52 protein-coding genes are annotated in these 57,671 nt (G+C 48.8%); 22 read left to right on the forward strand and 30 right to left on the reverse strand.

Going from position 1 to position 57,671, the window contains the following annotated elements:
* The first annotated feature begins 521 nt into the window (after positions 1-521).
* Together rsgA and ACR6Z4_RS20985 are read left to right on the forward strand one after the other, a co-directional pair.
* Positions 522-1,589, forward strand: coding sequence for a ribosome small subunit-dependent GTPase A (gene rsgA, locus ACR6Z4_RS20980; protein WP_479719273.1), 1,068 nt, complete (start codon positions 522-524; stop codon positions 1,587-1,589).
* A gap of 46 nt (positions 1,590-1,635) precedes the next feature.
* Entirely contained in the window at positions 1,636-2,817 is a 1,182-nt protein-coding gene (locus tag ACR6Z4_RS20985; protein ID WP_479719274.1) for an RtcB family protein, read from the forward strand.
* 103 nt (positions 2,818-2,920) lie between these two features.
* On the opposite strand, the gene ACR6Z4_RS20990 is transcribed toward ACR6Z4_RS20985, so the two are convergent.
* The 8 genes from ACR6Z4_RS20990 to speB form a co-directional block, all read right to left on the reverse strand.
* Positions 2,921-3,493, reverse strand: a complete 573-nt coding sequence (locus tag ACR6Z4_RS20990) for a hypothetical protein (protein WP_479719275.1) — start codon at positions 3,491-3,493, stop codon at positions 2,921-2,923.
* A gap of 216 nt (positions 3,494-3,709) precedes the next feature.
* The gene (locus ACR6Z4_RS20995) at positions 3,710-4,906 is read right to left on the reverse strand and encodes a homospermidine biosynthesis protein (RefSeq protein WP_479719276.1); all 1,197 of its coding nucleotides are present in this window, start codon (positions 4,904-4,906) and stop codon (positions 3,710-3,712) included.
* Positions 4,907-5,685: 779 nt separating this feature from the next.
* On the reverse strand, positions 5,686-7,200 hold the full coding sequence (locus ACR6Z4_RS21000; protein WP_479719277.1) for a calcium-binding protein: 1,515 nt from the start codon (positions 7,198-7,200) through the stop codon (positions 5,686-5,688).
* 75 nt (positions 7,201-7,275) lie between these two features.
* Positions 7,276-7,419 carry a hypothetical protein gene (locus tag ACR6Z4_RS21005; RefSeq protein ID WP_479719278.1) on the reverse strand — a complete coding sequence of 48 codons (144 nt, stop codon included), beginning with the start codon at positions 7,417-7,419 and terminating at the stop codon, positions 7,276-7,278.
* A 1,075-nt stretch (positions 7,420-8,494) separates the two neighbouring features.
* Positions 8,495-9,043, reverse strand: a complete 549-nt coding sequence (gene frr / locus ACR6Z4_RS21010; RefSeq protein ID WP_479719279.1) for a ribosome recycling factor — start codon at positions 9,041-9,043, stop codon at positions 8,495-8,497.
* Positions 9,030-9,758 carry a UMP kinase gene (gene pyrH / locus ACR6Z4_RS21015; RefSeq protein WP_479719280.1) on the reverse strand — a complete coding sequence of 243 codons (729 nt, stop codon included), beginning with the start codon at positions 9,756-9,758 and terminating at the stop codon, positions 9,030-9,032. Before pyrH ends, frr begins: the two co-directional genes overlap by 14 nt.
* Before the next feature lie 99 nt (positions 9,759-9,857).
* Positions 9,858-10,403, reverse strand: coding sequence for a thioredoxin family protein (locus tag ACR6Z4_RS21020; protein WP_479719281.1), 546 nt, complete (start codon positions 10,401-10,403; stop codon positions 9,858-9,860).
* Positions 10,404-10,608: 205 nt separating this feature from the next.
* Positions 10,609-11,538 (reverse strand): agmatinase, encoded by a 930-nt coding sequence (speB, locus tag ACR6Z4_RS21025; protein WP_479719282.1) that lies wholly within the window; start codon positions 11,536-11,538, stop codon positions 10,609-10,611.
* Between the two features lie 419 nt (positions 11,539-11,957).
* On the opposite strand from speB, the gene ACR6Z4_RS21030 reads away from it, so the two are divergent.
* Entirely contained in the window at positions 11,958-12,974 is a 1,017-nt protein-coding gene (locus tag ACR6Z4_RS21030) for a ribose-phosphate pyrophosphokinase (protein WP_479719351.1), read from the forward strand.
* Between the two features lie 264 nt (positions 12,975-13,238).
* Here ACR6Z4_RS21030 and gltX read toward each other — a convergent pair whose 3' ends face one another.
* Positions 13,239-14,690, reverse strand: a complete 1,452-nt coding sequence (gene gltX, locus ACR6Z4_RS21035) for a glutamate--tRNA ligase (RefSeq protein WP_479719283.1) — start codon at positions 14,688-14,690, stop codon at positions 13,239-13,241.
* Between the two features lie 200 nt (positions 14,691-14,890).
* Positions 14,891-16,162 carry a methylglyoxal synthase gene (gene mgsA / locus ACR6Z4_RS21040; protein WP_479719284.1) on the reverse strand — a complete coding sequence of 424 codons (1,272 nt, stop codon included), beginning with the start codon at positions 16,160-16,162 and terminating at the stop codon, positions 14,891-14,893.
* A 195-nt stretch (positions 16,163-16,357) separates the two neighbouring features.
* Here mgsA and ureE point away from each other — a divergent pair, with 195 nt between their 5' ends.
* The gene (ureE, locus tag ACR6Z4_RS21045; protein WP_479719352.1) at positions 16,358-16,825 is read left to right on the forward strand and encodes an urease accessory protein UreE; all 468 of its coding nucleotides are present in this window, start codon (positions 16,358-16,360) and stop codon (positions 16,823-16,825) included.
* Between the two features lie 183 nt (positions 16,826-17,008).
* On the opposite strand, the gene ACR6Z4_RS21050 is transcribed toward ureE, so the two are convergent.
* The 4 genes from ACR6Z4_RS21050 to ACR6Z4_RS21065 all read right to left on the reverse strand — a co-directional run bounded on the left by ACR6Z4_RS21050 (position 17,009) and on the right by ACR6Z4_RS21065 (position 20,308).
* Positions 17,009-18,190, reverse strand: a complete 1,182-nt coding sequence (locus ACR6Z4_RS21050) for a transaldolase (RefSeq protein ID WP_479719285.1) — start codon at positions 18,188-18,190, stop codon at positions 17,009-17,011.
* A 232-nt stretch (positions 18,191-18,422) separates the two neighbouring features.
* Positions 18,423-19,289, reverse strand: coding sequence for a universal stress protein (locus tag ACR6Z4_RS21055; protein ID WP_479719286.1), 867 nt, complete (start codon positions 19,287-19,289; stop codon positions 18,423-18,425).
* 640 nt (positions 19,290-19,929) lie between these two features.
* Complete coding sequence (locus ACR6Z4_RS21060) at positions 19,930-20,106, reverse strand: NblA/ycf18 family protein (RefSeq protein ID WP_479719287.1); 177 nt, start codon at positions 20,104-20,106, stop codon at positions 19,930-19,932.
* A 13-nt stretch (positions 20,107-20,119) separates the two neighbouring features.
* A complete protein-coding gene (locus tag ACR6Z4_RS21065) occupies positions 20,120-20,308 on the reverse strand; it encodes an NblA/ycf18 family protein (RefSeq protein WP_479719288.1) in 189 nt (62 codons plus the stop codon).
* Positions 20,309-20,698: 390 nt separating this feature from the next.
* Between ACR6Z4_RS21065 and ACR6Z4_RS21070 the strand changes: the two genes are divergently transcribed.
* Positions 20,699-22,195, forward strand: a complete 1,497-nt coding sequence (locus ACR6Z4_RS21070; RefSeq protein ID WP_479719289.1) for a cobyrinic acid a,c-diamide synthase CobB — start codon at positions 20,699-20,701, stop codon at positions 22,193-22,195.
* A 208-nt stretch (positions 22,196-22,403) separates the two neighbouring features.
* Here ACR6Z4_RS21070 and ACR6Z4_RS21075 read toward each other — a convergent pair whose 3' ends face one another.
* The gene (locus ACR6Z4_RS21075) at positions 22,404-23,813 is read right to left on the reverse strand and encodes an LCP family protein (RefSeq protein ID WP_479719290.1); all 1,410 of its coding nucleotides are present in this window, start codon (positions 23,811-23,813) and stop codon (positions 22,404-22,406) included.
* 77 nt (positions 23,814-23,890) lie between these two features.
* A complete protein-coding gene (locus ACR6Z4_RS21080; protein WP_479719291.1) occupies positions 23,891-24,265 on the reverse strand; it encodes a hypothetical protein in 375 nt (124 codons plus the stop codon).
* Positions 24,266-24,709: 444 nt separating this feature from the next.
* Here ACR6Z4_RS21080 and folD point away from each other — a divergent pair, with 444 nt between their 5' ends.
* The 3 genes from folD to ACR6Z4_RS21095 all read left to right on the forward strand — a co-directional run bounded on the left by folD (position 24,710) and on the right by ACR6Z4_RS21095 (position 27,071).
* Positions 24,710-25,594 (forward strand): bifunctional methylenetetrahydrofolate dehydrogenase/methenyltetrahydrofolate cyclohydrolase FolD, encoded by an 885-nt coding sequence (gene folD, locus ACR6Z4_RS21085; RefSeq protein WP_479719292.1) that lies wholly within the window; start codon positions 24,710-24,712, stop codon positions 25,592-25,594.
* An 86-nt stretch (positions 25,595-25,680) separates the two neighbouring features.
* Positions 25,681-26,601, forward strand: coding sequence for a geranylgeranyl diphosphate synthase CrtE (crtE, locus tag ACR6Z4_RS21090; RefSeq protein ID WP_479719353.1), 921 nt, complete (start codon positions 25,681-25,683; stop codon positions 26,599-26,601).
* A 14-nt stretch (positions 26,602-26,615) separates the two neighbouring features.
* On the forward strand, positions 26,616-27,071 hold the full coding sequence (locus ACR6Z4_RS21095; RefSeq protein WP_479719293.1) for a divergent PAP2 family protein: 456 nt from the start codon (positions 26,616-26,618) through the stop codon (positions 27,069-27,071).
* A 242-nt stretch (positions 27,072-27,313) separates the two neighbouring features.
* Here the strand turns inward: ACR6Z4_RS21095 and ACR6Z4_RS21100 are convergent, their stop codons facing one another.
* The 5 genes from ACR6Z4_RS21100 to ACR6Z4_RS21120 form a co-directional block, all read right to left on the reverse strand.
* Positions 27,314-28,213, reverse strand: a complete 900-nt coding sequence (locus ACR6Z4_RS21100; RefSeq protein WP_479719294.1) for a hypothetical protein — start codon at positions 28,211-28,213, stop codon at positions 27,314-27,316.
* Between the two features lie 184 nt (positions 28,214-28,397).
* Positions 28,398-28,724, reverse strand: a complete 327-nt coding sequence (locus ACR6Z4_RS21105) for a DUF5684 domain-containing protein (protein WP_479719295.1) — start codon at positions 28,722-28,724, stop codon at positions 28,398-28,400.
* Positions 28,725-29,055: 331 nt separating this feature from the next.
* Complete coding sequence (locus tag ACR6Z4_RS21110; protein ID WP_479719296.1) at positions 29,056-29,814, reverse strand: hypothetical protein; 759 nt, start codon at positions 29,812-29,814, stop codon at positions 29,056-29,058.
* A gap of 9 nt (positions 29,815-29,823) precedes the next feature.
* The gene (locus ACR6Z4_RS21115; protein ID WP_479719297.1) at positions 29,824-30,051 is read right to left on the reverse strand and encodes a DNA-directed RNA polymerase subunit omega; all 228 of its coding nucleotides are present in this window, start codon (positions 30,049-30,051) and stop codon (positions 29,824-29,826) included.
* Between the two features lie 398 nt (positions 30,052-30,449).
* Positions 30,450-30,929: a YidH family protein gene (locus tag ACR6Z4_RS21120; protein WP_479719354.1), complete on the reverse strand. Its 480-nt coding sequence runs from the start codon at positions 30,927-30,929 to the stop codon at positions 30,450-30,452.
* Positions 30,930-31,260: 331 nt separating this feature from the next.
* Between ACR6Z4_RS21120 and ACR6Z4_RS21125 the strand changes: the two genes are divergently transcribed.
* Entirely contained in the window at positions 31,261-32,430 is a 1,170-nt protein-coding gene (locus ACR6Z4_RS21125) for a cysteine desulfurase family protein (RefSeq protein WP_479719298.1), read from the forward strand.
* 147 nt (positions 32,431-32,577) lie between these two features.
* Here ACR6Z4_RS21125 and ACR6Z4_RS21130 read toward each other — a convergent pair whose 3' ends face one another.
* The 3 genes from ACR6Z4_RS21130 to rpsD all read right to left on the reverse strand — a co-directional run bounded on the left by ACR6Z4_RS21130 (position 32,578) and on the right by rpsD (position 36,037).
* Entirely contained in the window at positions 32,578-33,774 is a 1,197-nt protein-coding gene (locus ACR6Z4_RS21130; protein ID WP_479719299.1) for a serpin family protein, read from the reverse strand.
* A 45-nt stretch (positions 33,775-33,819) separates the two neighbouring features.
* A complete protein-coding gene (locus ACR6Z4_RS21135) occupies positions 33,820-34,509 on the reverse strand; it encodes a hypothetical protein (RefSeq protein WP_479719300.1) in 690 nt (229 codons plus the stop codon).
* A gap of 907 nt (positions 34,510-35,416) precedes the next feature.
* Positions 35,417-36,037 (reverse strand): 30S ribosomal protein S4, encoded by a 621-nt coding sequence (gene rpsD, locus ACR6Z4_RS21140; RefSeq protein ID WP_479719301.1) that lies wholly within the window; start codon positions 36,035-36,037, stop codon positions 35,417-35,419.
* 393 nt (positions 36,038-36,430) lie between these two features.
* Here rpsD and ACR6Z4_RS21145 point away from each other — a divergent pair, with 393 nt between their 5' ends.
* The gene (locus ACR6Z4_RS21145; protein WP_479719302.1) at positions 36,431-36,652 is read left to right on the forward strand and encodes a DUF4327 family protein; all 222 of its coding nucleotides are present in this window, start codon (positions 36,431-36,433) and stop codon (positions 36,650-36,652) included.
* A 362-nt stretch (positions 36,653-37,014) separates the two neighbouring features.
* Here the strand turns inward: ACR6Z4_RS21145 and ACR6Z4_RS21150 are convergent, their stop codons facing one another.
* The gene (locus tag ACR6Z4_RS21150; protein WP_479719303.1) at positions 37,015-38,127 is read right to left on the reverse strand and encodes an ABC transporter substrate-binding protein; all 1,113 of its coding nucleotides are present in this window, start codon (positions 38,125-38,127) and stop codon (positions 37,015-37,017) included.
* 202 nt (positions 38,128-38,329) lie between these two features.
* Here ACR6Z4_RS21150 and grxC point away from each other — a divergent pair, with 202 nt between their 5' ends.
* Both grxC and gshB read left to right on the forward strand, forming a co-directional pair.
* Positions 38,330-38,596, forward strand: a complete 267-nt coding sequence (grxC, locus tag ACR6Z4_RS21155; protein WP_479719304.1) for a glutaredoxin 3 — start codon at positions 38,330-38,332, stop codon at positions 38,594-38,596.
* 333 nt (positions 38,597-38,929) lie between these two features.
* Positions 38,930-39,895, forward strand: coding sequence for a glutathione synthase (gene gshB / locus ACR6Z4_RS21160; RefSeq protein ID WP_479719305.1), 966 nt, complete (start codon positions 38,930-38,932; stop codon positions 39,893-39,895).
* Between the two features lie 56 nt (positions 39,896-39,951).
* Here the strand turns inward: gshB and alaS are convergent, their stop codons facing one another.
* Positions 39,952-42,579 carry an alanine--tRNA ligase gene (alaS, locus tag ACR6Z4_RS21165; protein ID WP_479719306.1) on the reverse strand — a complete coding sequence of 876 codons (2,628 nt, stop codon included), beginning with the start codon at positions 42,577-42,579 and terminating at the stop codon, positions 39,952-39,954.
* Between the two features lie 19 nt (positions 42,580-42,598).
* On the reverse strand, positions 42,599-42,763 hold the full coding sequence (locus ACR6Z4_RS21170; RefSeq protein ID WP_479719307.1) for a hypothetical protein: 165 nt from the start codon (positions 42,761-42,763) through the stop codon (positions 42,599-42,601).
* Positions 42,764-43,388: 625 nt separating this feature from the next.
* Here ACR6Z4_RS21170 and ACR6Z4_RS21175 point away from each other — a divergent pair.
* Together ACR6Z4_RS21175 and ACR6Z4_RS21180 are read left to right on the forward strand one after the other, a co-directional pair.
* Positions 43,389-44,411 (forward strand): diguanylate cyclase, encoded by a 1,023-nt coding sequence (locus ACR6Z4_RS21175; RefSeq protein WP_479719308.1) that lies wholly within the window; start codon positions 43,389-43,391, stop codon positions 44,409-44,411.
* A 163-nt stretch (positions 44,412-44,574) separates the two neighbouring features.
* A complete protein-coding gene (locus ACR6Z4_RS21180) occupies positions 44,575-45,318 on the forward strand; it encodes a lecithin retinol acyltransferase family protein (RefSeq protein WP_479719309.1) in 744 nt (247 codons plus the stop codon).
* A gap of 149 nt (positions 45,319-45,467) precedes the next feature.
* Here the strand turns inward: ACR6Z4_RS21180 and rpe are convergent, their stop codons facing one another.
* Positions 45,468-46,175, reverse strand: coding sequence for a ribulose-phosphate 3-epimerase (gene rpe, locus ACR6Z4_RS21185; RefSeq protein ID WP_479719310.1), 708 nt, complete (start codon positions 46,173-46,175; stop codon positions 45,468-45,470).
* A gap of 128 nt (positions 46,176-46,303) precedes the next feature.
* On the opposite strand from rpe, the gene ACR6Z4_RS21190 reads away from it, so the two are divergent.
* A complete protein-coding gene (locus ACR6Z4_RS21190) occupies positions 46,304-47,917 on the forward strand; it encodes a S8 family serine peptidase (protein ID WP_479719311.1) in 1,614 nt (537 codons plus the stop codon).
* Between the two features lie 24 nt (positions 47,918-47,941).
* Entirely contained in the window at positions 47,942-48,694 is a 753-nt protein-coding gene (locus ACR6Z4_RS21195; RefSeq protein WP_479719312.1) for a lipase family protein, read from the forward strand.
* A 74-nt stretch (positions 48,695-48,768) separates the two neighbouring features.
* On the opposite strand, the gene ACR6Z4_RS21200 is transcribed toward ACR6Z4_RS21195, so the two are convergent.
* Together ACR6Z4_RS21200 and zds are read right to left on the reverse strand one after the other, a co-directional pair.
* Positions 48,769-49,215, reverse strand: coding sequence for an SRPBCC family protein (locus ACR6Z4_RS21200; RefSeq protein WP_479719313.1), 447 nt, complete (start codon positions 49,213-49,215; stop codon positions 48,769-48,771).
* A gap of 283 nt (positions 49,216-49,498) precedes the next feature.
* Positions 49,499-50,938: a 9,9'-di-cis-zeta-carotene desaturase gene (gene zds / locus ACR6Z4_RS21205; protein WP_479719314.1), complete on the reverse strand. Its 1,440-nt coding sequence runs from the start codon at positions 50,936-50,938 to the stop codon at positions 49,499-49,501.
* Between the two features lie 166 nt (positions 50,939-51,104).
* On the opposite strand from zds, the gene ACR6Z4_RS21210 reads away from it, so the two are divergent.
* The 6 genes from ACR6Z4_RS21210 to ACR6Z4_RS21235 all read left to right on the forward strand — a co-directional run bounded on the left by ACR6Z4_RS21210 (position 51,105) and on the right by ACR6Z4_RS21235 (position 57,651).
* Entirely contained in the window at positions 51,105-52,088 is a 984-nt protein-coding gene (locus tag ACR6Z4_RS21210; protein ID WP_479719315.1) for a decaprenyl-phosphate phosphoribosyltransferase, read from the forward strand.
* A gap of 87 nt (positions 52,089-52,175) precedes the next feature.
* Positions 52,176-52,586, forward strand: a complete 411-nt coding sequence (locus tag ACR6Z4_RS21215) for a hypothetical protein (protein WP_479719316.1) — start codon at positions 52,176-52,178, stop codon at positions 52,584-52,586.
* Between the two features lie 126 nt (positions 52,587-52,712).
* Positions 52,713-54,194: a GMC family oxidoreductase N-terminal domain-containing protein gene (locus ACR6Z4_RS21220; RefSeq protein WP_479719317.1), complete on the forward strand. Its 1,482-nt coding sequence runs from the start codon at positions 52,713-52,715 to the stop codon at positions 54,192-54,194.
* Positions 54,195-54,198: 4 nt separating this feature from the next.
* Positions 54,199-55,260 (forward strand): NAD-dependent epimerase/dehydratase family protein, encoded by a 1,062-nt coding sequence (locus tag ACR6Z4_RS21225; RefSeq protein WP_479719318.1) that lies wholly within the window; start codon positions 54,199-54,201, stop codon positions 55,258-55,260.
* 5 nt (positions 55,261-55,265) lie between these two features.
* Positions 55,266-55,829: a YdcF family protein gene (locus ACR6Z4_RS21230; protein WP_479719319.1), complete on the forward strand. Its 564-nt coding sequence runs from the start codon at positions 55,266-55,268 to the stop codon at positions 55,827-55,829.
* Positions 55,830-55,839: 10 nt separating this feature from the next.
* On the forward strand, positions 55,840-57,651 hold the full coding sequence (locus tag ACR6Z4_RS21235; RefSeq protein WP_479719320.1) for a hypothetical protein: 1,812 nt from the start codon (positions 55,840-55,842) through the stop codon (positions 57,649-57,651).
* The last annotated feature ends 20 nt before the right edge of the window (positions 57,652-57,671 follow it).

The following is a 57,671-nucleotide window of genomic DNA, read 5'->3' on the forward strand; positions in this document are numbered from 1 at the left end:
CACTCGCCCAATAGCCCGCTCTCTCGTCTCTGAGAGCGAGCTATTGCTGGGCGGTGTCGGATCTTCTAGCGGTAGCATCACAACCTGAAATCAGTCGGTATCTCTAGCTTAGTTACCCCTGATTTCCGTGGGGGGGGATGATTCCCGTACACTCACGCTAATCACATACCGAACGGCCGTTCGCCCCTACAAACGACCCAATATTCGATCTTATTTAATCCACGATCCTAAGCTATAGAAATAGTGTTGTGGGGCGCGGAGCGCCCCACAACACCGTACGAAATCAACCCGTATAGCTCTACATTTCGATTTCAGGAATGGAAGGGATTGACGCTGTATCCCTATGTAGCATAAATTGTAGTATAACCTTCAGTACCCAAAAGGAGGATCTTATGTCTGAGTCGGTTCTAACATCCATCCCCACCCCCCACCTCACGAGGTGATAGAGGAACTGATTCAGTCATCCTGATCCGCGTCCTCTGTGAGCCTCGCCAATCGAGCATCACATCGAGGAACTTGTCATGAATTTACACCCATTGGGCTGGAACGAGTTTTTTGCCCAACATTTTGAGTCATATCGTACCGCAGGGTATCTGCCAGGGCGCGTTGCATTAGAGCAACGGGGTGCTTACACGTTGTATACCGAAGTCGGTGAGCTGACAGCCTCCGTTTCGGGTAAGTTGCGCCATCAGGCGACCAGTCCCCAAGACTTTCCCGCCGTTGGCGATTGGGTGGCGATCGCCCCTCACACCGCCGAACAACGTGCCACGATCCATCACATCTTGCCGCGCACCAGTAAGTTTTCCCGCAAAACAGCTGGGGCTCAGACCCGAGAACAAATCGTAGCTGCTAATGTAGACACCGTATTTCTAGTATCGGGCTTAGACCATGACTTCAATCCACGTCGGATTGAACGCTATCTCATTTTGACCTGGGAAAGTGGCGCAAACCCGGTGATTGTCCTAAACAAAGCCGATGTATGCGACACGATCGATGCCTGCATTGAATCAGTAGAAGCGATCGCCCCTGGTGTTCCCGTTATCCCTCTCAGCGCCCGTCAGCACAGCGGACTGGATGCCCTGCACCCCTACTTGCAAGTTGGCAAAACGGTTGCGTTACTGGGGTCTTCAGGTGTAGGTAAATCAACCCTGAGCAATCAACTCATCGGTGCAGACCTGCAAGCGACCCAGACCGTTCGGGAAGCTGACAGTCGAGGACGGCACACAACCACCCGTCGTGAATTATTGCGGCTACCCTCGGGCGGCTTGATTATCGACACCCCTGGAATGCGGGAAATCCAGATCTGGGCAGGGGAAGAGAGTCTGCACGAAACCTTTGCAGATATCGAACACCTGGCAGAACAATGTCGATTTCGGGATTGTCGCCATCAATCTGAACCCGGCTGTGCTATTCAACAGGCGATCGCCACAGGAACACTTACCCCACAGCGATTGACCAACTATCAAAAACTCCAACGCGAACTCAACTATCTGGCACGACAACAAGACCACCATGCCCAACTCGCTGAAAAGCAACGCTGGAAGCAGATTCACAAGAGCTTGCGACAGCATCCCAAATACAAGGGCTAATCACTGACAACCCACCGCTAACCGCTTCTTTTCTAAGATCATACCTATGCCATACACTTCCCTCAAACTATCGACTCCAACCCCAGTTTTGTCCTGGGCAAACCATGACCTGGGGCACGAAGAAACCAAGATGGCAAAGAATGTTGCCTCATTACCCTTCGTATTCAAACATGTTGCCCTGATGCCCGATGTTCATCTTGGCAAAGGTGCTTTGGTCGGCTCCGTCATTGCCACTAAAGACGCTATCATTCCGGCGGCAGTAGGCGTTGATATTGGCTGTGGTATGTGCGCTATCAAGACCCCATTCAACGCCGACCAATTAGACGGCAAACTCAAAAAAATCCGTCAGGCGATCGAAGCCGAGATTCCAACAGGCTTCAATGAAAACAAAGAAGTAGACAAAGACGTTTACAACTGGCAAGGCTGGAACGCATTCAAAAACTTGCACGAGGGTGTACACCATTTAGAAAGCAAAGCCCTGCGGCAGATGGGGTCTCTAGGAGGTGGCAATCACTTTATTGAGGTCTGTCTGGATGCCGAGAATCAAGTATGGTTAATGCTGCATTCTGGTTCTCGCAATATCGGCAATATGTTGGCACAAAACCACATTCGCACCGCACGCGATCTGGCAAAACTATCAGAAACCAAACTACCCGATCCTGACCTGGCATACTTTGTCGCAGGAACACCAGAGTTTGCTGACTACTGGCGCGACCTACAGTGGGCACAAAACTATGCCCGCTACAATCGCGATATTATGATGGCTCGCTTTAAGCAAATTGTGGAACAGCATTTAGCCGGGGGTAAACCTACCAAGCCATTGCTATCCGTCAACTGTCATCACAACTATGCCGAAAAAGAAGTCCACTACGGTGAGGATGTTTACGTCACCCGCAAAGGAGCCGTTCGCGCCCGCACCGAAGACTATGGCATCATTCCCGGATCCATGGGGGCAAAGTCTTTCATTGTCAAAGGCAAAGGCAATCATGAGAGCTACTGCTCTTGCTCGCATGGGGCTGGACGTTTGATGTCTCGAAACAAGGCAAAAAATGCGTTTACGTTAGATGACTTGATTCAGCAAACTAAAGGTGTGGAGTGTCGCAAGGATGGGGGCGTCTTGGATGAAATTCCGGGTGCCTACAAGCCGATCGAACAGGTGATGACCAATCAGTCTGACCTGGTTGAAATCGTGGCAACCCTAAAGCAAGTGGTTTGTGTGAAAGGGTGATCACCTGAGTTGAGCTATGAAATTTGATGTGGGTGTCGCGCTTCGCGCGACACCCACATCAAATTTCATAGCTGGATTAAGCAATGCCCAAACCAGCTTCAAGTTACCTTTTGAGGTATTGTCGGGTTGACTTCTTAAGCACGCGAAAATAGATCCCAAAGATTGTCAACGATAGCAACAGATATATCAATGAATAAGTCAAGTTAAAAGAAAACAGAATTAGAAAAGGGATAACCGTAGTTGCAAGGGTAAAGACTGCAATAAAAGCTGTGAATGTAACTCTGTAGCTAACGAGAAGCTTTGTTTCTTTCTCAAGATTTAGGTTGAAAATCCTTGAATCGCCAAGTTCATCCAGTGCTTTTCTAAGTTCTTCTTCATATCCCTGAAGGTTATCTGCAAAGAAAATGATAAAAGATTGTTTTATTAAGTTCCAAAACCCGATAATTGCGATAACCAGCAACAGACTGAGAAAGCCTAAAAACAAGAGTCCGCTATAATCAATCTTGGGATTTGCAAGAACAATGACGTCTACGATCGGTTTCCAAAGTGCTATAGTTGCGCCGATGACTCCCATCAATTTAAAGTCATCAAAAGCACTCCTGATATACTCTTCTGCTTGCTGACTTAATCGCACATATTCTTTGTAAAGATAATCCAGTCTTTGCTCAGAATTCATAGTTATTTTTGCAGTGGATTTCTACTGCTCATAAACACTTGAGGCGGGTGACAATACGCGGTCTATCAAAACTTGACTCGACAAAACTTAAGGTGATCAGGAAGTTTCACGCCTCCAGAAGGCGATCATCTATCAACTATTTATGGTTGAAGCGCGGCATTGCCGCGCTTCAAATCAAACCATCTCAATCCCTGAATTCAATTGAATCTGAGATCTTTACCGATGTCCATTGCGAATCGGTGTACCACAAGGATATGTCGCAACAGGTTCACGTACGATCGCTTTTGCAACTTCTGCCAATACTTTATCCGATTGATTGGCTTTAGCCGCTAAGTAGTCTGTTTTCAAAGTTTCCAGCAATGCTTCACGGCGATCGTACAGGCGCTTCAGTTCGCGAGGGGCACACTGATTCATGACATAAGCCGACATCAAGGGTAGGGCAATCGTGCTGTCGGTATAGCAAACAATTGTGCTGGGCAATTCTTCCGGATCAATCTTGCCCCAACTGACGGCTTCAGACGGGGTTGCACCCGATAAGCCACCTGTATCAGGGCGAGCATCGGTGATTTGAATGAAGTAGTCATGCCCGCGTTCTTCTAAGCCCAATACTTCATGCAATTGGGGTTGGGTTTGTAGCATGAAATTCTTTGGACTGCCACCCCCCAAAATCAATGCGGCACTCTTTCCTTCTACGCCCGGAATGCCTGATTCACGCGCACCATAGGCGATCGCAGCTGTTTCATTGACATCTTGAGATGGATCAATCACCAGTTGAGAGCCTTCAAGTGCCAGTGCTGCTACATTCATGCCGATCGAACTATCGCCCGGAGACGACGTGTAGATGGGCACGCCACATTCATAGGCTGTTGCCAACAAGCAAGAATTCTTGACTCCCAGCTGCTTTTCCATCTCTCGCACATACTTGCCCAAAAGATGATGAAATTCCGCAGTACCCATACGCTTTTGGAACGGTTGAGCACGAAGAATTTCGCGGATGAAAGCATCTGTTTCTAGCAACACGTCATACCCAAACACGATGTCATAGATGCGGATGCGACCTTCTTGGCGTAGCTTCACATCATCGGCAAAGGGATTACCACTGTATAGATCTAACCCCAAGCCATAGTGAATATCATGATAGAGGTTTGCCCCCGTGCTGATGATGTAGTCAATAAAACCATGACGCATCAGCGGAGCTAACACAGAGACGCCAAATCCAGCAGGTGTCATTGCTCCGGAAAGGCTCAAACCAACGGTTACACCCGCTTGCATTACATCTCGGCTGAGGAGATGGCAAATTTCGCGCAACCGCGCCGAGTTGTAAGCCGTAAAATACCCATCGATCAAATCCACCACGCTGATTTCTGAAGGCAAAGGGGCAGGTGCGATTTTGTTATTGAGTGCATGAGCCATGACAATACTCCCGAATGAAAAGAACCTTAGAACCACTCCACTTTTTTGTGCCCAGAACCGTTTGCTGTGCAAAGCGATCGCTGGCAAAACTCTGAAAAGCTCAGAGCATCAAGAAAGTTTTGACACGAACAGAGCAACCCCTCTGCATACATTGCCGGTTGAGCCCGCAGCCCAGCGGCAACTGATTCCAGAAAGGCATCATGTCCGAAGACTTTCAACGAAAATGAACGCTTGAGATCCTGACTCTAAAGAGACACGAATTTGAGAGGATATGACCGAATACCCCCATGCGACAGGTGCTCAGGTTCACCCACAGAAGAACGACTGCGTGAACACATTCGCTATTCGAGCTAAAAACTTCTTACAGAAGGTTGATCGACCCAGTTCACTAGGATGTCATGAGGATATAAACACCCTCTGACCAGTGGTTTAAAGCCTGTGAACCTACAGTTACAGGTCGATCAGCGCATACTAGGTCCTTCACAACGGTCTGCCCACGATAGAGCTGGGTCTGATAACCGCCTGCGTTGCAGTTTCATTTCCAGATACCACACCGGCAACCAGGGGTGTCCAGTTAAAGAGAAATTCTTCACCGCATCGCAACCTTTTGCAACACTTGACACGTAAAGTGTAGCATTAATTGCCAAAATTGCTCCAGAAACAATACTGAATTCTGGTGTATAGCGCTTCGCGCCTGGATAGATCAACGGGTATCGGGAGAGCCGCGCTCCGCGCGGCTCTCCCGATACCTTGTACTTTACCTAATTGAGAGTGTGATCTTAAGTCCAACCGACCGCTGAGGTGTCCACAACCGTCGTCAGATCGGGGGTGATGACCACGGTGTAATCAAACGGTGAACTAGCCGTCGTGACTTGGGTCATGGCGCTACCGTCGGGATTACGGGGAGAAAAGTAAGATTGAGCGCTGACAACCACATTGCCTGATGAATTAACCGATAAGTCGGTAATGGACAGACTATTGCTATCGCCGCTGCTGAGAATCGCTGAGAGATAAACTGCATCAGTCATTTCGCCTGTTGCCGGATTAAGTTTTGCCAAAACTGCCACTTTAGCACCGCCACCCTGTCCATAACTCCTCAACCAGGATTGTGTCGCATCGCCACTGACTCGCCGGAAATCTTCGCTGGATGAACCTTGCGTGCCATCCACACTGAACACGGCATACAAGTTAGTGCCGCTCCAGAATAAGCCATACCCTCGACCATCTGCGCCCGTCATCTCGTAGTTTGTTTTCACCCAGTTGTTACTGGAATTGCTGCTATCAAAGCTGGCAATAATGGGGTTCTGGTTGGTGCTGGTCACTTGTTGGGTGCCGATGTAGATGGTCTGAGTGCCAATGGTGATCTTCGCTGCACCCGAAGAGGCGATCGCTGATTGACTATCCCCCGATCCAAACTTAATCGTGCTGCTGCTAATTGACACTGCCGCAGGCGATGAAACGGTACTGGACGATTGAAAATCAGCCGCTGTCAGTGTATTGCTGCTAATGCCCTGAACAATGGACAAGTAATCGCCCGTATCGGCAATTTGAATGATCGTATTGCCGGCTTGATCACCCGTACCCTGGGTAATTTTTAGATCCGCAAACGTTAACCCAGACAACTTGATCACATCTTTCCCATCGGCAAAATCAGTAATGACATCGGCAGACGTCAGACTGCTACTTGCCACCGTGGCAGAAAACACAAACGTATCGTTGCCAGCCCCGCTGGTGAGTGTGTCTTTGCCGTTACCACCTGTCAACGAATCGTTGCCATTGCCACCTTTCAAGGTATCTTTACCCGCGTTGCCCGTCAGCGTATCGTTGCCATCGCCTCCTGTCAGTGTATCGCTACCACTGCCGCCCAGCAGCGTATCTTTCCCGCCCGCGCCCAAAAGCTGATCGTCGCCATTGCCGCCTTCGGCGCGGTCATCTCCGGCTTCTCCTTTGAGGGTGTCATTGCCATCTCCCCCAAATAGCTTGTCTGCACCACTGCCACCCAACAGCGTGTCACTGCCACCTTTGCCGTACAGAGTATCGTCGTTAACAGTTCCGGTTAATTTATTGTTGCTGCTATCGCCAGTTAAAGTGACACCGGCGATCGCGGCTTTACTCAATCGGCTACTACTAGCTTGGCGAGCCATCGTGGTTGAAATATCTTCGCCTGCTAACATAGAAGGCTGAGTTTGATTGAACTGAAGGCTATTGAAAGTTGTTTGTAATGGATTGAAGGTTGCAAGAGATTGTCCTTGCATTTCACGACTGTCAAGCGTATTGAACTCTGAAAATGACATCAGCGTACCTCTAAATACTAGACTTCTCGTAAAAGGCAATATGGCGAAGAAAATCGCTTTGCCCAAAAATCTGTCTCACCCAAGCCAATAGCGATCGCACTTAACCTGGCTCAGATGGGTTTGCAGCAAGCTTGTTTTCTCACTAGAAGGGCGCTGCGCATCGCAGCGGAGATTGGGGCAATGGATCGCACTGTCTAAATAGCGGACAGCATCGAACATTCATAACCCTGAATCAGACATATTTAGCGGTAGATGATGACTTAATCGATCGGGTAGATGGCTTTTACAGTCAGGTTTTTGCTAAACCCATTCACAGTCCATTGCAATCAAATATAGGGAACGTTAACGACCATTCTGATGATGCTTGCTGAGATGATTTGAATGCACCGGGCTAGCGTTTAACTGGCAAATACCCCAATCTAAGGTTGGATCATGATCGAACTCTCAACGTCAATTCTTCAATCAGTTGAAGATTTAATAAAGATGCAAACGTTTCAGTTTTAAGCGATCGCAATATTTGTTGGCATCAGCAATTTTTCGGAGGCGATTAATTTCAGTACATGCTGAATCTTTAGTTGTTTTTGCAGAGTATTCCAGTATTTTAAATACATCTAAACATAAAACTACGGATCTTTTATTCGCATGGGAACTTAATCTGAATTGCGATCGTCATAGAATCAAATTCACGTCATATCAGGCTTTTTCAGCTAAATTTAAGACGTGATGCAAAAATAGAAATTACATAAAATTGAGAAGTTTGTTTTTATCAGTTCAGAAATTTCGAGCTAATAAAACGCATTTTTATTAAATTGAATCAATCCTCTCTTCCAACTCAATTGAATTAAATTGAAAGGAATAACTGAGGGTATTCGTATGATCTAAAACGCGTTTTACAGCCATTTTCAATTGCTTAAGCTACAGATTTTTTGTTGTGTGCCGCGCTCCGCGCGGCACACAACAAAAAATCTAAACATATCCAAGCGAGAAGCGCTGTAAAAGTGATTTGGGTTTTAATTGGGTATCAAACGTGATGAGTAGCGACGCGGCACGCCGCGTCGCTACTCATCACGTTTTTATATGAGGCTGCGCCTGATTTTACCCCCGGCTGTCGCCGTCCCCCTTGCCAAGGGGAACTACAGGGGGTCATAGGTTTGGCGCGTCTTCATAAAAAGTTGGTATCCTCACCCGTTTGAGCCAAGAGCACCGATCTGGGATTCTATTAAAAATGGGGGTGTAGAGACACTGTCTCTACACCCCCATTTTATTCAGTGACACGTTGGTGACAGTTACCGTTTTAAACCGTCGTGATGTCTACTTCTTTTTCGGCGAAGACTTGATCGATTTTACTCACATATTTATCTGTCATCTTTTGGATGCTGTCTTGCAAATCTCTGGCTTCGTCTTCAGACACCTCACCGTTTTTCTCTTGCTTTCGTACGGAGTCAACGGCATCGCGGCGGATATTGCGAATCGCAACTTTGCCTTCTTCGGCATATTTGGCTGCCACTTTAACGAGTTCCTTCCGGCGATCGCTCGTCAGGGGTGGAATATGTAGCCGAATGGTCGATCCATCATTATTCGGAGTTAACCCGATATCCGATAGAGAAATAGCTTTTTCGATCAGGCTGACGCTGTTGCGATCGTAGGGCTGAATGGCGATCGTCGTTGCATCGGGTGTGCTGATCCCTGCCAAAGACTTTAACGGCGTTGGCGAACCGTAGTATTCCACTGATATTTTATCTAGCAGTGCGGCATTGGCTCGTCCTGTCCGGATCGTATTAAAAGACCGTTGAGTTGCCTCAACTGCTTTTTGCATATGGCTTTCAACATCAGTTAACTTCACAAGAACCTCCCACAATTGTTCCAATTGATTCTCCCATAAGGGCACGGCGAATGTTCCCTGCTACAGAGAGATCAAATACAGAGATAGGAATACTGTTGTCTCTACACAGAGCGATCGCAGTACCATCCATGACCTTAAGATTTTGGGTCAACACATGCCCATACGTCAGGCTTTCATACCGTCGGGCATTGGGATTCGTTTTTGGATCAGAATCATAAACCCCATCCACTTTGGTTGCCTTAAAAACAATCTCTGCGTTAATCTCTGCGGCTCGTAACGCTGCCGTCGTGTCGGTTGTAAAGAAAGGATTACCCGATCCAGCTCCAAAGATCACAACTCGACCTTTTTCTAAGTGACGAATCGCACGGCGACGGATATAGGGTTCAGCCACTTCTTGCATTTCTATGGCAGTTTGCACCCGAGTCGGTACCTTATTACGTTCGAGAGCATCTTGCAAGGTCATGGCATTCATCACCGTTGCAATCATGCCTATATAATCTGCCGTTGCCCGATCCATCCCGGCTGCGGCACCTTTGACTCCCCGGAAGATGTTGCCGCCACCCACGACCACAGCAATCTGAACGCCGTTTTGTACGACCTCCGTGATTTCCTGAGCCATATTCTCGACAATCATCGGGTCAATGCCATACGGCAAGTCACCCATTAGGGCTTCGCCGCTCAGTTTTAATAAGACTCGCTTGTACGTAGTACCCATGAGGTGACAATTTTCAAACTTAAAGTAGCTTTCACCCTAAGATATCAGTAGATCGCGTTTCCTGGGATCGATCACGCCACCGATCTGCGATCGCCATGACTAGGAACGCCATTTTACAGAGCACCCGATCGCATGGGTAAACGATGTGCTGATCGCCTCATTTGCCAGAAGGTTGGCGATCGCATCGCGAAAATATTGAACCGTTACCCCGTCGGACGCTTGAGCATAGTTATCAATTAATCCACCATAGCGAAGAACGCCTTTCTGGTCGATCAAAAACGCTTCTGGAGTCCGCTCAGCGCCAAAACTACGGGCAACATCTTGAGTAATATCGCGGAGATAAGGAAAGTTAAGCTGATGGGTTGCCGCAAATACCTTCATCTGCTCAAAACTATCTTCGGGGTAGTGGCTGTCATCATTGGCATTAATGCCAACTAGCGTAAATTTCTGGGACTGAAACTCTGCCTGAATTTGTTTGAGCCGCTCTACATACATCTTTACATAAGGGCAGTGGTTGCACATGATGATCACACCAACCGCTCGATAGCGCTCTAAATACCGAGCCAAATGATGAACAGAGCCATCGATCCCTGGTAGCTCGAAATCTGGCGCATAACTACCTATTGGGGTACCAGTTTTTTCCATAGGGGTTGTTTTGTTGAGGTAGATGAATCAACAGGGAAAGAGGGAACAGTTTGAGGTTTGCCTGAGGAGAATGAGGGGTCGGGGATCGGAACAGATTTAAGGTTTAAGGTTTGAATTATAGCGCTGCGGAACTTGATTCAGCCCGCTAGAAGCAGAAGGGTTGATTTTTCGTGCCCGAAGGGCACGAAAAATCAACCCTTAACCCTTAAACTTCACTCGTAACAGATGACCAACCTTGCGCTAAAGCTTGATAGCCAATTAGCTTATAGACCAATTTGGCAGCGGTAAATTCAGAGACGACAGAATCTACGATGGGTGCCAATTCCATGACATCACAGCCGATAACGTCATAGGCTTCGAACACACGCCGCAAGAAAGTGGTTAAGGAGTACCAGTTTAGTCCACCGGGTTCGGGTGTGCCCACTCCAGGGATCAGCGTCGGATCGATACCATCTAAGTCAATGGTGAGAAAGACTTTCCGGGTTGGAATACTGGCGATCGCCCGTTCTATCCAATCGGGTTGCATGGCAATTTCCCGTGCCCGAAAGACAGTCAGTTGTTTTTCTTTAATCAAATCGGCTTCTTCTCGACAAATGCTACGAATGCCAATTTGAACGGTGGGTAACCCCATATCCACGACCCGCCGCATGATGCAGGCGTGATTGTGAATCGAACCTTCGTATTCGTGTCGCAAGTCTCCGTGGGCATCGATTTGCACGACAGTAAACCGTTCTGTTGGGTTTGCCTGCCGATACGCTTCGACCAACCCCGTGGTGATGCTGTGCTCACCTCCTAAACCCACCACAAATTTGCCATCTGCAATTAATGTCTGTACCGTCTGTTGTGTCACCTCTAGCATGGCTTCGGAAGACACAGGATGACCGTTGCGAGTATCGGCGATCGGATCGTGGGTGTAAATGCCGACGTCCCACATCTCACGGTCTAGCTCCTCATCGTAATATTCCACCTGTTGGGAGGCGTCTAAGATGGCTGCCGGACCATTTTCACAACCGCGACGATAGGTTGTCGTGGCTTCAAACGCGATCGGCAAAATGACCACACGAGCAGTTTTGTAGTCGGTAGCCACGTCGGCACCCAGAAACGGAAGAGTCGGGGTAGAAGTGTGGGTCAACATGATTAGGAGCGCTTAAAAAGAGAGTGACACTTGATCCTGACATATCTTGTCGGGAAAGGAGTAGACCAACCGCGATAAAACAATCTCAGTTTGCAACGAAATCTCCTATAATTAAGATTCGTATCGAACTTAAAACTTTTTAAAAAATTGATCATTGACGTTGACTTTGTTTCACATCAAGTTTCGGGGCATCTCCCTTCGTAAAGTTTCTTATGCAATCGAGTGTTATTTAGCCCGTCGATCAATTTTGATTAACGTCACTTTATATCTTTCAATCTTTTTATTTTATATATCTAAAAATTTTAGTATTCGCTGGGGTCGCACCTTATATTAAAGCCGTCTCCTAATTTCACTTCTTCGCTAAATTCCGAAGAAATGCTGGGAGATGTTTCTCATTTCAAATGCTAGTATTGCGATGAATTCAGCCGACGCGAGGACCTGTTGTGATCCACTCTGCAACTCTACCTCTTCCCTCTACTTTCTCGTCGATTACCGATAACAGTCGTCTCCGGCTGTTCTCTGGTTCGGCAAATGCAGTCCTTGCTCAGGAAGTAGCCCGCTATCTTGGGATGGACTTGGGTCCCATGGTACGCAAGCGGTTCGCTGATGGAGAGCTGTATATCCAAATTCAAGAATCCATTCGCGGTTGTGACGTTTATCTCGTGCAACCGACCTGCCATCCGGTTAACGATCACCTGATGGAGTTGCTGATTATGATCGATGCCTGCCGTCGTGCTTCAGCCCGCCAAATTACGGCAGTCATTCCCTACTATGGCTATGCTCGGGCAGATCGAAAAACAGCAGGTCGTGAATCAATTACGGCTAAGTTAATCGCTAATCTGATTACCCAGGCCGGCGCAAATCGAGTTTTGGCAATGGACTTGCATTCTGCTCAAATCCAGGGATATTTCGATATTCCGTTTGATCATGTCTATGGTTCTCCGGTGATTCTGGATTACCTGGTTGAGAAGCAGCTATCCGATATTGTTGTTGTCTCGCCCGATGTGGGTGGGGTTGCCCGAGCCAGAGCCTTTGCGAAAAAGTTAAACGACGCCCCTCTCGCCATTATTGATAAGCGTCGTCAGGCTCACAATGTAGCAGAGGTCATGAACGTGATTGGGGATGTGGCAGGCAAGACTGCCATTATGGTAGACGACATTATTGATACCGGCGGAACGATTTCTGAAGGTGCTCGTTTGTTACGGCGAGAAGGGGCAAGCCAGGTATATGCTTGTGCAACCCATGCTGTGTTTTCTCCACCGGCGGTCGAGCGGTTGTCGAGCGGTGTTTTTGAAGAAGTCATCGTCACCAACACGATTCCGGTACCCGAAGAAAATCGGTTTGAGCAACTCACCATTCTTTCGGTCGCTAATTTGCTGGGTGAAGCAATCTGGCGGATTCACGAAGATAGCTCGGTCAGCAGCATGTTCCGTTAAAACCGCGTAGCATATTGATGAATTTATAGAAATGGGTCAACCGCAGGTTGACCCATTTCTTTTCTATAGCTACTCGTGCTGCTTCTGAAGTCGTAGCGCCCTATGCAGCGCTTTGCGCTTTGATAAAATCAAACTGTTGTTGGAAAGCCGCGCTCCGCGTGCCTCTCCAACAACAGTTCGTCCCGCATTGCCTTGAAACGTGCTGGATGAATAAGCTTAATCTTAAATTGAGGGGGTGAACGCATTTGCGTTCATCCCCTCAATTTAGGCGTTTGCGATGTCTAACGCTTGTTGCAAACGAAACTGGTCGATTTGGTGGTGATGGAGCAATAGCCAAGATTGGAGTAAATCAGGACCATGCATATCGCCTGTCAAGGCTGCCCGCAGCCCCCGCATCACCAAGCCTTTTTTCACATTGCCAGATTTGACGGCTTGCTGAATCATGGCTTGAGCGGTTTCGCTGGTTAGCTCAGGCGTTTCTGTCAATCCATTCAGGATACTTTGCAGCGCGATCGCCGTTCCTGCTTGCTGGAGCTGGGCTTGTGCCTCATCGGTAAAGCCAATATCTTTGACAAACAAATAACGGGTCATGGCAACGGCATCATCCAACCGGGTCAGGCTGGCACCAATCAAAGCAGTCATCTGCTCTAACCAGGGGCGATCGCCAACGACATCAAAGTCATAGCCTGCTTCTTGCCAGTAGGGAATCAGCAAATCGGTTAACTGATCCGCAGGCATGGCATGGAGATATTGACTATTGAGCCAATTGAGTTTGTCCCAATCAAACTTAGCCCCGGCTTTATTCACTCGTTCAAACCCAAAATGTTGAGCGGCTTCGGGCAGGGCAAAAATCTCACTCATCCCTTCGGTGGGCGACCACCCCAGCAAGGTCATATAGTTGGCGATCGCCTCTGCGGTATAGCCCATTTTCTTGAAATCAAAAATGGATGTGACACCATCTCGCTTCGACAACTTCGCCCCAGCGGCATTGAGAATCAGCGGTGTATGCCCAAACGTGGGCACCGTTGCACCTAACGCTTCGTACAGCAAAATTTGCTTGGGGGTATTGCCAATATGGTCTTCGCCGCGAATTACATGGGAGATTTGCATATCAATGTCATCGACCACCACAACAAAGTTGTAGAGCGGTTGCCCCATATCATCTGCCGATGCGGCTCGCGCAATCACCATATCGCCACCCAGGTCACGCCCCTTCCAGGTGACGGTGCCGCGCACCAGATCCGTCCAACTAATCTCTCGGGCATCGTCAATTTTGAACCGGATAACGGGCTGACGACCCTCTGCAATAAAAGCTGCTTCTTGCTCGGGGGTAAGGTTGCGATGCTGGTTGTTATAGCGTGGTGCTTCATTTCTTGCTTTTTGGGCGTCGCGCATGGCATCTAATTCTGCGGGGGTATCATATGCCCGGTATGCTAAGCCCTGATCGAGCAGAACTTGAATCTTTTGTCGATAGAGATCCATACGTTGGCTCTGGAAGAAGGGACCTTCATCCCAAGTCAACCCCAACCAGGTCAAGCCATCCAAAATATTTTGAGTATATTCAGGACGCGATCGCTCCAAATCGGTATCTTCAATTCGCAAAATAAATTGCCCACCCTGGTGACGAGCAAATAACCAGTTAAATACGGCAGTTCTGGCAGTTCCAATGTGGAGATTGCCAGTGGGACTGGGAGCAATACGAACGCGAACGGACATAGAACTACAACGGCTAAAGGATGAAGAATCAATCTGAGAGTGCAATTATCTTTGGGATTCGAGCTTGGAATAAAATTGCACCCTTAGAATTTTAGCGAGTGCTGGGTAAATTGCGCGAACAAAGCCCAATCCCGGTTGAGAGAACGACGGCTCCGCCGTCGCTCTCTCAACCGGGATTGCAGATTCATTCGAGTGTAGTTCTAAGCGGATGGAGCAAAAACAATCAGACTGTTGGGCAAACAGTCAATTTCGATCGGTGTTGTGCCAATAATTTCGCCATCAACGACCACTTTTTGGGGAGGATTGGCAGTCACTTTCAGGCGTTGGGTGCTGAAATACGCAATATTTTCTTGTTGTGTCCCCGATTTCACCAGTGCCGAACCCAACATCCGAATCATGGAGGTAACGGCTCCCAGCTTGGTTTCAACCGTGGCGATCGTAACATCCAGCAAGCCATCATCAAAAACCACCTGCCCACCCCCCTGCGCCAGAACTGATGTTAGCGGTGCCGCATTGGCGATGGTAATGGCACCGGCCTGAACACTTTCAACTTTGCCTTCCACCTCAATTTCTGCTTCAAAGAGTTCTTGGTCATTCAGCTGTTGCCAGCCTGCCATGAGATACGCGAGACTGCCCCAACGATCTTTCAATTCTCGACAAGCTTTATCCACTGTTTCAGCTTCAAACCCAATCCCAGCCAGCAGAATCATGGGAATGCCGTTACAGCGAGCCGCATCAATCACGCGGGTCTGCCCTGCCAAAATCACGTCGCAAGCCGTCCGGATCGGGTTCATGGCACCCGTGATCCCCAACGCCAGCGCAAAGGCATTAGCAGTGCCACGCGGAATCACCCCCAGAGGAATGCCCGTCGAGATCACTTCTCCTGCAACCGCCGAGATCGTGCCATCGCCACCCGACGCAATCACCAGATCTGCATTCGCGGCGATCGCCTGCTGGGCTAACGCTTCAGCCCCGATTTCTACCGTCGTTTCTAAAACCTCCAGATGCATATGCGGTTGCAGCATTGAGCGGATCAATGCCAGGTCTTGTTTGGCATTGCTCTGACCCGCCACTGGATTGAAGATCAAATAGGCAGTCTGCATCTTCGCCAGATAAGCGGCGATCGCCTCTGCCGTTGCCAGATTCGTTGCCAGGGGCACGTTATGAACTTCGCAAATACGCAGCAACGTCCGTACATCCGGTTCATGGGGCTGAGCATAGAGCGGATCGATGAGAAAAAAGACCGCCGCTACATCTCCTTCCGCCACACGCGCCGCAATTTGGGCATCTCCGCCCAATGGTCCTGACAACACCCGCTCGACCACGACCCCAGTGCTTTCTTGAATTCGTTGCCCGGTTGTACCTGTTGCTATCAGGTTATAGTGAGCCAGCAGAGGCTTGTGCTGTCGCACAAATTCGACCATGTCATTTTTTTTCGTGTCGTGCGCAATCAGAGCAATCGTTGCAGACATAGAGGTTTCGCTATAAATTGGTCTTGCTGTAAATTTTTCACCGCCGAGGATTCGTAGAGCAACCCGAGCAGGCGGGCGGAAGTTCCCGTTAAATTTGCGGTGTCTTCAATTTACTCCAGTTCTCACAAAATTCCTTCCTCCCCTGGCAGCTTGTCAAGGCGATGGTTTTATTGGTGATAGATTCGGTCACGGATGATGTTAACTCTAATTCGACGGTTGCCTGCGAATCCTGCTACTCCTGTCTGCTTAACGCTGGCATTGACGGCTGACGATCGCACGCGATCGCGTCATTATTTTGAAACCGACGATCACCAATCGCTGTACCTGAATCTGCCCAGAGGTACGGTGTTACATCACGGCGATCTGCTGCAAGGGGAACCGGATGATCCCTTGGTGCGCATCGTCGCCAAACCCGAACCCGTGATGACGGCGATCGCCCATAGCCCTTTGGAACTGCTCCGTGCCGCTTATCACTTGGGCAATCGTCATGTGCCGCTAGAAGTCACCGAAGACTACTTGCGGTTTTCTCCCGACTCGGTTTTGCAAGCCATGCTAGAGCAATTGGGCTTACACGTTCATACCGAGATCGCCCCATTTCAACCCGAAACTGGAGCCTATGGGCACAGTCATGCCCATAGCCCACAGGATCATGATCATGCTTAGGATCACAAATTAATTAAAACCCGGACGTTTAGTTTTGGAAGCGCGGCGAAGCCGCGCTTCCAAAACTAAACGTCGGTTTTATTAAATCCATGATCCTTAATGTTTCGCGAGAGTGACGGCGGAGCCGTCGCTCTCGCGAAACATCAGGTTTTATCGTCAGGTGGGTATTACCCAACCCTGTAACTAACTCGCCTTTGCCAATTGGATCACGGCACCCAACCCCGACCCCATTTCTTCGGGGGTGATTTTGCCATCTTTATTCATATCCAATGCATCAAATACGGCATCACTGCCCATCCACTCTTCGCGGGTGATGAAGCCATCGCCATCCAAATCATAGACATGGAAGATGTTTTCAGCCGCGTGACTCACGGCTTCCTCTCCATGGAGACGAGACAGCCGATCTGCCAGAAGGGTCTCCAGGGTTTCTAGAGCTTTGGTAAACCCTTTGATGCCTTCGTCGAGTTTTTCCGATGCCATGCGATCGCTCTCATGCAACGCATCATAGGCAGCTTTATCCATCGGAATTTTTTCGATGTCCAGGTCGGCAACCGCAGCGGGATCGAGCTTGCGCGGCAACACGTCGGTCGTCGAGTCTAACTCTGCCAGCAATGCCGGAGAGATCGTCAACAGATCGCACCCTGCTAATTCGGTAATTTCGCCCAAATTGCGGAAGCTGGCTCCCATCACCTCGGTCTTGTAGCCAAACTTTTTGTAGTAATTATAGATGCGAGTCACCGACAACACCCCCGGATCTTCCGCCGATGGATAGCTGTCGCGACCTGTATCTTTTTTGTACCAATCTAAAATGCGACCGACAAAGGGAGAAATCAACGTCACCCCCGCTTCGGCACAGGCGATCGCCTGGTGGATGCCAAATAACAAGGTGAGATTGCAATGAATCCCTTCTTTTTCCAACGCTTCAGCCGCTTTGATGCCTTCCCAGGTCGAGGCAATCTTGATCAAAATGCGATCGCGTGAAACCCCAACCGCTTCATATTGGGCAATTAAGCTGTGGGCAGTAGTAATGGTGGCTTCGGTGTCATACGACAGCCGTGCATCGACTTCCGTTGACACCCGACCCGGAATAATTTCTAAAATCTTCAGACCAAAGGCAACCGCCAACCGTTGAAACGCCAGAGATACTACCTGATCATCCGTTGCCCCTACCCCTGCATCTAGCTTTGCTTTGATCAGCGTTTGGTCAACAATCTCCTGATATTCCGGCATTTGGGCAGCTGCCGTAATCAGAGAGGGATTCGTCGTGGCATCTCTGGGTTTAAATTTTTCGATTGCCTGAATATCCCCGGTATCCGCGACCACGATGGTCATTTCCCGCAGTTGTTCGAGTAAACTCTTAGCCATTCTGGGCTCCTGTCGTTCTTCAGCTCAATCCAAGTCGCCTCTAGCTTACCCTCGGTTTTTAAGAGTTGCCCCGAAGTAAGGGATTCTTTTCATACTTGCAGCTTATTTCTGGGGGAAAATTTATTTTTGAGCGAGAGAAAAGGCGATCGCACGTCTGAACAAACGGATGTAGCCCATGAATCGAAGGTGTAAAAACATTACCCTTACGAAAAGGAGAATGCTTACCGATGGGTTATTTGGGTGGGAAGTATAGGACGGGATGCCAGCTACGATGAATCAGCTCACTGGTAAAACTGGGGACAGACCAGGACTTGAGCTTACCCATGCTGCCTGACGAAGAGGCGATCGCACTGATATCGTATTGCTCTGCCAGAGCCAGCAACTCGACGATAGGTTCTCCCTGGCGCACTTCGGTAGACACATTCAGCCCCACCGCTGTTAACCGTTCTTTCACAACTGCAATTTTTTCTTGGGCGGGTTGGAGCAGATGAGCTTTGGGGATGCGTCCGCCTTCATCGATCACCCAGGCGAGTAAACAACCGGCTAAAAATTGTCCTGATTGCCGTTGGGCATAGGATTTGACTTGCTCGACTAAATAATCGGCTGGTTCACTGCCGTCATAGGGGATCAAAAAATAGCGGAATAGATGCTGACACCGCAGCTCCAACTCTTCGCTGGTATAGGTCGAAATCAGTTGGGGGCGCACTGTTAAGATAGGTGCCGTTTGCCGCTGGCATACCCCAATCGTGGTGCTACCAAACAGTTGTTCATTAATGCGGCTGCGATTGGGCATTCCCAAAATAATCACATCGGGATGATGAGTTTTACTGGCAGCAATGATCTGGTCGCCAGGTTTGCCACTGAGAATTTCGACCTTGACCTCGATGCCCGGATGATTTGCCAGAGCCGGAGCGAGGCGATCGCGAGCAATTTGGATTTTCGCTTCATTGACGCGAGGAATTTCTCGTTCTTGCGAAAACGGAACCACATGCAAAAACACTAGTCGTTGCAAGCCACTGGCAGCTAGACTCGGAACAAAATTGACCAAGCGGGCAAGCCCGTCTGTTAGATCCGTACAAATTAGAGCGCTTTGAAACATGTTCAAGCCTTGGCATGGGTACAGGGCGGAATCATAACAGACCCCAGTCTAGACTATCGCGATTTCTCTGGGGTTGCGTCAAACGATTTTTGGCAGACTGCTTCTGAGCGGGTAGCGCCATATCCGTAGGTGTAGCAATTGAATGGTTCATTCGCACAGAGGGCGGAGGCACAGCCCTCGCCCCCTGTCCGGGTCAGCCTTGCGGCTGCCATAAATAAATTTTGAAGAATTGCGGTAATGACTCTTCGGTCAAGGAGTCATGAGGGATGTGAACAGTCCTACAAGACTAACCCTGAAATTGTAGAAAGTCCTGCGAGACTGACCTTGAGATATAGATATGGATGCGAACGTCAAAACTAATGATGAAGTGAGGAGCTTGACGCGCGATTCAACCAATGGAGCACTAAAGAATTCTCTCGCGCTGTCAGACTAAGATGTCGTGTTTACCAGTCTGAAGGTCCTGAGTTGAGCAAGGGTTAAGATTTTCCTTAACCGGGATGAACACTAAAAATGCCCTGAAGAGCGTTATGCCTGAGTTGATGCGATTAATTGGGTGAGATGGCGTTGACGTCCCAGCGACCCCAGCTTCTTTCCGTGGTGAAACAAAGCAAGAGATGGAGAGCGTCATCCGTTGGCTTCCTTACAGAAGCACATTCTTTACCAGATCTCGAATCAAATTGTCTTTGACCATGATGGTTTCTGCAACTTGTAACAGTCGGTCGATCATTTGATCACGGTCAATGCCTTGCAATTCCTGTTGCAGACGGCACATTTCAAACTGTTGCTCCATAGTGAGCTCAAATGCGATTGGGTCCATTGTACGGTTCTCCTTAACTCAAAGATTGGACAGGATTTTGCTTGATCAGGTTGCGGATAATATTATCTTTGACCATGAGCAGGCGGGAGGCTTGTAACAACATATCCAGAGCTTGCTCGCGGCTCATTGCCTGAGCTTCATTCTGCATACGCCGCATTTCAAACTGCTGTTCCAGAGTTAGTTCGAAAGACGTAGGTTCCATAGGACAGTACCTCGACTCTAGTTAGATAAGTAAGACCAAAATCCCAAAAGGCTTCGAAATCAAAGCTTCCTGTGGTTTGGCAGGAATCCAGGTTGACCGAAATCGACTCTTGTATTACTTGACTACAAGTATTACGTTCTAGGATTCCCAAAAAAGGGATAAATTTAAGTCACCCTTGTAAAGAAAGATAACAACCGTTTGACAAAATGACCACCCCTTTAAGTGTACTTTTCAAGAAATTCACTATCTCCCCTTAGATGGAGAATTCAAATCCCCCTCTGACAAGTCAGTGAGTTTTGAGTAGTTTTACCAAGTTAAAAATTGTAAAGCTGTTCACTTTGAACCAAATTTTGTGCTTTTAGATTTAATTTCTCTTTTAGGATAGTCAAAATGGCGGTGGTGATTGGGGGCGAACGCAGTGGTGTCGGGAAAACAACGATTACGCTGATGTTGTTGGCAGCACTGAAACAACGGGGTTTAAATATTCAGTCGTTTAAAGTGGGGCCCGATTACATCGACCCGATGTTTCATACCTACGTTTCAGGACGGGTATGTCGTAATCTTGATCCGGTGTTGACGTCAGAAACCTATGTGCAGCAATGCTTTGCCCAACATCTTGGAGGAATAGATGGGGCTGTGGTTGAGGGGGTTATGGGGTTATTTGACGGGGCAAGTGGTACTGATGAAATGGCCAGTACGGCTCACATTTCCCGGTTGCTGAATCTACCTGTTGTACTGGTGTTGGATTGTAGCCGTCTCTCTCGCTCTGTCGCAGCGATCGCCCATGGTTATCGCACCTTTGATCCCCGCATCACGTTAGCAGGGGTTGTACTGAATCGGGTTGGTAGCGATCGCCACCTGGAGTTACTTAAAGATGCGCTGGAACCCCTAAATTTGCCTATTCTAGGTGTCCTCAGACGGCAAGACCAGATATCCATACCCGATCGCCATTTGGGACTGGTTCCCACGGCAGAATTGCCCGAACTTGATCGACTCATCGATCGCTTAGCCTGTCTGGGGGAAACCTGTTTTGATTGGTCGCGGGTGTTGCCGTTGATCGGAGTCGGACGGGAGATGGGCGTTGCCGTGAGCGGAGTCGGATGGGAGATGGGGGAGATGGGGGAGATAGGGGAGATAGGGGAGATGAGGGAGATAGGGGAGATGGGGGAGGTGGGGGAGATGGGCTTTGCCGTGAGCGGAGTCGAACGGGAGATGGGAGGAGAGCATGGTTTGACCTCTAATCCTTGTCCTGCGAGACCTGTGCGGATAGCGATCGCTCGGGATCGGGCATTTAGTTTTTACTATGCCGATAATCTGGAATTATTAGAAAAGCTAGGAGCAGAGCTGATTTCCTGGAGTCCGTTGCACGATACTTGTCTACCATCGGGGATCAGTGGTTTATATCTGGGGGGAGGGTTTCCGGAGGTGTTTGCGGAGGCATTGGCAGACAATCAATCCGCTCAAACAGCGGTGGGTTCAGCTATTCGGGCAGGGTTGCCGACCTATGCAGAATGTGGGGGGCTGATGTATTTGTGTCAGCAAATCATAGATTTTGAGCAGCGCTCCTGGACGATGGTGGGGATCATCCCTACGACGGCTGTGATGACGGGCAAACTGACGTTGGGCTATCGCAAGGCGATCGCTTTGCAGGATACGCCCTTGTTAACCGCTGGAACCACGGTTTGGGGGCATGAATTTCATCGCTCTGGGCTACAACCTTTGCTAGAGTCGTCTGTCTATCAGGTCAAAGGGTACAGCGATCGGAGTGCGTTACACAAAGAAGGATGGCGATCGCACCAGCTCCATGCCTCCTATGTGCATTTGCATTGGGGAGCTAGACCTGACTTGCCGCAAACGTTTTTGGCAGCCTGTCGGGAGTATGGATAGTATGGCGATCGCCGCTCAGAAACAGGAGAGGTAATCGTTTTTCAAACGATTACCTCTCCTGCCGCAATTTTTAATCGCTTAGGCTCATGGATTTAAAAAACCGATTCTTTTTGAGAGAGCGGCGGAGCCGCCGCTCTCTCAAAAAGAATCGGTGATCCTTATAGCGGTACCTGCTTGGGTTAAGGACGGGGTGTGGACTGACGACTGACTATGGGTCGATGGGTTGTCTTGCCTGTTCGGTTTGCAACCAATCTTGTCCGAGTTGAATCGTAATATCTGATTTCAAATCTCCTGTACTTTCTACCCGCACTTCTCCCACTCCCAGAATCTGCCGAATCGCCTCAGCACTGGCGACATCACCCCGTTGCGCAATAATGCGAGTGACATCTAACGGTTCGCTCCAGGGAGCATCTGCATAGGTATAGCCGTACCCATCTTCATTCAAGAGCGAGATCAGTTGGTCAACCGCATCGGGCTCGCCTGTACTGTCTTGCACCGCAATATTGAGATAGTTGGGATCGTCGGATGCTTCCTGAGCCATGCCCACCCCAAAATACTGAGATACTACGGCAGCAATCCGGCGATCGCTGGGGAGCCAGTAGCTCAAGTCATACTGTCCGGGAGCACTGAAGTTTCCCGGCAGCATCAACATTTGCACATCCGAGCGATCGGTTTGGGAGGCAAACCCGACTAAGGCAACTAGCTCTTCTACGCTTAAGTTGGTATCGACATTATCTTGAATGACAGACAGGATCTGCGGTATTCGTGTCACCGTCGATGGACTCAGGGCTTGTTCGATGAGAGTGCGCATAAATAGTTGCTGTCGCTGCACTCGCCCAATATCTCCGTTAGCATCGTAACGAAACCGTAAAAACTGGAGCGACTGCGCTCCGTCAAGGTGTTGTTCGCCTTGCTTAAGGTCGATATATAAGTGTTGAGATTCATCAACATAGCGCATATCTTCCGCGACATAGAGGGTGACCCCACCCAAGGCATCGATCAATTTTTCTACGCCTTGCACATTAATTCGAACATAGCGATCGATGGGCACCTCATCACCCAGCAGATCGCGAATAGATGTTGCTGCCAGGGCAGGACCGCCATACACATTCGCTGAGTTGAGTTTGGTGACGCCGACCCCTTCTACATAGGTTCGGGTATCACGCGGAATCGAGAGCACCACGACCTGTCCGGTTTCTGGGCTAAACCGCAACAGCAACATTGTGTCTGACAGCCCATCAAACGAATCGACCAGTGCGTCGTACCCCAGATCTTTAACCTCTTCAGGTGGATCAGATAAATCAGAGGCAAGCACTTTAACACCCAGCACCAAAATATTTACGGGGCGGGTCAGTTGCGGTAGCCGAAAGTTCATATTCGTGGAGATGTCGTCTCCTTGATTGAACACTGCCTCGTCTTCTGGACTTAGTTTGCTTTGTAACAAGGGGGTACTGGCAATAGAAACTGCCAGGAGTGCGCCTGCTGTGGCTGAGGCGATCGCCACCCCTGATAGCCCCAACATTAAAAATAACCAGCGATTTCGTCCCGGCTTCGGTGATTTCTTCTTTTGCTTTTTGGATGACTCTGAAAAAAGAATTCGAATGTTTGGGGTGGACACAAACTGCCTCGACACTCACACGATGAAGGATTTGTAACTCAGTGCCTAAAAATCTACTACAAAATTCGGAAAACGGTTCAGTAACGAATTTTTTTGGTAGAAAAGTCGCGATCGCCCTTGGCAGAGGTGCCGGGTAGACTCAACGATTGGCGCTGCCATAACTGGATCATGAGCCAAAGATTAACTAAAAAATAACCTGATGTCAGCAAACTGCTCATGATCAGCAGGTTAAGAGACTCGGTTGCCTGGGCGCTAGACCCCAGCAAAACATAGCCCAACAACCAGCCCAATGCCAATATCACTGACAACCGACTGGCATTTCGCTGTTCGCGATTGCCATCTCTACGATAGAGCGTCCAGAGTGCTGGAAAGAACCCTACAACCGGAATCAAATAAATAAAGCTTTGTAAATGTTTAATATCCTGATTATCAAGTGGGTCTGGAGTGTTCATGGCTACAAGGTTCAGGAGTTGTTCAAAATTCGATGACACCGAGTGATGACAAGGGTAGTGTTCCAGATCTGCTGTGAATTTTTTGCATAGGCGCACGCTTTTGCAAAAATTCATAACCAATTTGAAACCTGGTCGATGCCTCAACCATATCGCCTCAGCCCCTTTCAAAGCCACTTTTATCGCCGTACGCATTTGAGCCAGGATGGGGTGTAGGGGGTGGAATTCCTAATAGGAGTCCTGTTTTGAGAGCGTGCGGCTCTGCCGCACGCTCTCAAAACAGGTATTCCAGTTATTTGTATCAGGAGCATAATTGCGTCAGGTACTATCCATGTTTGTTAACACTTTTTAGAACAGGGCGGAAAGCAGGCTGTCAGAGGGAACAAAATCTGCGACACTAAAGAGTCTTGAGATCTATTGAGGAATTTTCCCAAGGCACTTCAGATTATGGCTGGTTTATTGGATGGCAAATCTCTGGCGCAGCAGATACAAGCTGATCTGGCTCAAGAGATTCAAACCTTGCAAGAGCAAGCAGGACGTCCTCCCGGCTTGGCAGTCCTGATGGTCGGCGACAATCCTGCTAGCGCTGCCTATGTTCGCAATAAAGAACGGGCTTGTAATCGGATTGGCATTGCTTCCTTTGGCAAACATTTCCCTACAGAAACGACCCAGCACGAGCTTGAACACACCATTGCGATGCTCAACGAAGATGAGCGGGTGGATGGCATTTTGGTACAGCTGCCTTTACCTGGTGATCTTGATTCGGTGGCATTGCTCAACCAGATTGACCCCGATAAAGATGCCGATGGCTTACACCCAGTCAATCTGGGGCGGTTAGTGAGGGGTGAGCCGGGGTTACGCAGTTGCACCCCAGCGGGTGTGATGCGGTTGTTGGAAACGTACCAGATCGAGCTTAAAGGTAAACAAGCGGTGGTGATTGGGCGCAGTATCCTGGTTGGCAAACCGATGGCAATGATGTTATTGGAAGCTGATGCGACGGTGACGATCGCCCATTCGAAAACACCAGATTTAGAGGCGATCGCCCGCAGTGCCGATATTCTAATAGCTGCCGTCGGTCGTCCTAATTTGATCACTGCCGATAGTGTGAAACCGGGTGCTGTCGTGGTGGATGTCGGCATGAACCGAATACTGCTGCCCCCTGACGAGTCTTCGGCAGGGAAACCGCGCGAACGTTTGGTGGGAGATGTTGATTTTGCAGGAGTTGAAGCGATCGCCAGTTGGATCACCCCCGTGCCGGGTGGCATTGGTCCGATGACGGTAACCATGCTGATGCACAATACAGTGTGGAGCTATCGACAAAAGTTGAATTGATGATTTTTACAACCAGGTGATTGCATCTGGTTCCAAAACGCTGTAGACATGGTGAGGAGATGACAACTACTTCAGTGAATCCAGGGATGGTTGCAACCAATAGCACATACACCTCTAACTCGGCGTTTGATCTGTCTGCCTATCTAGCAGACCGTCAGCCGCAAGTCGAAGCTGCGCTCGATCAGTCGATCGCCGTTGTGTATCCAGAAAAGATTTACGATGCCATGCGCTATTCGCTGATGGCAGGGGGCAAACGTCTGCGCCCCATTCTATGCTTGGCAACGTGTGAATTGATTGGCGGCACTCCAGAGATGGCAATGCCTACTGCTTGCGCCCTGGAAATGATTCACACCATGTCTCTGATTCACGATGATTTGCCTGCAATGGATAACGACGATTATCGTCGGGGCAAACTGACGAATCATAAAGTCTATGGCGAAGACATTGCAATTCTCGCCGGAGATGGATTGCTGGCTTATGCCTTTGAGTTTATTGCCACCCAGACTCGCCAAGTTCCGGCAGAGCGGGTCTTACAGGTCATTGCTCGGGTGGGTCGTGCCGTTGGTGCAGCGGGATTGGTCGGCGGTCAGGTAGTTGACCTCGACTCTGAAGGCAAAACGGATGTGACGTTAGACACCCTTAATTTTATCCATCGCCACAAAACGGCGGCTCTACTAGAAGCCTCCGTCGTGTCTGGTGCGATTTTGGCAGGTGCCTCAGCAGATGATTTGCAGCGTCTATCTGAGTATTCGCAGAACATTGGGCTGGCATTTCAAATTGTTGATGATGTGCTGGATATCACCTCAACTCAAGAAGAATTGGGGAAATCGGTGGGTAAAGATTTGCAAGCTCAGAAAGTGACGTATCCCAGTTTGTGGGGCATTGAAGAGTCGAAACGTCAGGCCAATCAACTGGTGGCTGATGCGAAAGCCTTGCTAGAGCCTTATGGCGATCGCGCTAATCCGCTGATTGCGCTTGCCGATTACATTACCGCTCGTACCCACTAATCCTTCGATCTGCTATGCAAAACTTTAGCCAAGTCTTGGACAACCACGTGCTATGGATTGCAGTCATTGCCTGTATCCTTGCCCAAATTCTGAAGCTGGTCGTTGAGTTTGCACGGCATGGTAAGGTGAGCTTTCGCACTCTGGTAGAAACGGGTGGGATGCCCAGCGCTCATTCGGCATTGGTCACGGCTCTGGCGACAGGAGTTGGGCAAAGTGCAGGTTGGGCAAGCAGTGAATTTGCCGTCGCCTGTATTTTTGCCATTATCGTCATGTACGACGCCGCTGGAGTCCGACAAGCAGCGGGACGTCAAGCCCGAATTCTCAATCAAATTGTCGATGAACTTTTTCGCGAAAATCACGAACTGAACCAGGAGCGCCTCAAAGAACTTTTAGGTCATACGCCGGTGCAAGTGTTTGCCGGATGTGCCCTGGGGGTAGCGGTTTCGTGGTTAGCGACGAAGGCCTATTAGAGTGCTTTGCTAAGTATTTTCTGACGAATGATGTGCCGCACGAAGCACGGCACATCACTTGTTTTAACTGTTTTATAACGGGGTGCAGGGGTAGAAGCGCACCGCTGTGCGCCCTTACCCAAGAATTACAGGTTATTAAATCCATGATCCTTAAGGATCCTCATAAAGAATAACTGTTTTGGGAGAGTGCGGCGGAGCCGCACTCTCCCAAAACAGTTATGGATTTTAATTTTGTAAAGATCCTAAGGGGTTGTAACCACATCGGTTAACAGCACGGCTCGGCGGCTATCGACCACCAGCGCAGAAAAATTGCGATCGCTCAACGTCCTCAATACTGTACTTGCCACTTCTGGATCTGCTGTATATAAAGCCAATAGATAGGGATGCTGGTTGTAAGACACCAAGCCAATATCCCGCGAGAGTAATTGTTTGACCTCGGCGGCGATGTCGGGTTGGTTGGCATAGTCTACTAGCACGGCATAACCCGCTTCCAAAGGCTGAGGGTTATAGCGACGGGTGATAGCGTTAGCCGCAGTATCCCTGGGTTCAGCGGTTGCCGCAGCCGCTTCCAGTGGCGGAGCCGTGACCGTAGGTGCAGGGTTGCTCTGGGTCGTTTCAGGTGTAGGGTTTGGCGTGGCAGGGGTAGACGCAGGGTCAATGGCAGCAGCGCTGGTGGAGACGGGCAGAGCCGGGGGTGGCGGTGCTGTAACGGTAGGGCTGGGAGGTGCAGTAGGGGTCGTAGTGGCAGTAGCGGTGCCTGTTGGAGCCGGATTTGGGGTCAGAGCCGGAGTGTCAGTTGATTCGGAGGGACGAGCGACAAATGCTTGTAAGCCCCCAATATCGGTTAAATACTGTGCCCAAGAACTGGCAACGTCAGGGTCGTCAAAGCCGCTGACACGGCTCACCTCTCTGCCTAAATAATTGCAGGTCGAGATCGAGGCATTGGCGGGTAAGGTTTGCTGAAGTTGCGTTGGAGTATCTTCAGTTTCGTTTAAAACCAGGAGCAGATATTCTCCAGGACTGGGAGGCTCGCAGGTTGACGAACTCTGGGCGATCGCCTGTTGTGATATTAACGAGACTGCGATCGCCAGCACAGCCGAGCCAAGCCGCGAAAACCGAAGTTGAATCGAGCTTTGGCGCATGTTCAATCCTCCCCATCCACTAAATCGAGATCCAAACCCATCGTGAAACCTGAATTCTACCTCAGTTCTTAAAACAGACTTAGTTTAATTAAGGGTAGTCCGAGAAAGTAATGATTTTTTGTGGCGCGGGCGTCGCCCGCGCCACAAAAAATCATGACATGAATACTATTACCGAATTAAAGATTTATGGGCGATATTGGGCATTGCCAAACCCAAGAATCGGGTAGAACACAAATGGTAAAAACAAGAGTCCAAATCCATAGCCCATTCCCTTGCCAAACTTAGCGGCAATATCAAAGGGAATAATGAAAAGGATCAGATTAACGAACGGAATAATTGCTAAGATTAACCACCACGCGGGTCTGCCAGCAATCTGTAGCATGATATAGACATTGTAGATGGGCACTAGGATTGCCCATCCGGGTTGACCTGCTTTCTCAAACGTTTTCCACGCACCCGCAATCACAACGACTATAACGGCAAGCTGTAACAAAAAGATAATGGCACTCATACAAAATTCTCCCGAAAAGGATTCAGTTGTACTGCGTCTATTGGGATACCAATTGAAACAGAAACGGCAACAGATTGGAGTGCAGGGGGCAATTCACACACCCTCCCTGCCGCTGTCGTGAATCCTGTTTAATTGGGTATAAGAATCAGGAGTTAACGGTCGATAAAACTCCAGTTATCACCATAGATTGAGTTCAACCGTATAATTTTCAGAATCTTAGCGAAAAACTGTTAGCTCCGCTAGCATATCGGTACATTACGCAATCAATCTATGTCTTAGGGGGGTAGACAGAAATTTTTCGCTAAGATTGTGCCAGCTCAAACTAGATCAATTAAGGCATCAACAACTCAGCCGCTCCGGGTCCTACAATGACGGGATTGGAAGGATTGGAACTGGGTAGAGTATTTGCTGGCGCAGGCGTAGAAGGGGTCGCAGAAGGCGTTGTTGAAGGCGTCGTAGATGAATTTTGTTCAGTCTGGGTAAAGGTCGTCACCAGCGCACGAATTAACTGTTCACGCTGTGCCCGATTGAGTTGCCCGATCGCCGCAATATCATCCTGCAATGGATTTGTGGTTAGGGTGTCATTTCCCGGATAGCGGAATGCCAGGATCGGTTCGTTTTCGCCCAGATAATCGGCGAGGGTCAGCTTCCAATCCAATCGCGAGTTGGGAGGACGACCTTTCAGAAAAGCGTGGTAGCGAATTAACCGATCAATCAGAGTGTTGTTGGTCGCGGGTTCGCCGGTTTCGCTGCTGATGTATTGGTTTTCGAGCGGCAACTCTGGCATCTGATCATAAACAGCTTGCCACGCATCGTAAATTCTGAACCGCTGGGAATTAGGTTGAGAAGATTCAACCTGGGCTATCCGTTGAGGAGCTGCTGCCTGGGGCGGGCTGTTCTCAGCCCAAGAGGGAGTGGTCGCAGATAGCATCAGGCAACTGCCCATGCTTGCGATCGCCAACAGGGCAAATTTTAGCGGCGTAGTTCTGCGGACTACAGCTAAAAAGCTGATCTTGCAAACCGTCAGGGTCGGCAAAATCAGCTTTTGATAGAGCGTTTTTAAGGCTGGAAGCACGAGCACATTAGCCATCCACTTCAGCTATTCACCAATAATTTCAGGTTGGGTCAGTTCATCAGACATTTCGATGATGGCGCGAATCACGGGCTTCATTTTGGGATCATCAATGTTGTCAAACTCTTCGTAGCGCCGACGTTGTGCCCGATTCGCAACTTGAACGGTGATGCGATAGCGATTGGACGCAGCATTCACTAAATCTTCAGAGCGACGTGCAAGTTGGGCAGGGTCAAGGGTAGAACGTTTCAACATAGATGTCTGTGGGAAACCTAAGTGGGATGTGGTTGATCTCATATCAGTCTAGCAACACATTCTGGTTTTACGAGGTAATGTTCTAGATTTATTGGGGACTGCTAAAGCTTGGGGCTTGAATCAAACTTGATTTTTTGCGAGAGCGACGGCAGAGCCGTCGCTCTCGCATATCATTCTTCAGCCAATCTGGACAGCGGCGCTAGTGCTTTGTCACGTATTTTCTGACGGGTGATGTGCCGCGCGAAGCGCGGCACATCACCCGTTTCAACCGTCCATTTTTAATGGACAGACCACTAGTTGTTGCAAACACGAAATTTTGCAACATGGGGGTTTGGGGGCTGCGCCCCCAAGAGGGGTAAAACCCCCTCCACCCCCTCTAAAACTTTTAAGTGGGTGTACTAGTCCAGCTTATTTTTGTTCAATTTACGTTGGTTGACCAATGGGTTGAGCAAATGAGTTTGATTTTCTTTGTTGGGCGTTGGTGGACTGGGTGTGAGTTCACGCCAGAGAATCAAAGGGATACTGAGGGTACCTAAAATCATCACAACCGCCGTCATGAGCCATACCATCAGTCGGCTGGGGCGATAGTCGCCGCTTTCGATTTGATGAAACACCTGGTTATAGCGCCATGCGGCTAATGCGATCGCCGCAATGCCAAAAATGACTAAGGTAAATCCCAGGTTCTCGGAGTTGAAGATCGGATGACTTGGGAGTTCCTGTTGGGTCAATGAAAATTGAAGTTGCCGCAGAAATAAGCCAAAACGAGCGATCGCAAACCCAAAAGCAATCAATGCGATCGAGGTGCGCAGCCATGCCAGAAAGGTGCGTTCATTGGCTTGATGTTCTCGCTGTCGATCAATCTTGATTTGCTTCACTATCAATACAGGCTGCCGTTCTGAAAAAAAACAGGGTCTCAACTTAATCTATAGCGATCCTGGGTAGCTTGTGAGCAGCGTATCTCTTTCGAGCTACGCCTCTCACAAGCCGCTGATCTTACACCTTAGACTCCTCATAAAAATAACTCGAATAACTTTTTTGGGAGAGTGCGGCAGAGCCGCACTCTCCCAAAAAAGTTGTGGGGTTTCATTTTGTGGGGACACTTACTCTATCCCTTGAATGATTTGTTAATCGCAAGTGACTGCGAATCACCGGAGAGATATCCTGAAAATAGCGATCTTCATCACTCTACGCCGCAATTCCTGGTAATCCATGCAAATTTATTTGGACTATAGTGCTACGACACCCACGCGACCAGAAGCGATCGCCGTGATGCAGCAAATCATGACGGAGCAATGGGGAAATCCGTCTAGCCTGCACCATTGGGGTGAACGAGCGGCGATCGCCTTGGAGCAGGCAAGAATCCAGGTTGCCAGCTTGATTAATGCAGATCCAACAGCTATTGTTTTCACCTCTGGAGGAACAGAAGCAGACAATCTCGCGATTATGGGCGTTGCGCGGCAGTATGTGGTGCCGCAGCATTTGATTATTTCCAGCATCGAACATTCTGCCATTTCAGAACCTGCCAAATTATTAGAACAGTGGGGATGGCAGGTGACCCGGTTGCCTGTGAATGCCCAGGGGCGGGTCGATCCGTTAGACTTACAAGCCGCACTCCAGCCCAATACAGTGTTGGTTTCAATTATCTATGGGCAGAGTGAAATCGGGACGTTACAGCCGATTGAAGCGTTGGGGCATATCGTCCGGAATCACGGTGCCATATTCCACGCCGATGCTGTACAGGTTGCAGGGCGATTGCCCATTGATGTGCAGCAGTTGCCGGTGGATTTATTGTCTCTTTCCAGCCACAAGCTTTATGGGCCGCAAGGGGTGGGTGCCTTATACGTGCGTCCGGGAGTAGAATTGGTGCCCTTGTTGGGGGGTGGTGGACAAGAGTTTAAGTTGCGTTCTGGAACTCAAGCTGTGCCAGCGATCGCAGGGTTTGGCATTGCCGCAGAGTTAGCTGCACACGAACTCTCGACCGAAACCCCACGATTGATCCAATTGCGCGATCGCCTGTTTGACCAACTGGCAGTGATCTCCGATTTAGTGCCCACGGGCGATCGCTTGCATCGGTTACCCCATCACATCAGCTTTTATCTAAGTAGTGCCGATGGCGATCGCGTGAGCGGCAAAACGCTGGTACGGCAGATGAACCTGGCAGGCATTGGCATTAGTGCCGGATCTGCCTGTCACAGTGGCAAACTCACGCCCAGTCCGATTCTCAAAGCGATGGGGTTGAGCGATCGCGCTGCCAAAAGTGGTATCCGGCTGACGGTAGGACGGCACACAACTCAAGAAGATGTCGATTGGACTGCCATGGTGCTCCAGCAAATTTTAGAACGCCTCACCCCCAAACCGATTGCAGGGTGCAAATGTTAACCACAGCACTACACCCTCAAAATTAGCAGGTTGAAAAGCGGCGCTCTGCGCCGCTTTTCAATCCATTGCCAGCCTGACTCGATGGTGTAATACGGATAGTGTCCTCTGCTGATTTTCAAGAGTAGCGAATCCGTAAGTCCTGATGTCTTACTCCGGATTTACCAGCGACCCCATAAACACAATCGAGCCGCTTTGGTGATCGCGAATGGCGAAAAAGAAAGGGCGATCGACGATCATTTGAAACGGTGCGTCGATGGGCATCGCGGCTCGTACGAATTCGACAGAGGTAACCGCTGCTGCTTCGGTACCCGTTTCATTGACTTCGATAAAGGTCTTGTGCTGTATCTGATTGATAAAACCGGCGTCATCACTAATGCCCGAAAAATCTGCTTGCTGTGGGTCAAAAGCGATCGCCATCCCCATAGCGTTGAGGCTTTCTTTTAAGCCAATGGCGCTGTCAAACTTAAACCGGGGTAATTGGATCAATCCCGTGCGACTGCGAAACTGTTTGATCCAATGGTTCCACGGGTCGGGTGTCAGCGACTGATAAAACTCGTTGAGAGTAAAGTTTGGACGCGGCAGAAAAATATCCATACTCAGCTGCCCTGAGCTATAGGACAAACTGATTGCCTGAAACTGATCGGTTTCGAAATAGGGATAGTCATCCTGGCGCGACATCAACGGCTGCTGTTTTTCGGTACCGTCTAATAAATGGAAGGGGCGATCGCTGGTGAACTCTGGATGAAATGGGTCTGACCAGGTGCCTTTGAAATAGATTGCATTAATTAAAAACAGCACCGTATCGGAGTTAATCGCGTCCACAATTTCGCGGATTTTGTTTTCGGTCTGACGTGCTACCCACGAGTTAATCATGCTGGAGGCATCTGGGCTACTAAAGTCTAAACTGGCGATTTCAGCGTTATAAAATAATCGGATATTTTGTAAAAAGTCAGATTTAAATTCGGTACCTTCTCGTCCCCATAGAGAATTGGCGATCGCCAGTTTGATAGTTGGGTCAGAGGCTTCTATCCGGTTTTTTAAGACAACATTGGCGTGATTGAGTTCGTCCAGGCTGATTCCTTGGATCTCCAATGTCTCGGCGATTGCCTGTTGTGTGTCACCGTTGGCACCGTTGTAAGCCATTGACAACGCGATCGCCACACTCATGGGTGAGATCAAGACATTCTCACCCGCTGTTTGTTGGACAATTTGTAAAAATAGCTTAAAACCAAAATGATTATTGGCAGCAATCAACCGTGGATTCACTTCGATCGTTTCGGGTTCCATTGTTTGAGCCATATGTTGAGCAGGGTTTAGAGCGACTAGAGAATTTGCCTCAGCCAATGCTCATGTCCAAGACTCAATCTTGCCACAACCGATCAATCCTCTTTATCGATAGGCTTGAGGCCCTGCCCAGACATTGGTCGAAACTTTACCAAAGGTAATTGGTTGGTCTTCTAGGGCTGTATTCGTTTGCCCGGTCGAGTCTACAGACCAGACTGACCAGTTTTCCTCACCCATATTGCCTGCCCGAAACAACACGCGATCGGGATGCAACTGGCTCCAGCCTAATAAAACTGCATTGGTATATTGCACCCCCGACGGAGAAATCGTGCGAATTCGATTTTTTTGTCGATCCCAAACCACGGCAAAGTCAGAGGCAACATCTGAACCAAAAATAGATTCAAATTCTCGTGCCAGGATGCGATCGCCATCTTTTGACCAGGCAATCGGGATCAAAATTGCAATAGATCCGGCTTCTTGGGGTTCAGCATCTGAAACAAATGGATTATCTGCAAACGGAGATTCAGCTGTAATCGTTTGTAGATCGCCCGTTTTAAGATTTTCGATAAACATGACGCTGCTGACGCGACTTTGAGTAAACTCGGTCGATACTCGCATCTGAATGCGGCTATATGCCGCAAATTGACTATCAGGCGAAATTAACGATTGACTCCGGTAATACCGAGTTCTAGCACTGTGCATCGCACTTCCTTCAGCCAGGGTGGCTAAGACCCAATTCCAGGGCACAGGGAAGGGACTATTGAGAGGGTCAAGTTGTACCGAGTGCTGTCTCATAGAAAACCTTAGGGCGAGGACGTAACAGCAAGGGTTAAGGAAGACGGTATTGACGTCGATAGAGCCAGCCCTGCAAACTCAGTGGTTTCATCCACGAGTTGCGATGCCTGCGATTGAGCAACCTGATAGCGAACGTTGATCGAGTCTAAGCAAGGGGGAGCAGCGATTGCAGAAAATTGGAGATTTTATAGTTAGTGCATGGCAATACCACGCTACTAAAGATAAACATCTGCGTTTTCTTAAATCTAAATTAGACGAGTCCTCCGTGCGATGCACGATCTATCAGACTCGTCACGTTTTAAGTAGTAGCTCCCTTATGTGGGTCGGATCGATTTTTGAGGGTCAGAGAAAAGTTCCAAACCCTGCGGTACTCTATCTGGGGCGAACAATCCAGGTTTCTCTCTTTGTTGCAGTTTATTAAATAATGCTCTGAATGTGTTGTGTTTGTTGCGGAAGCGTCACAACCGGACGCTTCCACAACAAACACAACAGACGTGAGGCATTACTGGCACCTTCGATCGACGTTTACAGACAACCCGCAAAGTCAAACCCGCAAAGTCAAACCCAACAAGAAATGTTCAGTCGATAGAAGCACGCCTAGACTGCTCTAGCAGTCTTCCTGAGGAGCATACCTTCCGTAAAACCCAGCCGGTTATTGTTGGAGTCGTGGCAACGCCGTGCTATCCAAAACAAACCGTCGATTTTATGAAATCCACGATCCTCAATCTTAGGTATACCAATTGCGCGAGAAGATTGCTTATAAAGCGATCAAGTCTTTAATAGACTTAATGTTCAGGTCGGCACTTCTCAAACGCCATACAAAAAACTCCCTGAATGACGGTTCAGAGAGTTTGATGAGAGATTTTTGATGTCGCAACCGCAGCCGCTCGGATGCGTAAAATAAGCGTTATGCCTTACGAGAGTAGTACTCAACCACCAGCAGTTCATTAACCTGAAGGGCGATCCACTCGCGTTCAATGACGCCGTTGACCTTACCCACCAACTTCGCTTTGTCAAATTCCAAATGGCTAGGTAAGTGAGCCAGTCCAGGAAACTGAAGGTTGGCTTCTACCAGTTTGCGAGAGCGATCGCTATCTCTAATCGCAATCACTTCTCCTGGCTTGCATTGATAGCTAGGAATGTTGACCATGCGACCGTTGACGGTGACATGACCATGGTTGACTAATTGCCGTGCAGACGGAATTGTGGGAGCCATACCCATGCGAAAGACGGTATTGTCTAAACGCATTTCTAACAGTTGCAGCAAAGTCTGCCCTGTAGAACCTGCAGCGCGACGAGCTTTACGCACATAGCGAAGCAGTTGGCGCTCGCTCAACCCATAGTTGAACCGTAGCTTTTGCTTCTCTTCCAGTCGTACCGCATATTCAGAACGCTTTTTGCGGTTCGCACCATGCTGACCGGGTGGGTTTGCTCGCTTTCCTGATGAATTTTGAGATTTCCGGGTAAGACCGGGCAACTCTCCAAGGCGGCGTACAATTCTGAGGCGAGGACCTCGATATCGCGACATTACTGGGCTTCCTCTCTATTAATCCTGTGAATTCAAATACTTCCCAAAGGTAACATTCTAGTCTCTAAAGGCTTTAAACGCAAAGACTCCGGCAGAAATTCTTTGGAAAACGGGGTCTTGCTACCGACGTTTCTCCTCATGTCTCGGATAGAGATTCAAAATCACGTAAGATTTCCTCATTTTTCTGGGCAATTGCTATATGAATCATCTATGAATGAATGTTTTGCTGGGTTGCAGGGCACTTTATAGATTTCCTGTGCTACGATTTATAGTTGGAAAGAAACTTTGCAGCACTGCCAGCTAGCTACGTCGATTAAAAGACTGTTTCAGGGCTGCTAAACAACTCCTCAAGTGAAGGTATTTTAGAAAATTGAATCTATGACTAAAAGTGTGATGGACCAGCCGGTTGTTTACCCGATGGTTAAATTCCAGCGTCAGGTGCGATCGCTCGTCGATTCCAAGGTTGTCAAGCCAACAGATAGTATCTGGAAAATTGCGTTGCTCTATGGCGACGAATGGTCGCATTGGAAGCGCGAACTGGAAGACTTTGAATTTTCGATGCAAGATCCCATTGGTGATTTGCTAGCCGTTGAATCTTGGGAAGACGAAGGTTGATGAATCCTGGCATTGCCAGGTTGTGAGGGATGTCGTCTGGACGTGAAAGACAACACGTGTCCGCTTGAGTGCGTCCCTCCTGATCCAACCCTAGTACACCAACTTAAAAGTTTTAGAGGGGGTGAAACTCCCTCCACCCCCTCTTGGGGGCGCAGCCCCCAAACCCCCATGTTGCAAAATTTCGTGTTTGCAACACTAGAAGCCATGATGCAATTCCTATGCAATGACTCCATAGGAACATAATCTGTAGTTCCTTTTAGGAGAGCAACGGCAAAGCCGTTGCTCTCCTAAAAAAGTTAGGTTTTTTTGTTTTTACGCAAGGTGTAATGTTCTCCTTGGCTACCTGTCATGTCTTTATGGCATCAGATGGGGGACTCTGGCTTGAGTTTAAGAACGAACTGTGGTGCCAACAGGTTTGAAAAATCAGGCTTTTGGCTGATTTGACCCTGTGCTGCTAAGAAACTGGCTAAGGCATTGAGCGGTGTCAGTAAATAGAGATTGCTATCAGGGTTGTTTAGCATGTTGATGTTGTCGTCTAACGTGGCTAACTTGACGCCATCCAACTGCTCGTTTAACTCATCCGGGGTTAGCCCTAATTGTTTGGCTGCGATCGCTAAGCCTTCGCTCGGGTTCGTGTTGAGAAAATCTAGCCCTTTCAAATTGGCTTGAATAAACGCTTCGATCGCTTTGGGACTGGTTTGTGTAAATTCCGTCTCAAAGATAATCAGATCTGCGATCGCGGTTGGAATGCTTAACTGAGAACTATCGTAAATAATTCGCCCATCTGGTTGTCCAGCGTTGGCATTAAACAGGAAGGGTGCATAGGTCACGGCAATGTCAACTTTGCCGGATTGGTAAGCCGCAGCGGCAGCATCGGGCGTTAGATTGACTAACGTCACATCGTTTTCTTTTAAGCCCGCTTCAGTCATGACTTCCAGTAAGAAAAAGTGACTCACTCCTCCGGTTTCGACTGCAATTTGTTTGCCTTTGAAATCTGCTAAATCTTTCACACTGGTGCGTGCCAGAATGCCATCGCCACCGTTGGATGTATCAACGACAAAGCTGATGCGGTAGTCTTTGCCATTGGCAGCAAGCGCTACGGCTTCAGAGGGCACTAACGATAGTCCATCAATTTGTCCGGCAGTGAAAGCGGCGATCGCATCGGCACCTGAATTAAATACGGTGAGATCGAGATTTAACCCCAACTCTCGATAAAAGCCCTTCTCTTGGGCAATGTAGAGGGGGGCATAGCCAATCCAGGTCACGATGCCGATGGTTGCAGTTAACTCTGGGGTCGAGTTTGAGGATGAGGTAGAAGCAGAGGATTCATCTGGGCGATTGCAAGCATGAAGCATCAAGCTACTTGCAGCACCAGAGAGTAGATATAAGGCCTGACGACGACTCCAACGCATGGTTTGAAAATAAAATTTGGGGTTAATCTTTATCCCAATAGAATGCCCGTAGGATGTTGTCATCGAGACATTCTTAGAATTTTGAGAGTTCACGTTGTCTCGATAGCGCATCTCCCGTGCATATAGCGGTGTGCAAGTTTGTCCTTTGACATTGCGCAGCGTGCAGGCTGGTTAAACGCAGTCGAAACCACTCTACACACGGCATGGAACTAGCGTTAACGACTAAAATTTAAGAAATGTTGCTCGTTTTAGGGATGATCTGGCTATGGCTGCAAACGTTGAGATTTATACCTGGAGTTCTTGCCCGTTTTGCATTCGTGCGAAAGCGTTGCTCAATAAGAAGGGCGTCGAATTTACTGAATATTGCATTGATGGAGATGAGCGTGCCCGCGCCAAAATGGCAGAGCGATCGCATGGTAGACGGTCGTTGCCCCAGATTTTTATCAACAATCAACATGTGGGGGGTTGCGATGATCTGCATGCGTTGAATGCCCAAGGAAAGCTCGATCCTCTGCTGGAGGGGGTGGCTTAGGATGATGGATTGAATCAAGTGTGGGGTTGAGTATATCTGGGTGTTGCTGAGTACAGGGATGAATGGTGAGCGATAGTAACGTGAGTAGCCTCCTGAATTCCCCAACTCTGGGGGACTTTAACCAATCCGGTTCCTCCAGAATTGGGGGTTGGGGAGCAAATTGATACGTCTATTCCGCGACGCCGTGTAGCTGTCTAGCGGACGGTCGCGCGCCAACCTTTGCCCGCTGGGGTAAGCCGCTTATCCCCCCACGGCATAACCGCCTATTGAATTCACAATCCTGAGAGAATGAATGTGCATCGCGCTTGGGGATGAAGTCAGGAGAATAACCCAGTGAAATTTGTATTTATCATCGATCCCATCCACAAACTCGATCCGGGGCATGATACGAGTGTGGCGTTGATGGAAGCTGCTCAACTCTTAGGTCATGACGTTTGGATCACTGAGGCACATCAGTTGAGTGTAGCGAGTGGCAAAGCCTGGGCGACGTGTTACCCGGTGCAACTGACGCCAGTGAAATTGGTAGAAGGTCATTGGATGGCTGAAACAACCTGGTATCAGCTGGGCGATTGCCAGTTGCTGCCCTTAGAAGACATGGATGCGGTGTTTATGCGCACCGATCCGCCCGTGAATGTGCCTTACCTCTATGCCACCTATATCCTTGACTATGTTGACCCTGCCAAAACCCTGGTGGTGAATGCGCCCAGTGGTTTGAGAGCAGCGAATGAAAAAATGTATGCGTTGCAATTTACCGGGGCGATTCCAGAAACCATCGTCAGCCAGGATAAACAGGTGATTCAACAGTTTGTTGAACAGCAGGGCGCAGCCGTACTCAAACCTCTGGGTGGTAAGGGGGGCGAGGGCATTCTTTATATGGAAATGGGCGATCGCAACTTCAATTCTTTGATTGAAATCAGCACCCAACACCGCTATCCCGTGATGGTGCAACGCTATCTTCCCGCCGCTAAAGATGGCGATAAACGCATCATTTTATTGGACGGCAAACCGATTGGAGCCGTTAACCGGATTCCTACAGGCAAAGAGTTTCGCGGCAATATGGCAGTAGGCGGACGGGTTGCGGCGGCAGAGATTACCGATCGCGATCGCGACATCTGTACCCAACTGGCACCCACCCTACGCCGTGATGGGTTGTACTTTGTTGGGATTGATATCATCGGCGGCTATTTGACCGAAGTCAATGTCACCAGTCCTACCGGCATTCGCGAAATCGATCGGCTCAACCAGGTGTGCCTAGGCAAACAGGTGATTGAGTGGGTGGTGAATAGGGCTAGGGATTAATTAATTCACCTGTAGAGACGCGATTTATCGCGTCTCTACAGCCTATCTCCGCTTGTTTAACTCAAAGCCGTTGTGATCTTTTCGCGGGCAGTGGCGATCGCTTCGGGCAACTTACTGGCATCACGTCCGCCTGCCTGTGCCAGATTGGGACGACCACCCCCACCTCCACCGCAAATTTGAGCGATCGCACCAATAAATTTGCCAGCTTGCAAACCTTTAGCATTGATACCTTTGCTAAACGCTGCCACCAGGCTGACTTTGTCGGGTTCGGGAACAGAGCCAAGGACGACTGCTCCTTCTCCCAGTTTTTGTAACAGCTGTTCGGCAACTGTTTTTAGCGATTCGGCATCTACTCCGGGTAACTCCGCCACCAATACTTTGAAATCACCGATGCTTTCCGCTTGTGTTAACAGTTGATCAGACTTTGCCAGCGCCAGTTCTGATTTGGTGATGCCCAGTTGCCGCTGCAAGGTTTTGATCTCCGTTTGCAGAGCAGTAATGCGATCGGGCAATTCTTCAGGTTTGACTTTGAAGCGATCGCCCAACTCACGCACGACTTTATCCCGCACATTCAGATATTCCAACACGGACGCTCCGGCAACCGCTTCAATACGACGAATCCCCGCTGCGACCCCCGATTCAGAAATAATTTTGAATAAGCCAATTTCTGCGGTATTGCCGACATGGGTACCGCCACACAGCTCCATCGAGACGCCAGGGAAATCAATCACGCGCACTTCATCGCCATATTTCTCGCCAAACATAGCAGTAGCACCTTTTGCCTTTGCCTCGGTTATCGGCATCACCGCTATTTGCGCCGCATGGGCTTCAGCAATCCAGGTGTTGACCTGGTCTTCGATCTGCTCAAGTTCTGCGGCTGTAATGGGGCGGGACAGGTTGAAATCAAATCGCAGCCGATCAAATGCCACCATCGATCCGGCTTGCGAAATCCCGTCATCCACAATCAGTTTTAATGCCGCCTGGAGTAAATGGGTTGCCGTATGGTTTGCCTGGGCACGCCGACGGCACGCCAGATCAACTTGAGCTGTGACGCGATCGCCCGTTTTTAAGGTGCCCCGCTCAATGCGACCCATGTGGACGAAAATTGCGCCATCTTTTTGTACATCCTCGATCCGCACTAACAAATCGTCGCCGGACAGATAACCGCGATCGCCAATTTGTCCACCCGACTCCGCATAGAAAGGCGTTTGGTCGAGTACGACTTGAACCGCTGTTCCAGCCGTCGCAGACGCGACAGCTTTACCTTCGACCAATAACAGCTTCACGTCTGCGGAACTGGTCGGTTGGGTATACCCCAAAAATTCAGTTTCATGGAGCTTTTCAGCGAGCTGATCGAGTGCGCCCTGCACCGTCAGATCAATGGTTTCATGGGCGGCTTGCGATCGCTGCCGTTGTTTCTCCATTTCTGTTTCAAAGCCAGCCGCATCAACGGTTAGACCTTTTTCTTCGGCAATCTCCTGCGTCAGCTCTAACGGAAACCCATAGGTGTCATACAAAACAAAGGCATCAGAGCCAGAAATTTCACCCGTGTCGCCCACCCGTTGCAAAATGTCGCTCAGCAGTTTTTCACCCCGATCCAGAGTTTCTAAAAAACGAGCCTCCTCCAGTTGCAACTCTGCTTTGATCACTTTTTCTCGGTCTCGGACATTGGCATAGGCAGTCTCACAGAGAGCGATCGCCGTTTCTGCCACATCACTGACAAAGGGACGATTGATGCCAATCAGCCGCCCATGACGCACCACCCGCCGAATCAATCGTCGCAACACATACCCTCGCCCCAAATTGGATGCCGTAATGCCATCGGCAATCATGTGAACCACAGACCGGACGTGATCCCCAATCACTTTGAGGGAGACTTTTGTAGTTTCGTCGGCTGTGGCGTAATCGATCTGAGCAAGGGCGGCAGCCGTTTCCACAATGGGGAAGATCAGATCGGTTTCATAGTTGTTGGGCACCCGTTGAAGAATCTGTGCCATCCGTTCTAAACCCATGCCCGTGTCAATATTTTGAGCTTGCAGGGGCGTCAGATTGCCTCCGGCATCGCGGTTGTATTGCATGAACACAAGGTTATAAAACTCGATGAACCGGCTGTCATCTTCCAGATCAATCTGTTCGTCACCCAATTCGGGATGAAAGTCGTAGTAAATCTCAGAACAGGGACCACAGGGACCCGTCGGACCCGATACCCAAAAGTTATCGGCTTCATCCATGCGAATGATCCGATTTGTAGGCACTTTGATCTGATCGCGCCAAATGGCAAAGGCTTCGTCATCTTCCCGAAATACGCTCACGACCAGCTGTTCGGGTGGCAACCCAAACACGTCGGTCGAAAGCTCCCATGCCCAGGCGATCGCCTTTTCTTTGAAATAATCGCCAAAGCTAAAGTTGCCCAGCATCTCAAAAAAGGTATGATGCCGTGCGGTTCGCCCGACATTTTCGATGTCGTTGGTGCGAATACATTTCTGAGAAGAGGTGGCTCTGAGAAATTCTGACGATCGCTGCCCCAAGAAAATCGGCTTAAAGGGCAGCATTCCGGCGATGGTCAGCAGCACCGTTGGGTCTTCAGGCACCAGTGAGGCGCTCGGCAAAATTTGGTGCCCTCTTTCTTTGTAGAAGTTCAGGAACGTGTCTCGAATTTGGGTGCCGCTGAGGGATTTGAACATGGAATTTATTACTTAGATTTCAATCGCAGAATATTATCGGTGCAGAATGTTGGACGGCAGACTCTTCAAACGGCTGCGGTGCGTTAATGCGATCGCAGAGTGCCTGCCAGGGCATGGATGAACGCACACCCATCAGGCGATCGCTATTTTCCTTATTCAACCGGGCTTTGATCCATCCGAACATTTACGCAGTCTGCTCTGCGGCAATATAACTATCCTAAATCATTCAGCGTGGGTGATTCTTAAGGATGAATGCGAGGATGGGATGAGAGCTTCCCTAGTCAAATTCACTTATTAAGATCAGCGCTACCTCAGTAACGGCTACGGAGGGTTTTGTCATCACCATTTGTCGTCGTATAATCCAGGCTTCGGATAAATTTACCCGCATAAATGATGAGGCTTTAATTTCCATTTTCAATCATGCTATAGGATTCGACAAAATCTATTACAAACCGATCACGCGTCGGGGTTCAGGTTCTAATTTTAAAAGACGTTCCTTCAGAATTGGCATCAAAATCTTTGGGTATCCCATTCAAGAGCCAAAACCTTGAATATCCGGAATGTCATCATTCACAGTTGTATCAAATGAGTAATAAAACGGATCAAATATGCGTGCTATTACGTAGATATTTGTCATGGTGGTTGTTGCGTTGGCAGCTACCACCTCGTTGCTTTTAGTGATCTCATCCTTCCGCTCATGAGAGTGGATTATTTGTGGGCTTATCGTTCACCTTAAATACCAAATGATTTGGCTCTCATGGCTAATCAAAAATCTGTTTTCATTTACAGGGTAGGCTCCCAATATATTCATGGATGCTTCAATTCTTCTGGTTGGAAGCGATGACTTCATAACAATTCTGCAAGAGCCCATTCGAAATTTAGCAACCTTTAGTATCGGAGTGGCACCCAATCCGCACGAAGCGATGCCGCTGATTCACGCTCAACAACCCGATATTTTGGTTGTGCAGGCAGACCGGGTGGGTGTGTTAGACCTCTGTCAACAAATTAAATCTCAAGGCAGATTAGCCTGGATTTATTGCATTTTGGTCGATATCGTTTTTGAGTCAAATTGGGTCAAAGCAGAGTTGGATCAAGAACAAATTGCGACCGCTGAGATTACGGCGTTAGAGTCTGGGGCAGATGCGTATTTGGCAGTCTATCTGCCCGAACTAACTGACGGCAAAGGGTTCTCTGCTCCAACGTTATCCCAGTGGCAATATCGCTTAGTCAGAGCCAATGTTGCAGCCGGGTTACGGCGAGTCAAAAACCATCGCGAACTGATGCGAACGAATGACTTATTGTCGGCGATCGCCCTTTCTGATCCGCTGACCGAACTCAATAACCGTCGGGCGTTTGAGTGGGAATTGCCTCGACAGATTCAAAACGCTCGTTCTCGCAATATGCCCATCAGCTTAATTATGCTGGATGTGGATTACTTTAAGATGATTAACGACACCTACGGTCATCTAGTGGGCGATCGCGCCTTACAGCTATTTTCCTCTCGTCTGCGCCATAACTTACGGTTTTACGACACGCCTTTTCGATATGGTGGAGAAGAATTTGTGATCATTCTCAGTGACACAGGCAGTCAGGAAGCAACCTTGATTGCTTATCGAATTTGTCAATTGATTAGTCAGCAACCCTTTGCGATCAACGACACCCTGGATTTAAATATGACGGTGAGTGCGGGTGCCGCTTCCCTCCGCGCCGAAGACGATGCCAAAGGGTTGAATCTGTTGCACCGGGCTGACCAAAATTTGCTCAAAGCCAAATCTCAAGGTCGCAACCGGGTAGTCAGTGATGAAGACGGCGATACTTTCGATGAAACCTAAGAATCCTGACGACATCAAAACCTATCACTAATTTGGCAACGTATGTGGCAGCGTGCGGCTTCGCCGCACGCTGCCACATACGTGATTCAAGATATGTTTATGAGCATCCCTGAGGATTTCAAAGAGGCTTTGCCTTGGCAAAGTCGCCCGAAGGGCTGACAAAATGTCTATCTCTCAACCCCCTAACCCCTACCCTCTTGCTCTCAACATGATACGCGGCGACCAAATTTATGTAATGCGTCCCCTGGCAGGGCTAACCGGCGTTTATGAACATCACGGCATTGACTGTGGTGATGGCACGGTTATTCATTACAGCAAAATCAGTGATCCACCGACGATTCGGCGGACTTCCATGGCAACGTTTGCGATGGGGAATCCAATTTATCTGAAACCTCAGTCGGTCAGCTATATTCCAGATGTGGTGCTACAACGGGCAGAGAGCCGACTGGGTGAACAACAGTATGATTTGCTCACCAATAATTGCGAACATTTTGCCAACTGGTGTAAGACCGGCAGAAACGAAAGTCATCAATTGGCTGACTTTGGGCTAGATCTCAGCCGAATGAGTAATTCTGCGGCACGGCAGCTGATTGATGAAGCCATGCATGGGGGAGATATTGTCCAGGCAACTCGGTTGCTCAAAAATGCCCAGGGCAATGTGGCGATCGCCCACACCCAGCTTCAGACGCAATATGAGCAAGCCCGTAAAGAAATGAGTACGTGGCATCGGGTTGCTCAATTAGCATTGAAACAAGGCAAAGAACCCCTGGCAAAGGCAGCTCTCGAACGAAAAGTGCAATATAAGCGAAAAGTTGCCGACCTCGAAGCGCAACTGGGTCAGTTGGCAGAGATGCAGGCAACCCTGGATCGAAATAATTTGATTTTGGAGAAAAAGGTGATTCAGTAAGGTGCGTTAGATTTTGCCCGACACACCCTGCAACTAACCGCTAGGGACTTGCACGAAACTAAAATGCCTGCGGTGCGTTACGGCTAGCCGTAACGCACCCTACAAATGGGAATATATTTTCTGGCAAATCTCTAATCGCCAACCGCTGGTTATGCCGTCACTAATTCGGGTGCGGGACGTTTGCTGTTGCGGATTCCCTCGATCGCTTCGGCATAGTCTTTGGCATTGAATACGGCTGAACCTGCGACCACGGCATTGGCACCCGCTTCCAAGACTTGCCAGGTATTGTTAATCTTCAGACCGCCATCCACTTCGATCCAGGGATCAAGACCACGTTCGTCGCACATTTGGCGCAACTTACGAATTTTGGGCAGTACTCCAGGAATGAAGCTTTGTCCACCAAAACCGGGGTTGACACTCATAATCAACACCAGATCGCAGACTTCCAGGACGTACTCGATCAGCTCCAGGGGGGTCGAGGGATTTAACACGACCCCTGCTTGCTTGCCCAATTCTCGAATTTGGCAAAGAGTGCGGTGTAGGTGGGGAGATGCATTATGCTCGGCATGGACGGAGATAATATCTGCGCCAGCTTTAGCAAAACCTTCAACGTACTTCTCGGGTTCCACAATCATCAAATGGACATCCAGAGGCTTTTGTGTGACCGGACGAATTGCCTCGACGATCAGTGGACCGATCGTTATATTCGGGACAAATCGACCATCCATCACGTCAACATGAATCCAATCGGCTCCGGCTTGGTCAACCGCCTTGATCTCGTCGCCCAGGCGACTGAAATCGGCTGATAGGATAGATGGAGCAATAACAATGGGTTTAGTGGATCGGTTTTCGGTCATAGCTGGTACTATCTCCCCTGCGTCCTGTTTAGTACCCAGTTTAACAAACCCTGCTCCCTGGCTCTGAATCTTTGATCCCAAAGATTCCATAATTCACGAGAAATTTATCGACTTTTGGAGAAGCACTCATGCCCCAGCAGCAACCTGTGAAACGACTGATGTGGCTAGTTGGAGGATTGACTATTCCTCTGATTGGCACTCCAGCGTTGGCATTGATGATATCAGTCGGGGAAAACGGCATTGATGCGCGTCGGCTCCATGAAGCTCCGTTTAACTTAACTGGGAGTAAAATCGCCATCGGGCAGGTCGAGATTGGTCGTCCTGCTCAGTTTGGCTTGGATAAAGCAGCGGTCAATAACATGGTTGTCCATGTCAGTCGGCTATTTCATCTCGATACGTTGGCGCAGGCAAACGATTATGTCGATGGTCATGCTGCCAATGTTGCCAGCGTCATGATTAGCCAGGATAAGCTGTTGACTGGAGTAGCCCCGAATGCCAGCTTATATTCTTCAGCCGTCGGCTATTTTGAACGCAGTGGGCAACCGCAGGAGTGTCTTGCTTCCCAGACAGTGGCATTGCAAAACGGAGGGGAATTGCGGGCGACTAATTTTAGTTTTGGCGAATCATTAATGACCGATCCGCGCCCCGATGCTGTGTTGGATGGTAATGCGTTATTAACTCAGTGTATTGATTGGTCCACTATCGAACACGATGTTCTGTATGTGATTGCGGGAAATCAGGGACAGGGTGGCATTCCTATTCCAACGGATAATTTTAATGGTGTGAATGTGGCAAATTCAACCCAGGTGGATGGGGTGTTCCGCAAAGTCGATTTTTCCAACCTGGGGAGTGATCCATCGGTGGTCATCGGTCGTGACCCGGCGACGGAAAGCAATGTTGGACCACGTCGGTCGATTAGCTTAGTGGCTCCGGGTACCGGGATTGAGATGATTAACCCCGATGGCAGTCTAGCTCGTTCGACGGGCACCAGTTTTGCGGCTCCCCATGTGACGGCGTCGGTGGCACTGGTGCAAGAATTTGGCGATCGCCAAATTCGCGATCGCCAACCCCGTTGGAGTCTAGATGCCCGCCGCCATGAGGTGACCAAAGTGATCTTGATGAACTCGGCTGACAAGATCCAGGATGCGGGGGATGGCTTGCTGTTGGGGATGATGCGAACGGTGGTCAATCAGCATAACGACAACTGGTTCGATTCCGATGCCTACCGCGATCAAACGATTCCTCTGGATGCTGAAGTTGGGACGGGGCATCTCAACGTCTATCGAGCGATCGAACAATTTAGTCCGGGGCAGTGGAGTCCAGAGGCACCCGTTCCGACGATCGGGTGGGATTATCGCACCGTTGGAACGGGCAACGATGCGCCCGACTATCAAGACTATGTATTGGATCAACCGTTACAAAAAGACAGCTTTATCTCGGTCACGTTGGCATGGGATCGCGTAGTCGAGCTGCAAGATGCCAACGGCAATGATTTGTATGACATGGGAGAAACCTTTCGTGACAGAGGTTTAAATAATCTGGACATTTATCTGATGCGAGCTGAAGATAGCGATACAGCGGATAGCATCTGGTCCTCCAAGAGTGATGTGGATAGCGTCGAACATATCTTTCATCAAATTCCAGACACAGGGCGCTATAAGATTCGAGTGGTTTATCGCGATCGCGTCAACCAACCGACTCAATCCTATGCACTGGCTTGGTGGGCAGTTGCCGCTCAATAACATTAATTTGCCCCCAGAGTGACTATGGATTCCGTCAAAGCTATTAAATGCGCTTGTCTATCGCAAGATATCTATCAGGACTTTGCTACGGTTAAATTTCAATGTGAATTGGATGGCGAACCATTCTTTCTCGATCGCACAGAGTCGGATACTCAATGTGCGCTCTTTCGAGAGCGTGGCAGTGGTTCCTATTTCATTGTCTTTCGCGGTAGTGATAAGAAGATGGATTGGGATACTAACTTTGAGTTGCGACAACAAAGCTTTGAATTTCAGAAAACCTTGCAACAGCAAGTGGTTGACCAAAAGGAACAGGTTTATCCCTACGGCGGTGAGAGCAAATCCGGCGCTAAGATGCATGAGGGATTTGTGAAATCCTACTTATCGGTGCGCGACGATATCCATGAATTTATGCGTAGCCGTCAGGTTTCAACACTCACCCTCACGGGGCATAGCTTAGGTGGGGCGCTAGCCACTCTCTGTGCGGTCGATGTGCAATATAATTTCCCGGATACCGCGATTGATGTGTATACCTTTGGTTCTCCCAGGGTCGGCAATCAAGGCTTTGTCGAGTCGTTTAATCGGCGGGTGCCCGATAGCCATCGTTTTGTCTATGGGATGGATATTGTGCCAGCCGTACCGAGATATTGGCAGGGCTATCGCCATGTCGATAATGAAGTACGCATGGGATCTCGCTTTAGCTTCAATTTTCTGACGCAACGATTCAAAGACCATGCGATCGCCGGTTATATCAGTGCCCTAAAAGCCCTGGCAAGTTAAGACCAAGCGCGCGCGACGGCGGAGCCGTCGCGCGCTCTGAAAGACTTGAGATGTGATTAGATCTTGATCAGAGTTTAAGATTGCTGGTAACTGTTCAAGGCATAGTCGCGAAATCGATCCATGTCTGCCTGGAGAGTCGATTCAACCACCCGCCCCAGGAATAAGTTATCCATTAGCTTGCCAATAAATCCAGGAATGGCGTAGCCCACAGTTAGTTTGACAATGCTGCTTTTGCCGCGATCGTAAAACCGGATGGCTCCACGGTTGGGCAAGCCGTCTACCGATTCCCACTGAATAATTTGGTTGGGGATCACTTTTAGAATTCGAGAGAGCCAGCTAAACTCAAAGCCTCCTGTTGCCAGCCGCCAGCGCGATAATTCGGGGTTGTCTTCTAATACTTTTACTGAGTCAATCCATTTCATCCAACTGGGCATTTGTTCTAGATCAGACCATAGATCCCAGACTACGTGGATGGGGGTTTCGACTTCAACCTGAACGGTATGTTCTAGCCAATCAGTCATAAAGTTAGGGGGAGGAAGGTAGGGAAGATAGGGAAGTTGAGAGATAAGGAGAAAGGGAAAGGATAATGACAGTTTATTTAATTCACGATCCTTCTTACAGTGCTTCGCGCTTGGATATGGTTAAATTTTTTGTTGTGTGCCGCGCGGAGCGCGGCACACAACAAAAAATCTGTGGCTTAATCAATTGAAAATGGCTGTAAGTTGGAGCCTTTCAATTCAAAACTTCCAGTTCAAAACTTCAGGTTCAACGCTTAAAATTCAAAACTTAAAATTCAAACCGTTCCTACCGTTTCACGCTTGCCAAAATCACGTTTGCGGCTTGGCGTCCAGATAGGGTCGCTCCTTCCATGCTATCAATGTAGTCTTGCTGGGTATAGCTACCTGCCAGGAAGAAGTTGGCGATCGGTGTTTTTTGATCGGGACGATAGGGATCCATGCCGGGTGCTTCGCGGTAGAGGGATTGTGCCAGCTTGACGACGCTGTACCAGGTCATGTTGAGGTCACGAGAGGATGGAAACAGATCGTGAACCTGTTTGAGGACATGCTGAGCGATCGCCTCATTACTCGATTTAATAAACGGATCTCCCGGCGTCAACACCAGCTGTAACAACGATCCTTCGCCGGGTCGGTAATAGTCCGCAGGGCTAGCCAGTGCCAGATCTGCAAAACACGAAAAGTCAGCATCTGAAGTATAAAGCAAGTTATCTAGACCCGCAGCCTGCTTAAGTTGGGTTCGGGCGTCTGCATCGTTCAGTTCTGTGACCCAGCCATCAAACCGCAACTGCACCGTAACCACAGGAACCGCTTCTAGCTTATAGATATTGTCAAATTCTTGCCACTGCCGCCATTCTTCGGGCAAAAGCCGCTGGATGCCAGGGACATCACATGCTGCCACATAGGCATCCGCTGTGATCGTGTCTTCCGCATCACCATTGGCAATCACCAACCCAGTTACCTGCGTCTGTTCGCCTTCGCCAGCAAATAAAATCTTGCGAGTTTGCCGACGCGTGTGAATCTTGACGCCCCGTGCTTCTAGATAGGTCACGATCGGTTTGTGGAGATATTCGTGGGGCGAACCCTCTAGCATATTCAGCCGAGATGCTTTGGTTTTGGCGGCAAACATCTGGAAGATAGTTAACATGCATCGGGCAGAAATTTGCTCGGTGTCGATGAACCCCAGAGCATAGGCGATTGGGTTCCACATTCGTTTAAGGCTACCTTCAGACCCGCCGTGGCGACGAAACCAATCGGCAAAGCTAACGCTATCTAATGCGCGGATAATTTTCATCGCCGCCTCGTAGTTGATCAACCCCAGCACTAAGGGACTGGTGCCAAGGGCGATCGCATTTTGCAGCTTATCCATGACGGACAATTGCGACGTGGTAAAAAAGGCTTTGAGTCCGTTAAACGGCGCACCAATGGGAAACCGAAAATCTAACGCGCCCATGACGCCGCCGCGATTGATGAAGGTGTGCAGATGATCTTTAGGACGCAGATTTTGAATGGCACCGACTTTTTCCATCAACGCAAACAAATTGGCGTAGTTAAAGAAAAAGACATGCAACCCCATCTCAATGTGGTTGCCATCGGGGTCAACCCAACTGCCCACTTTGCCACCCACAAAAGGACGTGCCTCAAAAATTTCGACTTCGTGTCCGGCATCTGCTAGCTCAACAGCTGTTGCCAACCCTGCCAAACCTGCACCAACGATCGCAACTCGCATTCAGATTTTCCAGCTCAGTTTCTTCACATATTTTAATAGAAACGGGTCATGATCTAGCAGGCTGATTTTTTCGACCCAGGGGCGTAAGTCTGTCGGACTTTCGGGGCAAGCTAAAGCTGTGCCTCTTCAAGCATTCAGTCACCTGATGGCTGATTTGTGTTAGCCCATGGATTACAGCCGCCGCCTTGTTTTCAGACAGTTGCCCTATACGGCGATCGCCCATGTCCTGCGATTGCCACATGTTGCTGTCCTCAGACCCCGCCAGTGGACGAAAAATCTCATCGTGTTTGCCGCACCTCTGTTTGCCTTCAGCATTCATTGGCTATCGTTGCAAAATAGCATCCTGGCATTTGTTTTATTTTGTGCGGCTGCCAGTGGTTTTTATGTGATCAACGATATTGCCGATGCTCGTGCCGATCGCCATCATCCAGTTAAATGCCATCGTCCGATTGCCGCAGGCTTAGTCCAGATTCCGGTGGCATGGACAATGGCACTGGGGTTATTAGGGGGGGCGTTGTTCTGCGGCTGGTGGCACTCGCCGCATCTGGGGCTAACGTTAACCGCCTATGCGCTGCTCCAGGTGGCATATAATCTCCGGCTCAAGCGCATTCCCATTTTAGATATTTTGGCGATCGCCAGTGGATTTGTGTTGCGTGCCCTGGCAGGATTTGCGGCAACCGGAGTACCTTTATCCCTCTGGTTTCTCTTGTGTGTAGCGATGTTGGCACTATTTCTAGCCGTTGAAAAACGAAAAGCCGAACTGCGCTTGCTAGAAATTCAAGGCGGCAAAACCCGCGCCGTCCTCAAACGCTATTCCCAGGCATTACTCAGTCGCATGGAAAATATGACCACCACAGGTGCCGTCATGAGCTATGCCATTTGGAGTTCGGGACCCCAGGTCAACGGTGCCGCCACTCCCTGGATGATGGTGACGCTACCGTTTGTGCTATACGGCATTTTTCGCTATCAATTGCTCAGCGACCCCACCGAACGAGATCCCAATACCCCCGCAACCCAGGCGATTGGCAGATGTACAGAACGACCTGAAGAGGTTTTGTTGACCGATCTACCGATTCTGATGACGGTAGTGACCTGGGTCTTAACCATCTTCACGATTCTCTGGCTCCAGCATCAAGGCTGGATTACCTAGAGCCTAGTTGGAGACTTGGATTTTCGTACCCAAAGGGTACGAAAATCCAAGTCCCGCATGAGTTGCAACAGGAGTGTACGACCCACCATGAACTTAAGCTTTGAACATACGGTCTCAGCACTGTGCTATTCCCTCATGCAAGAACATTGCCAAACCGCAGAGTTATCGGTTGTCTTTCCGCATAATCAGGTGGTTCGGTTTGTCTTGCGGCAGTATCAGCGAATGCCTGATTTCCTGAGAATTCCGATCGCCATTTTGACCGTGAGTTTGGACGGCTGGACTCTGTTGCGCCGGGGAACCTGCTTTCATCAGCTACCCCACGGCGATCGCTGGCAGCAAATTTTGGCATGGAACAATGCACCGTTTAGCGTGTGCCGTGACCTGATCCGGTTTTACAGCAGTCTGACGATTTTCGCCTGGTATAGTCTGACTCCGGATGCCGATGGTGTTCAGAATCGCGGTTCTGATACCAATTTGAACGAATTTTTGGGCACATGAAGTTCAGGAGGGGCTTGGCACTGCCAAGCCCGTCCAGAGATCTGTCGTACGCTTAATTCAAATTGGTATGACTAATGGTTCTGATGGATTCGATTCACCGATGGATGTGTTGGCTTGCCCCTGTTTATGAATCAACCGTTGCCCTATTCTGAGCGATCGCCTGCCCCTGACTTCCTCACGTGTGAAATTGCTGTTGTCGGCTCGGGTCCCGGTGGCTCGATTACAGCTTGCTTACTGGCAGAAGCCGGACGCAATGTTGTGTTAGTCGAAGAAGGAGCCGATCTGCCCCTGGAGTCTTGTCCGCCCTTTTCGTTGCTCGAAATGGAGCAGAAATATCGCAATGGCGGCATTACCGTCGCGATGGGTGCGCCCAAAGTGCAGTATGTGGAAGGGCGCTGTGTCGGTGGGGGAAGCGAGGTCAATAGTGGGTTGTATTACCGCACACCCGGTGACGTTTTAGAACAATGGCGGCGTGACTTTGCCGTTGATGGCTTAGAGGAAGCCGATCTGCACCCGCATTTTGCAGCCTGTGAGCAGGCGGTTAATGTCTGTTATCTGCCGGGACGACCGCCGTCTGCATCACTCAAACTACACGAAGGAGCGCTGAAATTGGGCTGGGCATCGGCAGAAGTGCCGCGCTGGTTTCGCTATGAAGACTCAACCGATGCAGATATGCCCCAGGGGGTAAAGCAATCGATGAGCAAAACTTTTGTGCCGCGTGCGTTAGCCAGTGGGTGCCAACTGTTGGCTCGTACCAGGGTTGAGTCACTGCGGCAAGAAGGACAGCGCTGGTCTCTTAAGTGTCGTCAACAAACGGCGGATGGGCTGTCGCGTCCAGTCTTGCTAGACGCAGAAACGGTTTTTGTGGCGGGAGGTGCGATTCAGACGCCTGCGTTGTTGCGGCGTAGCGGTATTACTCACAATATTGGAAATTCGTTACGGCTGCACCCCACGATTAAAGTCATTGCAGAATTTCCCGACCCGATCAATTCAGCCGCCATGGGTGTGCCTGTGCATCAGGTCAAGCAATTTGCTCCCCGGTTTAGCTTTGGGTGTTCGATCAGCTCGTTGCCGTATCTGGCATTGGCGATGGCTGATCACCCTGACTATGGCAACCAGATCCAGCAAACCTGGCAAAATATGGCAATTTACTATGCCATGATTACGGGGTCTGGACGGGGTTCGGTACGCTGTATCCCTGGCTTTCGTGATCCGCTGGTGCGCTATCGACTGACGCCAGAGGATTTGAACGATGTGTCGGCAGGATTGCACAACCTCTGTTTATTACTTTTTGAAGCCGGAGCGATCGCCCTTTATCCCAGTCTGACCCGTGGCTTGCGCTTTACATCGACGGCAGATCTGGCGCAATTGCCCGATCAGTTGCCGCGATCGCTACCGCATCTGATGACGATTCACCTCTTTTCGTCGTGTCCGATGGGAGAGAACCGGGCTGTGTGTGCGACAAATTCATTTGGGCGGGTGCATGGCTTTCAAAATCTTTATGTAGCCGATGCCAGTTTGCTGTGTACGGCACCGGGGGTGAATCCGCAAGGTTCCATTATGGCGATCGCCCGTCGCAATGTCTTGCAGTTTTTAGGACAGCTTTAGTGCCATGAAATTGGGAACGGATTTAGTGTTGGTCACAGGTGCTGTAGGTTGGTTGGGGCTGAGTTTGATCGAAGCCCTGGTCAAAGGGTTGCCAGACTGCGAACGGCTGAGTCAACCCAACAAAACCCTGCGGATTCGCGGTTTGATTTTGCCGGGGCAAGACGCCACACCCTTGCACACTCTGTCTGATCGGATCGAAGTCGTTGTCGGCGATCTGCGATCGCCCGCTGATTGCGATCGCTTTTGCCAAAATGCCGAGTCTGCCTTGTTATTTCATACAGCCGGTATCATTCATCCCCGACGGATTGCTGAATTTGAACAGGTCAATGTTACAGGCACGAAAAATTTGCTCGATGCTGCTATTCGTGCCCAGTTAAACCGAGCGGTCATTGTCTCGTCTAACTCTCCCTGTGGTTGCAATCCTCATCCCGATCATCGCTTTGATGAAACGTCTCCCTATCGCCCGTATATGAATTATGGGCGGTCTAAAATGCGAATGGAATTGGCGGTTAAACAGTATCAACAGACGGGCAAGATCGAAACGGTTTTGATTCGGGCACCCTGGTTTTATGGACCCAATCAACCTCCACGCCAAACCCTATTCTTTCAGATGATTCGAGACGGTAAAGCCCCGATTGTGGGAAGTGGAAATAATCTGCGATCGATGGCATATCTGGATAATTTATGCCAGGGGTTGCTATTAGCGGCGATCGCTCCGATTGCCAATGGTCAGACTTATTGGATTGCAGATGAGCGTCCTTATTCAATGAATGAAATTGTCGATACAGTTGAGCGTTTATTAGAGCAGGAATTTAATCAACCATGTGCGCATCGTCGATTGAAATTGCCCAATCTTGCCAGTGAAATCGCCTGGTTGATGGATGCATTGATCCAGAAATTAGGGTTTTATCAGCAAAAAATTCACGTTTTGTCAGAAATGAATAAAACGATCGCCTGTTCGACTCTAAAAGCTCAGCAAGAGTTGGGATATCGACCCCAAATTGATTTAGAAGAAGGAATGCGTCGGAGTTTGCACTGGGTCATTCAACAGAGTGGAGGAATCTGAGAACGATGGCAGATGCTTCAGCGATCGCACATGTTGTGGTGACCGAAGGATTAGCGTGGGATGTGACGTCAAAACAGTGCTTTCTGTCAGATTATTTTGCAGCCGTTCTAGATCAAGTTGCCCAGGTTGCAAACGTTGGAGCTGTGGTTTTTATTGCTCCTGGAAATAAATTTGAATGTGAATTATCTGAAGAAGCCTATGCCAAAATTTATCTGTCTGAAAAACGACCTGACCTGAAAATTTATGTTCCTTTAAATGTGTGCGATCGCCCTTATCTCGATACCTTTGATAATGCCCGACTGTTGCGGGTTTGGCTTCAGCGGCAGCACTATCCCTTAAAAAACATCTATCTTTACTGCAATCAACCCCATTGTTTTCGGAGTGCCTTACTGTTTCGATTATGCGGTTTTCAAGTGATACAGGTAATCGGTTCTTATCCAACTCAAATAACTCGAAAAATTGTAGATCGACTCTGGTTTTATGACTATCCTGTGGCGCAATTTCTCTACGAAATAGCAGGATTAGTCTATGACTTAAATCGTTGGCTGCTCTGGACTCTCGCCAGGTAAAAGGTGAATCATGATTTTTGAATATACCCCAACTGCAATACCAGAACCTTATACCTTAGTCAGTAGTTTTTTACCCGATCCATCATGGGGATTTGTCATCGCGTTTCTAGGCGTGATTCCCATAATTTTGTATTGGAACAATTTAAATCAATCGAGATATAGGCATCTTGATTTAATTATCTTGGCGATCGCCAGTATTGTGTTGCTGGGTTCCTATACGTTCACTCGCCTCTGGGTGGATGAAGTCTTTGTTAATCTTGAACATCCCTATAATCTGTTGCACCACGGCAGATTTTCATTTTCACCTGAGCGGATGGTCGATGGAACGGTCGAATTTATCTATTACATATTACTGACTCCGTTTTCGTTTACACAAGCGACTGTGACTCAAGCGAGTTTTTGCTTAGGGTTTCTGGTTGCCTGGATGCATCTTTTTATCCTCTGGAAACTATTAGGAAAACAGCTACAAACTTTAAAGTTTGTCTTGCTTCTTGTTTTTACTCTTTCATTGCCTCTGATCTATATCTTTTCAGATGGATTTGGTAATAGCTTAGTATCTTTGGGATTGCTTGCCTGTATTTATTACTATTTAGAAGGAAAGAGCGATCGCGCCTTATTATTGGCATCACTTTTACCCTTAGTCCGTCCAGATGCCATTCTTTATAGTTTCACACTTTTTTTTGTGGATCTAGTTCAAAAACGTCGAATTAAATGGGTGTATCTAGCGACTACGTTTTCGACATCTTTAATCTATTTAGCTGGCATTAAATTATTTTATGATCATTGGGTGCCTACTCCCGTTAGTTTTAAAGCATTTAAGCTATCGATGATACCGATGATCTCGGCATCAGCGGTTAGCCAAAAATTGTTTATGTGGGTGATTAATCCCTTTCATTTCTTCTTTTTGCTATTATTTATTGCATCCTTTTTAGCAACAGTTAGTCCCAAAATCAAAATTCTCCGAACTTACGGAATTCCACTCATTGCAATTTTCGTTTTCTATGTCATTACAACATCTGCTTATCAAACGTTCGTTCTTCAAGATGGCAGATATTATATTGGGTTTGAGGTATTTGCAACGATCTTTCCATTAGTGTTTATTGGGGAGTTTGTTCAATCTGCTAACTCTCAAGCAGAGAAAGAAACCCAACATTCAATCGATGGATTTAGCATATTCTTAGCGCACAGTAAACAATCTATCCTGGCGTGTATCGTAACCATTGGTTTATATCTTTATACGTTAGGCGCAATCCAAAATTCACAACCATCAGTTCCCTGGTTGGTTTCTAGAGTCGATGGCTTGGGAATTGCCGGACAAGTTGCGGCACAGGTTATTCCTCAAGATTGGTCGTTATCTACCACAGAACTCAACACATTTGGATTTTTTAACGATCGCGAAATTATTGATCTATGGGGATATACCAACCCTTCAATTGCTAAGTCGAAGGTGTGCAATGCAGACGGTATTCGTAACAATCCAGCGTTTTTCTTGGAGACAAAACCAGATGTATTTTGGTGGTTTTTGTTAGATAGTTCTGAGAGTAGTTATGAAAGTGCTTTGTTAAGTAATAATTTAGGCAAATTGTTCGATCAACTCGGTAATATGCTGGATGTGCTTCGTCTATATGACGTTTTCTTTTTGCATCTAACACCGGGTTTGCCTCAGGGGGTTGCATTTTTGGTTCGACATGATTTGCAACGTCAGTTCATAGACGCACTTGGTCAAAAAAATTATCAGTTAGACCTGTCTCGTGAACTTGATATGCAACGTGTTGAAGAAATCTATCGTAATCAGCGCGCTGAAAAGTTTAGTTGTGGGTAAATGGGTAGCGTTTTGCGCCT

This window comes from Calyptranema fuscum S582 (genome assembly GCF_055793305.1).

Bases quoted from the DNA above. Each gene is read 5' to 3' on its own strand.
- rpsD (WP_479719301.1), bottom strand. From the start codon at position 36,037: ATGTCGCGATATCGAGGTCCTCGCCTCAGAATTGTACGCCGCCTTGGA.
- ACR6Z4_RS21125 (WP_479719298.1), top strand. From the start codon at position 31,261: ATGCAAATTTATTTGGACTATAGTGCTACGACACCCACGCGACCAGAA.
- speB (WP_479719282.1), bottom strand. From the start codon at position 11,538: ATGTTGACCCACACTTCTACCCCGACTCTTCCGTTTCTGGGTGCCGAC.
- ACR6Z4_RS21105 (WP_479719295.1), bottom strand. From the start codon at position 28,724: ATGAGTGCCATTATCTTTTTGTTACAGCTTGCCGTTATAGTCGTTGTG.
- mgsA (WP_479719284.1), bottom strand. From the start codon at position 16,162: ATGTCTGCAACGATTGCTCTGATTGCGCACGACACGAAAAAAAATGAC.
- folD (WP_479719292.1), top strand. From the start codon at position 24,710: ATGGCTGGTTTATTGGATGGCAAATCTCTGGCGCAGCAGATACAAGCT.
- ACR6Z4_RS21225 (WP_479719318.1), top strand. From the start codon at position 54,199: ATGAAATTGGGAACGGATTTAGTGTTGGTCACAGGTGCTGTAGGTTGG.
- ACR6Z4_RS21100 (WP_479719294.1), bottom strand. From the start codon at position 28,213: ATGCGCCAAAGCTCGATTCAACTTCGGTTTTCGCGGCTTGGCTCGGCT.
- ureE (WP_479719352.1), top strand. From the start codon at position 16,358: ATGTTAACTCTAATTCGACGGTTGCCTGCGAATCCTGCTACTCCTGTC.
- ACR6Z4_RS21195 (WP_479719312.1), top strand. From the start codon at position 47,942: ATGGATTCCGTCAAAGCTATTAAATGCGCTTGTCTATCGCAAGATATC.
- ACR6Z4_RS21065 (WP_479719288.1), bottom strand. From the start codon at position 20,308: ATGGAACCTACGTCTTTCGAACTAACTCTGGAACAGCAGTTTGAAATG.
- pyrH (WP_479719280.1), bottom strand. From the start codon at position 9,758: ATGGGTACTACGTACAAGCGAGTCTTATTAAAACTGAGCGGCGAAGCC.
- crtE (WP_479719353.1), top strand. From the start codon at position 25,681: ATGGTTGCAACCAATAGCACATACACCTCTAACTCGGCGTTTGATCTG.
- ACR6Z4_RS20995 (WP_479719276.1), bottom strand. From the start codon at position 4,906: ATGGCTCATGCACTCAATAACAAAATCGCACCTGCCCCTTTGCCTTCA.
- ACR6Z4_RS21080 (WP_479719291.1), bottom strand. From the start codon at position 24,265: ATGAACACTCCAGACCCACTTGATAATCAGGATATTAAACATTTACAA.
- ACR6Z4_RS21190 (WP_479719311.1), top strand. From the start codon at position 46,304: ATGCCCCAGCAGCAACCTGTGAAACGACTGATGTGGCTAGTTGGAGGA.
- ACR6Z4_RS21070 (WP_479719289.1), top strand. From the start codon at position 20,699: ATGGCGGTGGTGATTGGGGGCGAACGCAGTGGTGTCGGGAAAACAACG.
- ACR6Z4_RS21020 (WP_479719281.1), bottom strand. From the start codon at position 10,403: ATGGAAAAAACTGGTACCCCAATAGGTAGTTATGCGCCAGATTTCGAG.
- rsgA (WP_479719273.1), top strand. From the start codon at position 522: ATGAATTTACACCCATTGGGCTGGAACGAGTTTTTTGCCCAACATTTT.
- ACR6Z4_RS21180 (WP_479719309.1), top strand. From the start codon at position 44,575: ATGTCTATCTCTCAACCCCCTAACCCCTACCCTCTTGCTCTCAACATG.
- ACR6Z4_RS21230 (WP_479719319.1), top strand. From the start codon at position 55,266: ATGGCAGATGCTTCAGCGATCGCACATGTTGTGGTGACCGAAGGATTA.
- ACR6Z4_RS21210 (WP_479719315.1), top strand. From the start codon at position 51,105: ATGGATTACAGCCGCCGCCTTGTTTTCAGACAGTTGCCCTATACGGCG.
- ACR6Z4_RS21135 (WP_479719300.1), bottom strand. From the start codon at position 34,509: ATGAGACAGCACTCGGTACAACTTGACCCTCTCAATAGTCCCTTCCCT.
- grxC (WP_479719304.1), top strand. From the start codon at position 38,330: ATGGCTGCAAACGTTGAGATTTATACCTGGAGTTCTTGCCCGTTTTGC.
- ACR6Z4_RS21145 (WP_479719302.1), top strand. From the start codon at position 36,431: ATGGACCAGCCGGTTGTTTACCCGATGGTTAAATTCCAGCGTCAGGTG.
- ACR6Z4_RS21110 (WP_479719296.1), bottom strand. From the start codon at position 29,814: ATGGCTAATGTGCTCGTGCTTCCAGCCTTAAAAACGCTCTATCAAAAG.
- alaS (WP_479719306.1), bottom strand. From the start codon at position 42,579: ATGTTCAAATCCCTCAGCGGCACCCAAATTCGAGACACGTTCCTGAAC.
- ACR6Z4_RS21235 (WP_479719320.1), top strand. From the start codon at position 55,840: ATGATTTTTGAATATACCCCAACTGCAATACCAGAACCTTATACCTTA.
- gltX (WP_479719283.1), bottom strand. From the start codon at position 14,690: ATGTCCGTTCGCGTTCGTATTGCTCCCAGTCCCACTGGCAATCTCCAC.
- ACR6Z4_RS21055 (WP_479719286.1), bottom strand. From the start codon at position 19,289: ATGTTTCAAAGCGCTCTAATTTGTACGGATCTAACAGACGGGCTTGCC.
- ACR6Z4_RS21150 (WP_479719303.1), bottom strand. From the start codon at position 38,127: ATGACAACATCCTACGGGCATTCTATTGGGATAAAGATTAACCCCAAA.
- ACR6Z4_RS21215 (WP_479719316.1), top strand. From the start codon at position 52,176: ATGAACTTAAGCTTTGAACATACGGTCTCAGCACTGTGCTATTCCCTC.
- ACR6Z4_RS20985 (WP_479719274.1), top strand. From the start codon at position 1,636: ATGCCATACACTTCCCTCAAACTATCGACTCCAACCCCAGTTTTGTCC.
- ACR6Z4_RS20990 (WP_479719275.1), bottom strand. From the start codon at position 3,493: ATGAATTCTGAGCAAAGACTGGATTATCTTTACAAAGAATATGTGCGA.
- ACR6Z4_RS21220 (WP_479719317.1), top strand. From the start codon at position 52,713: ATGAATCAACCGTTGCCCTATTCTGAGCGATCGCCTGCCCCTGACTTC.
- ACR6Z4_RS21060 (WP_479719287.1), bottom strand. From the start codon at position 20,106: ATGGACCCAATCGCATTTGAGCTCACTATGGAGCAACAGTTTGAAATG.
- ACR6Z4_RS21050 (WP_479719285.1), bottom strand. From the start codon at position 18,190: ATGGCTAAGAGTTTACTCGAACAACTGCGGGAAATGACCATCGTGGTC.
- ACR6Z4_RS21200 (WP_479719313.1), bottom strand. From the start codon at position 49,215: ATGACTGATTGGCTAGAACATACCGTTCAGGTTGAAGTCGAAACCCCC.
- ACR6Z4_RS21000 (WP_479719277.1), bottom strand. From the start codon at position 7,200: ATGTCATTTTCAGAGTTCAATACGCTTGACAGTCGTGAAATGCAAGGA.
- ACR6Z4_RS21095 (WP_479719293.1), top strand. From the start codon at position 26,616: ATGCAAAACTTTAGCCAAGTCTTGGACAACCACGTGCTATGGATTGCA.
- zds (WP_479719314.1), bottom strand. From the start codon at position 50,938: ATGCGAGTTGCGATCGTTGGTGCAGGTTTGGCAGGGTTGGCAACAGCT.
- ACR6Z4_RS21005 (WP_479719278.1), bottom strand. From the start codon at position 7,419: ATGTTCGATGCTGTCCGCTATTTAGACAGTGCGATCCATTGCCCCAAT.
- ACR6Z4_RS21175 (WP_479719308.1), top strand. From the start codon at position 43,389: ATGGATGCTTCAATTCTTCTGGTTGGAAGCGATGACTTCATAACAATT.
- rpe (WP_479719310.1), bottom strand. From the start codon at position 46,175: ATGACCGAAAACCGATCCACTAAACCCATTGTTATTGCTCCATCTATC.
- ACR6Z4_RS21115 (WP_479719297.1), bottom strand. From the start codon at position 30,051: ATGTTGAAACGTTCTACCCTTGACCCTGCCCAACTTGCACGTCGCTCT.
- ACR6Z4_RS21170 (WP_479719307.1), bottom strand. From the start codon at position 42,763: ATGTTCGGATGGATCAAAGCCCGGTTGAATAAGGAAAATAGCGATCGC.